53 protein-coding genes and 1 pseudogene (2 of these 54 only partly in view) are annotated in these 57,671 nt (G+C 51.3%); 36 read left to right on the top strand and 18 right to left on the bottom strand.

Translation table 11 applies throughout. From position 1 onward, the window contains the following. Together lexA and G3I67_RS02245 are read right to left on the bottom strand one after the other, a co-directional pair. Window positions 1-59, bottom strand: partial view of a transcriptional repressor LexA gene (gene lexA, locus G3I67_RS02250; protein WP_163651324.1) — the 5' portion only. 724 nt of this gene lie to the left of the window's left edge; the window shows 59 of its 783 coding nt (coding positions 1-59); it begins with the start codon at window positions 57-59; its stop codon lies beyond the left edge, outside the window. 152 nt (window positions 60-211) lie between these two features. After that, complete coding sequence (locus G3I67_RS02245) at window positions 212-1,417, bottom strand: amino acid aminotransferase (RefSeq protein WP_163651323.1); 1,206 nt, start codon at window positions 1,415-1,417, stop codon at window positions 212-214. Window positions 1,418-1,476: 59 nt separating this feature from the next. On the opposite strand from G3I67_RS02245, the gene uvrB reads away from it, so the two are divergent. The 11 genes from uvrB (at window position 1,477) to G3I67_RS02190 (ending at window position 11,462) form a co-directional block, all read left to right on the top strand. After that, window positions 1,477-3,501, top strand: coding sequence for an excinuclease ABC subunit UvrB (gene uvrB / locus G3I67_RS02240; RefSeq protein WP_163651322.1), 2,025 nt, complete (start codon window positions 1,477-1,479; stop codon window positions 3,499-3,501). 238 nt (window positions 3,502-3,739) lie between these two features. After that, entirely contained in the window at window positions 3,740-4,231 is a 492-nt protein-coding gene (locus G3I67_RS02235) for a low molecular weight protein-tyrosine-phosphatase (RefSeq protein ID WP_163651321.1), read from the top strand. A gap of 306 nt (window positions 4,232-4,537) precedes the next feature. Continuing rightward, window positions 4,538-5,041, top strand: a complete 504-nt coding sequence (locus tag G3I67_RS02230; RefSeq protein WP_163651320.1) for a Fe-S cluster assembly transcription factor — start codon at window positions 4,538-4,540, stop codon at window positions 5,039-5,041. Window positions 5,042-5,091: 50 nt separating this feature from the next. Continuing rightward, window positions 5,092-6,303, top strand: coding sequence for an IscS subfamily cysteine desulfurase (locus G3I67_RS02225; RefSeq protein ID WP_163651319.1), 1,212 nt, complete (start codon window positions 5,092-5,094; stop codon window positions 6,301-6,303). Window positions 6,304-6,325: 22 nt separating this feature from the next. Further along, window positions 6,326-6,709 (top strand): Fe-S cluster assembly scaffold IscU, encoded by a 384-nt coding sequence (iscU, locus tag G3I67_RS02220; protein WP_163651318.1) that lies wholly within the window; start codon window positions 6,326-6,328, stop codon window positions 6,707-6,709. A gap of 4 nt (window positions 6,710-6,713) precedes the next feature. Continuing rightward, window positions 6,714-7,037, top strand: coding sequence for an iron-sulfur cluster assembly protein IscA (iscA, locus tag G3I67_RS02215; protein ID WP_163651317.1), 324 nt, complete (start codon window positions 6,714-6,716; stop codon window positions 7,035-7,037). 6 nt (window positions 7,038-7,043) lie between these two features. Continuing rightward, on the top strand, window positions 7,044-7,553 hold the full coding sequence (gene hscB / locus G3I67_RS02210; RefSeq protein WP_163651316.1) for a Fe-S protein assembly co-chaperone HscB: 510 nt from the start codon (window positions 7,044-7,046) through the stop codon (window positions 7,551-7,553). A gap of 11 nt (window positions 7,554-7,564) precedes the next feature. After that, window positions 7,565-9,424, top strand: a complete 1,860-nt coding sequence (gene hscA / locus G3I67_RS02205; protein WP_163651315.1) for a Fe-S protein assembly chaperone HscA — start codon at window positions 7,565-7,567, stop codon at window positions 9,422-9,424. A 10-nt stretch (window positions 9,425-9,434) separates the two neighbouring features. Then, window positions 9,435-9,776 (top strand): ISC system 2Fe-2S type ferredoxin, encoded by a 342-nt coding sequence (fdx, locus tag G3I67_RS02200; protein WP_163651314.1) that lies wholly within the window; start codon window positions 9,435-9,437, stop codon window positions 9,774-9,776. 113 nt (window positions 9,777-9,889) lie between these two features. Next, window positions 9,890-10,684 carry an HpcH/HpaI aldolase family protein gene (locus tag G3I67_RS02195; protein ID WP_163651313.1) on the top strand — a complete coding sequence of 265 codons (795 nt, stop codon included), beginning with the start codon at window positions 9,890-9,892 and terminating at the stop codon, window positions 10,682-10,684. A 10-nt stretch (window positions 10,685-10,694) separates the two neighbouring features. Then, window positions 10,695-11,462: a hydroxypyruvate isomerase family protein gene (locus G3I67_RS02190; protein WP_163651312.1), complete on the top strand. Its 768-nt coding sequence runs from the start codon at window positions 10,695-10,697 to the stop codon at window positions 11,460-11,462. Between the two features lie 4 nt (window positions 11,463-11,466). On the opposite strand, the gene lysS is transcribed toward G3I67_RS02190, so the two are convergent. The 5 genes from lysS to G3I67_RS02165 form a co-directional block, all read right to left on the bottom strand. Beyond that, on the bottom strand, window positions 11,467-12,981 hold the full coding sequence (gene lysS, locus G3I67_RS02185) for a lysine--tRNA ligase (RefSeq protein WP_163651311.1): 1,515 nt from the start codon (window positions 12,979-12,981) through the stop codon (window positions 11,467-11,469). Between the two features lie 2 nt (window positions 12,982-12,983). After that, window positions 12,984-13,733: an SDR family NAD(P)-dependent oxidoreductase gene (locus tag G3I67_RS02180; protein ID WP_163651310.1), complete on the bottom strand. Its 750-nt coding sequence runs from the start codon at window positions 13,731-13,733 to the stop codon at window positions 12,984-12,986. A gap of 6 nt (window positions 13,734-13,739) precedes the next feature. Further along, window positions 13,740-14,844, bottom strand: a protein-coding gene (prfB, locus tag G3I67_RS02175; RefSeq protein ID WP_163651309.1) for a peptide chain release factor 2 whose coding sequence is annotated in 2 segments (ribosomal slippage) — window positions 13,740-14,762 and window positions 14,764-14,844 — 1,104 coding nt in all. Because the reading frame shifts where the segments join, the coding sequence is not laid out codon by codon here. Window positions 14,845-14,904: 60 nt separating this feature from the next. After that, the gene (gene recJ, locus G3I67_RS02170) at window positions 14,905-16,617 is read right to left on the bottom strand and encodes a single-stranded-DNA-specific exonuclease RecJ (protein WP_203583508.1); all 1,713 of its coding nucleotides are present in this window, start codon (window positions 16,615-16,617) and stop codon (window positions 14,905-14,907) included. Beyond that, window positions 16,596-17,516: a hypothetical protein gene (locus tag G3I67_RS02165; RefSeq protein WP_163651308.1), complete on the bottom strand. Its 921-nt coding sequence runs from the start codon at window positions 17,514-17,516 to the stop codon at window positions 16,596-16,598. The genes recJ and G3I67_RS02165 overlap by 22 nt, the downstream gene beginning before the upstream one ends. 55 nt (window positions 17,517-17,571) lie before the next feature. Between G3I67_RS02165 and G3I67_RS02160 the strand changes: the two genes are divergently transcribed. Genes G3I67_RS02160 through G3I67_RS02150 form a run of 3 tightly spaced genes read left to right on the top strand, consistent with a single transcriptional unit; the run spans window position 17,572 to window position 20,351 of the window. Further along, window positions 17,572-18,852 (top strand): lipoprotein-releasing ABC transporter permease subunit, encoded by a 1,281-nt coding sequence (locus tag G3I67_RS02160; protein WP_163651307.1) that lies wholly within the window; start codon window positions 17,572-17,574, stop codon window positions 18,850-18,852. Continuing rightward, window positions 18,845-19,528 carry an ABC transporter ATP-binding protein gene (locus G3I67_RS02155; protein ID WP_163651306.1) on the top strand — a complete coding sequence of 228 codons (684 nt, stop codon included), beginning with the start codon at window positions 18,845-18,847 and terminating at the stop codon, window positions 19,526-19,528. Before G3I67_RS02160 ends, G3I67_RS02155 begins: the two co-directional genes overlap by 8 nt. Beyond that, window positions 19,518-20,351, top strand: coding sequence for a TatD family hydrolase (locus G3I67_RS02150; protein ID WP_163651305.1), 834 nt, complete (start codon window positions 19,518-19,520; stop codon window positions 20,349-20,351). Before G3I67_RS02155 ends, G3I67_RS02150 begins: the two co-directional genes overlap by 11 nt. Here G3I67_RS02150 and G3I67_RS02145 read toward each other — a convergent pair. Continuing rightward, complete coding sequence (locus G3I67_RS02145) at window positions 20,321-21,124, bottom strand: 2-keto-4-pentenoate hydratase (RefSeq protein WP_163651304.1); 804 nt, start codon at window positions 21,122-21,124, stop codon at window positions 20,321-20,323. The two genes, G3I67_RS02150 and G3I67_RS02145, sit on opposite strands and share 31 nt — an antisense overlap. Beyond that, the gene (locus G3I67_RS02140) at window positions 21,121-22,326 is read right to left on the bottom strand and encodes a YbfB/YjiJ family MFS transporter (RefSeq protein ID WP_163651303.1); all 1,206 of its coding nucleotides are present in this window, start codon (window positions 22,324-22,326) and stop codon (window positions 21,121-21,123) included. The genes G3I67_RS02145 and G3I67_RS02140 overlap by 4 nt, the downstream gene beginning before the upstream one ends. Window positions 22,327-22,415: 89 nt before the next feature. Between G3I67_RS02140 and G3I67_RS02135 the strand changes: the two genes are divergently transcribed. The 4 genes from G3I67_RS02135 to greB all read left to right on the top strand — a co-directional run bounded on the left by G3I67_RS02135 (window position 22,416) and on the right by greB (window position 27,300). Beyond that, window positions 22,416-24,878, top strand: a complete 2,463-nt coding sequence (locus G3I67_RS02135) for a DNA internalization-related competence protein ComEC/Rec2 (RefSeq protein ID WP_163651302.1) — start codon at window positions 22,416-22,418, stop codon at window positions 24,876-24,878. 62 nt (window positions 24,879-24,940) lie between these two features. After that, a complete protein-coding gene (locus tag G3I67_RS02130) occupies window positions 24,941-25,888 on the top strand; it encodes an alpha/beta fold hydrolase (RefSeq protein ID WP_163651301.1) in 948 nt (315 codons plus the stop codon). Between the two features lie 7 nt (window positions 25,889-25,895). Next, on the top strand, window positions 25,896-26,726 hold the full coding sequence (locus G3I67_RS02125) for a PHP domain-containing protein (RefSeq protein ID WP_163651439.1): 831 nt from the start codon (window positions 25,896-25,898) through the stop codon (window positions 26,724-26,726). 16 nt (window positions 26,727-26,742) lie between these two features. Continuing rightward, window positions 26,743-27,300, top strand: coding sequence for a transcription elongation factor GreB (gene greB / locus G3I67_RS02120; RefSeq protein WP_163651300.1), 558 nt, complete (start codon window positions 26,743-26,745; stop codon window positions 27,298-27,300). 19 nt (window positions 27,301-27,319) lie between these two features. Here the strand turns inward: greB and G3I67_RS02115 are convergent, their stop codons facing one another. Together G3I67_RS02115 and G3I67_RS02110 are read right to left on the bottom strand one after the other, a co-directional pair. Next, window positions 27,320-28,180, bottom strand: a complete 861-nt coding sequence (locus G3I67_RS02115; protein WP_163651299.1) for an SDR family oxidoreductase — start codon at window positions 28,178-28,180, stop codon at window positions 27,320-27,322. A 1-nt stretch (window position 28,181) separates the two neighbouring features. Continuing rightward, entirely contained in the window at window positions 28,182-29,033 is an 852-nt protein-coding gene (locus G3I67_RS02110; protein WP_163651298.1) for a class I SAM-dependent methyltransferase, read from the bottom strand. A gap of 164 nt (window positions 29,034-29,197) precedes the next feature. On the opposite strand from G3I67_RS02110, the gene G3I67_RS02105 reads away from it, so the two are divergent. From G3I67_RS02105 to G3I67_RS02080, 6 genes are all read left to right on the top strand, one after another. Continuing rightward, window positions 29,198-30,310, top strand: a complete 1,113-nt coding sequence (locus tag G3I67_RS02105) for a TGL-type protein-glutamine gamma-glutamyltransferase (RefSeq protein WP_163651297.1) — start codon at window positions 29,198-29,200, stop codon at window positions 30,308-30,310. A 117-nt stretch (window positions 30,311-30,427) separates the two neighbouring features. Next, window positions 30,428-31,750 carry a histidinol dehydrogenase gene (hisD, locus tag G3I67_RS02100; protein ID WP_163651296.1) on the top strand — a complete coding sequence of 441 codons (1,323 nt, stop codon included), beginning with the start codon at window positions 30,428-30,430 and terminating at the stop codon, window positions 31,748-31,750. Window positions 31,751-31,817: 67 nt separating this feature from the next. Next, on the top strand, window positions 31,818-32,804 hold the full coding sequence (locus G3I67_RS02095; RefSeq protein WP_163651295.1) for a Bug family tripartite tricarboxylate transporter substrate binding protein: 987 nt from the start codon (window positions 31,818-31,820) through the stop codon (window positions 32,802-32,804). Between the two features lie 79 nt (window positions 32,805-32,883). Continuing rightward, the gene (locus G3I67_RS02090) at window positions 32,884-33,729 is read left to right on the top strand and encodes an HAD family hydrolase (protein ID WP_163651294.1); all 846 of its coding nucleotides are present in this window, start codon (window positions 32,884-32,886) and stop codon (window positions 33,727-33,729) included. Between the two features lie 7 nt (window positions 33,730-33,736). After that, window positions 33,737-34,195 carry a tRNA adenosine(34) deaminase TadA gene (tadA, locus tag G3I67_RS02085; protein WP_163651438.1) on the top strand — a complete coding sequence of 153 codons (459 nt, stop codon included), beginning with the start codon at window positions 33,737-33,739 and terminating at the stop codon, window positions 34,193-34,195. Beyond that, entirely contained in the window at window positions 34,182-35,105 is a 924-nt protein-coding gene (locus G3I67_RS02080) for an LD-carboxypeptidase (RefSeq protein ID WP_163651293.1), read from the top strand. The genes tadA and G3I67_RS02080 overlap by 14 nt, the downstream gene beginning before the upstream one ends. Here the strand turns inward: G3I67_RS02080 and G3I67_RS02075 are convergent. The 5 genes from G3I67_RS02075 to G3I67_RS02055 all read right to left on the bottom strand — a co-directional run bounded on the left by G3I67_RS02075 (window position 35,102) and on the right by G3I67_RS02055 (window position 41,526). After that, on the bottom strand, window positions 35,102-35,824 hold the full coding sequence (locus G3I67_RS02075) for an ABC transporter ATP-binding protein (RefSeq protein ID WP_163651292.1): 723 nt from the start codon (window positions 35,822-35,824) through the stop codon (window positions 35,102-35,104). The two genes, G3I67_RS02080 and G3I67_RS02075, sit on opposite strands and share 4 nt — an antisense overlap. A 23-nt stretch (window positions 35,825-35,847) precedes the next feature. Continuing rightward, entirely contained in the window at window positions 35,848-37,791 is a 1,944-nt protein-coding gene (locus tag G3I67_RS02070; RefSeq protein ID WP_163651291.1) for a branched-chain amino acid ABC transporter ATP-binding protein/permease, read from the bottom strand. A 2-nt stretch (window positions 37,792-37,793) separates the two neighbouring features. After that, a complete protein-coding gene (locus tag G3I67_RS02065; protein WP_163651290.1) occupies window positions 37,794-38,672 on the bottom strand; it encodes a branched-chain amino acid ABC transporter permease in 879 nt (292 codons plus the stop codon). Window positions 38,673-38,795: 123 nt separating this feature from the next. Next, window positions 38,796-40,007, bottom strand: coding sequence for an ABC transporter substrate-binding protein (locus G3I67_RS02060; protein ID WP_163651289.1), 1,212 nt, complete (start codon window positions 40,005-40,007; stop codon window positions 38,796-38,798). Window positions 40,008-40,173: 166 nt separating this feature from the next. Further along, entirely contained in the window at window positions 40,174-41,526 is a 1,353-nt protein-coding gene (locus tag G3I67_RS02055) for an alanine/glycine:cation symporter family protein (protein ID WP_163651288.1), read from the bottom strand. A 152-nt stretch (window positions 41,527-41,678) separates the two neighbouring features. Here G3I67_RS02055 and G3I67_RS02050 point away from each other — a divergent pair, with 152 nt between their 5' ends. Continuing rightward, on the top strand, window positions 41,679-43,283 hold the full coding sequence (locus G3I67_RS02050; protein ID WP_163651287.1) for an ABC-F family ATPase: 1,605 nt from the start codon (window positions 41,679-41,681) through the stop codon (window positions 43,281-43,283). 15 nt (window positions 43,284-43,298) lie between these two features. Next, window positions 43,299-44,327, top strand: coding sequence for a tRNA (adenosine(37)-N6)-threonylcarbamoyltransferase complex transferase subunit TsaD (tsaD, locus tag G3I67_RS02045; RefSeq protein ID WP_163651286.1), 1,029 nt, complete (start codon window positions 43,299-43,301; stop codon window positions 44,325-44,327). 1 nt (window position 44,328) lies between these two features. Here the strand turns inward: tsaD and plsY are convergent, their stop codons facing one another. Then, window positions 44,329-44,946, bottom strand: a complete 618-nt coding sequence (gene plsY, locus G3I67_RS02040) for a glycerol-3-phosphate 1-O-acyltransferase PlsY (RefSeq protein ID WP_163651285.1) — start codon at window positions 44,944-44,946, stop codon at window positions 44,329-44,331. A 175-nt stretch (window positions 44,947-45,121) separates the two neighbouring features. Here plsY and surE point away from each other — a divergent pair, with 175 nt between their 5' ends. From surE to rlmD, 6 genes and pseudogenes are all read left to right on the top strand, one after another. Next, on the top strand, window positions 45,122-45,877 hold the full coding sequence (gene surE, locus G3I67_RS02035) for a 5'/3'-nucleotidase SurE (protein WP_163651284.1): 756 nt from the start codon (window positions 45,122-45,124) through the stop codon (window positions 45,875-45,877). Further along, window positions 45,865-46,674, top strand: a complete 810-nt coding sequence (locus tag G3I67_RS02030; protein ID WP_375539291.1) for a protein-L-isoaspartate(D-aspartate) O-methyltransferase — start codon at window positions 45,865-45,867, stop codon at window positions 46,672-46,674. Before surE ends, G3I67_RS02030 begins: the two co-directional genes overlap by 13 nt. A 113-nt stretch (window positions 46,675-46,787) precedes the next feature. After that, window positions 46,788-47,492: a peptidoglycan DD-metalloendopeptidase family protein gene (locus tag G3I67_RS02025; protein WP_235931631.1), complete on the top strand. Its 705-nt coding sequence runs from the start codon at window positions 46,788-46,790 to the stop codon at window positions 47,490-47,492. A 12-nt stretch (window positions 47,493-47,504) separates the two neighbouring features. Beyond that, on the top strand, window positions 47,505-48,281 hold the full coding sequence (locus G3I67_RS02020) for a 3'-5' exonuclease (protein WP_163651282.1): 777 nt from the start codon (window positions 47,505-47,507) through the stop codon (window positions 48,279-48,281). A 42-nt stretch (window positions 48,282-48,323) separates the two neighbouring features. Then, complete coding sequence (locus G3I67_RS02015) at window positions 48,324-48,866, top strand: hypothetical protein (RefSeq protein WP_163651281.1); 543 nt, start codon at window positions 48,324-48,326, stop codon at window positions 48,864-48,866. A 78-nt stretch (window positions 48,867-48,944) separates the two neighbouring features. Beyond that, window positions 48,945-50,249, top strand: a pseudogene (gene rlmD / locus G3I67_RS02010) (23S rRNA (uracil(1939)-C(5))-methyltransferase RlmD); the annotation flags it as partial. Between the two features lie 4 nt (window positions 50,250-50,253). Here the strand turns inward: rlmD and argH are convergent. After that, a complete protein-coding gene (gene argH / locus G3I67_RS02005) occupies window positions 50,254-51,675 on the bottom strand; it encodes an argininosuccinate lyase (protein ID WP_163651279.1) in 1,422 nt (473 codons plus the stop codon). A gap of 83 nt (window positions 51,676-51,758) precedes the next feature. Between argH and G3I67_RS02000 the strand changes: the two genes are divergently transcribed. The 4 genes from G3I67_RS02000 to fdnG form a co-directional block, all read left to right on the top strand. After that, on the top strand, window positions 51,759-53,399 hold the full coding sequence (locus G3I67_RS02000) for an NAD+ synthase (protein ID WP_163651278.1): 1,641 nt from the start codon (window positions 51,759-51,761) through the stop codon (window positions 53,397-53,399). Between the two features lie 41 nt (window positions 53,400-53,440). Further along, a complete protein-coding gene (locus tag G3I67_RS01995; protein ID WP_163651277.1) occupies window positions 53,441-53,779 on the top strand; it encodes a P-II family nitrogen regulator in 339 nt (112 codons plus the stop codon). Between the two features lie 6 nt (window positions 53,780-53,785). Then, window positions 53,786-55,414 (top strand): gamma-glutamyltransferase family protein, encoded by a 1,629-nt coding sequence (locus G3I67_RS01990; protein ID WP_163651276.1) that lies wholly within the window; start codon window positions 53,786-53,788, stop codon window positions 55,412-55,414. Window positions 55,415-55,531: 117 nt separating this feature from the next. Then, window positions 55,532-57,671, top strand: partial view of a formate dehydrogenase-N subunit alpha gene (gene fdnG, locus G3I67_RS01985; protein WP_203583506.1) — the 5' portion only. The gene runs 923 nt beyond the window's last position; the window shows 2,140 of its 3,063 coding nt (coding positions 1-2,140); the start codon lies at window positions 55,532-55,534; the stop codon falls past the right edge of the window.

Below are 57,671 nucleotides of genomic sequence, written 5' to 3'. Positions count from 1 at the left end.
ACCGCTTGGCGAATCAATTCAAGAATTTGCTGTTGACGATCGGTCAGTTTGATATCCATGGCGCCCTTCATGGTGCTGTTTATATATACAGGCTGTATTTTGAACCAGTATTTTTTAAATGGCAACAAAAAAATAAAAAAACAGCTCGTTATGAAACGAGCTGTTTGGTTACGGCAATAGGCGTTGTTAAATTCGCCGTGTAAGGGATGTATTAGCCTTTCAACACTGCTGCAATGGCTTTGGCCACGGCGTCAATATTGCCGCTATTCAGGGCGGCAACGCATATGCGGCCGCTACTGACAGCGTAGATGCCATGCTCTTCGCGCAGACGGTCCACCTGAGCTGAAGTCATTCCCGAATAGGAGAACATTCCGCGTTGGGCTTTGACGAAGTTAAAGTCTTGCTGAACGCCGTATTCTTTGAGCTTGTCGACCAGCTGGGTGCGCATGAGACGAATGCGATCGCGCATTTGCCCGAGCTCCTTGTCCCAGAGTGCGAAAAGCTTGGGATCATTCAGTACCATCGACACGATTGTGCCGCCGTGAGTGGGCGGATTTGAATAGTTGGTGCGGATGACACGCTTGACCTGGCTGAGTACCCGGTTTGATTCGTCTTTGCTGCCGGTGACAATGGTCAAGGCGCCGACACGTTCGCCGTAAAGTGAAAATGATTTTGAAAAAGACGAGCTGATGAACATAGTCATGTCTTGCTCGGCAAAAAGACGCACGGCCGTGGCATCGGGTTCCAGTCCGTCGCCAAACCCCTGATAGGCAATGTCCAGGAAGGGGATCAAATCGCCTTTTTTGACGACTTCGGCAATTTCGCGCCACTGCTCGGTGGTGGCATCGACACCGGTCGGGTTATGGCAGCAAGCGTGTAAAACAACGATGGATTGCGCAGGCAGATTGCGCAGATAATCAATCATCGCCTTGAAATCCAGGCCATGGGTTGCAGGGTCGTAGTAGGGATAGTTAACGACTTCAAAGCCGGCACGCTCGAAAAGCGCACGATGATTTTCCCAGCTTGGGTTACTGATTGCGACCTTGGCATTCGGAACAAGTTGTTTCAGGAAATCAGCGCCGATCTTGAGTGCACCGGTGCCGCCTAGAGCTTGCATGGTCAATGCACGACCCTGCGCAATGAGAGGAGAGTTTTTGCCGAGCACGAGCTCTTGTGCACCCTTGTTGTATCCGGCGATCCCTTCTATGGGCAGGTAACCCCGTGCCGCCGATGCCTGCACGCGTGCGACTTCGGCCTCATGCACCGCTTGCAGGAGGGGAATGCGGCCTTTGTCGTCGTAATAAACGCCAACGCCCAGGTTGACCTTGTTGGGGCGGGTATCGGCATTGAATTGTTCATTCAGGCCAAGAATGGGATCACGAGGGGCGAGTTCAACGGATTGGAAGAGGGTGCTCATGGTTTTTGAGAGATAATGAGTGGTTTACCCAATGCGGGGTTTACCCGAACAAGTCTAGCATGACCGAGCCTGTCTTTGTCGATTATCCCGATAGCCCTTTTCACCTGTATCAGCCTTACCCGCCGGCAGGGGATCAGCCGCGCGCAATCGAACTTCTGGAAGAGGGGATCCGCGATGGTTTGATGCACCAAACCCTGTTGGGCGTGACCGGATCGGGTAAAACTTTCACGATGGCAAACGTGATTGCCAGATTGGGGCGGCCGGCTCTGGTGCTTGCTCCAAACAAAACGCTTGCTGCGCAACTCTACGCTGAAATGCGCGAGTTCTTTCCGAAGAATGCGGTCGAGTATTTCGTGTCGTACTACGATTACTACCAGCCTGAAGCATATGTTCCGACGCGCGATCTTTTTATTGAAAAGGATTCGTCCATCAATGAACACATCGAACAGATGCGGCTGTCCGCCACTAAAAGTCTGCTTGAAAGGCGCGACACCATTATCGTCGGAACCGTATCGTGTATTTACGGTATTGGTAACCCGGGGGATTACCATGCGATGGTGCTGATCTTGCGCACCGGAGATCGTATTTCGCGGCGCGAGATATTGGCTCGCCTGGTTGCCATGCAATACGAACGCAATGATGTCGAGTTCACCCGCGGTACGTTTCGCGCACGGGGTGAAACCATCGATATCTTTCCTGCTGAAAGCGCTGAATTAGCGTTGCGCCTATCGTTGTTCGACGACGAGGTCGAAAGTCTGGAGTTATTTGATCCGCTGACAGGCAAAGTTCGTCAGAAGGTTCCCCGTTTTACCGTTTATCCCGGCTCGCACTATGTGACTCCTCGCGATACGGTGATGCGTGCTATTGAAACCATCAAACAAGAGTTGCGCGAAAGGGTCAAGTTTTTTGTCGACAACGGCAAGCTTGTCGAGGCGCAACGTATTGAGCAACGCACACGATTCGACCTGGAAATGCTTGCAGAACTCGGTTTCTGCAAGGGTATTGAAAACTACTCGCGGCATTTATCGGGAGCTGCACCTGGTGAGCCTCCCCCGACGCTTATTGATTATTTGCCTGCCGACGCGCTCATGTTCATCGACGAAAGCCATGTCATGACCGGTCAGTTGGCGGGCATGTATCGTGGGGACCGCGCGCGCAAAGAAACGCTGGTGACATACGGGTTCAGATTGCCTTCGGCCATGGACAACCGTCCACTCAAAATGGAGGAGTTCGAGGCCAGAATGCGCCAGTGCGTATTCGTCTCGGCCACTCCGGGCAATTACGAGCAGGCGCTCGCAGGCCAGGTTGTCGAGCAGGTTGTGCGCCCGACCGGATTGGTTGATCCCGTTGTCGAGGTCAGATCAGCAAGGACCCAGGTCGATGACCTGCTAGGCGAGATTAAGCTGCGGGTTGCCCAGCAAGAGCGTGTCCTTGTCACGACCCTGACCAAACGCATGGCCGAGGATTTAACGGATTATTTGACCGAAAATGGTCAACGCGTCCGTTATTTGCATTCGGATATTGATACAGTCGAGCGAGTGGAAATTATTCGGGATTTGCGTTTGGGTGTATTCGATGTGCTCGTTGGCATCAACCTGCTGCGCGAGGGCCTGGACATACCCGAAGTTTCGCTCGTTGCCATTCTGGATGCAGACAAAGAGGGATTTTTGCGATCCGATCGCAGTCTGATACAAACAATTGGCCGGGCCGCACGCAATTTGAACGGTCGCGCGATTTTGTATGCCGACCGTGTGACTGACTCGATGAAGCGTGCGATGGATGAGACAGAGCGTCGCCGTGAAAAGCAATTGTTGTTTAACGAACAACACGGTATTGAGGCGCGCAGCGTTCGCAAGGCGGTAAGGGAGCTGATAGACGGTATTGTGGCGCCGGTAGCCGAGAAACAGTCGTCTGACGAGTTTTCTGATGCATTGCTGGGCGATGAGAAGGCCTTGGCCCGTGAATTCAAGCGACTCGAAAAGTTGATGCTTGATCATGCCCGCAATCTTGAGTTCGAGCAGGCGGCGGCGGCGCGCGATGCACTTAAGTCCTTGAAAGAGCGCGTGCTTCTTTCCGGTGCCTGATAGCACATTGTTTGCATTGTTGCGGTGCACTGTTCGTGTCAAAAATAACACAGTTGCATTGCACAAATTTAAATTTTTATTCTTTTTTGCTTCTTTTTTTCTTAACTTTAATTTTAAATATTTAACTTATTTACATGTTTTTATTGATATTTTTTAATTTAAAAAATATTCTAAAATTCTTCTCATCCTTTTAAAAAAAAGCTGGACATCTTACGGGTTTTCCCTCACACTATGCACCATGATGACAAAAGTACTCTTCGTATGCATGGGCAATATTTGCCGGTCGCCCAGTGCTGAAGGCGTGTTCCGCCACCTAATTAATGATGCCGGCCTCTCGGATGTTGTCGGTGTCGACTCTGCCGGCACACACAGCTTTCACGTTGGTGAAGCGCCTGATGCGCGCGCACTCGCGGCTGCGAAAAAACGCGGCTACGAAATCACCCGCACCGAAGCGCGTCAAGTCACGCCCGAGGATTTTCGTGAGTTCGATATGATCCTGGCGATGGATTGGGAAAACCTTGCTGCCTTGCAGCAACAGTGCCCCAAACAGCACCAGCACAAACTCATGCTGTTGATGCGTTTTGCCAACGAATTCGAAGAAGCAACCGTTCCAGATCCTTACTACGGTGGTCCGGAAGGTTTTGGCAAGGTTCTCGATTACCTTGAGGATTCATGCCAAGGCGTTCTCGAGCTTGTTCGTAAGCGTGCGACTCAATATCAGGCCGCTTAAAGTATCCAGCTTTTGAAGTTTCGGGTAGCGTAGAGTATTGTCAGTACATGTTGTGCCCGTTGCTTCAATATTGCTAAAAACCGCGCTATTGCGCGGTTTTTTTTGTCTTTTCCTTTTGCGTCCCGCCAGTGCGGCCTATCCAGTGTCTTGTATGTGCAAAAAATGCATCTGAATGTTGAAAGTTGAAACTAAATCCTAGCAAATTGCTCGGGAATTAGTTATACTTGAGTTGTTTAGTCGGGTAAGCATGCTGTCAACCCTTTCCGGGGTATCCAAGACCTGACGTATTTTGAAAAGGATGATGTCATGAGACTCACCACAAAAGGACGATTCGCAGTAACCGCAATGATCGATTTGGCGCTGCGCCAGCAGGGCGGTCCGGTTACTTTATCTGCAATCAGTCAGCGCCAAAATATTTCCCTGTCATATCTGGAGCAGTTGTTCGGCAAGCTCAGACGCCATGAACTTGTCGAAAGCGTGCGTGGCCCAGGTGGTGGCTATACTCTGGCTCGCCTGGCTCGCAACATTACGGTTGCCGACATTATTTTTGCCGTCGATGAGCCCTTAGACGCAACCAATTGCGGTGGCAAAAGCGAATGTACAAGCGGTACCGATGGTAAGCCGGGCGTCTGCATGACGCATGAGCTTTGGTCGGCCCTCAATCGTAAGATGGTTGATTTTCTCGATTCGGTTTCTTTGCAGGATCTGGTTGACCAACAGCGCATGCGTCAATTGCAGGAGTCTTCCTCCGCCAGTGTAAACGGCGTGCGGGTGAATGTGCCCGGCAAACCTGTCTCTGTGGCTGCTTAAATTATTCGTTTTTGCATTTGAATCAATTAGTTGAAATTCTGGAGTCATTTATGTCGTCGCGTCCTATTTATTTCGATTACTCCGCAACCACGCCAGTAGATCCGCGTGTAGTCGACAAGATGGTGCCTTGGCTATACGAGCATGCGGGTAATCCCGCATCCCGAAGCCATGCGTACGGGTGGGAGGCTGAAGCCGCGGTTGAACGCGCGCGCGAGCAGGTCGCGGCTCTTGTCAACGCCGACCCGCGAGAAATCATCTGGACTTCCGGTGCAACCGAATCTAACAACCTTGCAATCAAAGGAGCCGCAGGCTTCTATGCCGAGCGTGGCAAGCACATCATTACCGTCAAGACCGAGCACAAGGCCGTGCTTGATCCTTGCCGTGAACTTGAACGTCATGGTTTTGAAGTCACCTATCTTGATGTTCAGGAAAATGGCTTGATCGATCTGGAAGCGTTTAAGGCTGCCATCCGTCCGGATACCGTTCTGGTTTCGGTGATGTTCGTCAATAACGAAATCGGTGTGATTCAGGACATTGAAACGATCGGAGAAATCTGTCGTAGCAAAAACATTATTTTTCACGTCGATTCGGCACAGGCAACCGGAAAGGTCGATATCGACTTGCAAAAGCTGAAAGTCGATCTGATGTCATTTTGTGCTCACAAGACATACGGGCCTAAAGGCATCGGCGCTTTGTATGTGCGCCGCAAGCCGCGCATCCGCATTGAAGCTCAAATGCATGGCGGTGGTCACGAACGCGGTTTTCGCTCGGGTACATTGGCTACGCATCAAATTGTCGGAATGGGTGAAGCGTTCGCACTTGCAAAGGTGGAAATGGCGACCGAAAACGAACGCATCCGCATGCTGCGCGATCGTTTATGGGCTGGTCTTTCCCAGATAGAAGAGGTTTATCTTAATGGTGATCTTGAGCATCGCGTGCCACACAACCTGAACGTCAGCTTCAATTATGTCGAGGGCGAATCGCTCATCATGGCTATCAAGGAGCTTGCTGTTTCGAGCGGTTCGGCATGTACGTCCGCCAGTCTTGAACCTTCCTATGTGCTTCGTGCCCTGGGCCGCAATGACGAACTGGCGCACAGCTCAATCCGTTTTACGATCGGTCGATTCACTACGATCGAGCAAATCGATTTTGCTGTCGATCTTCTCAAGGCTCGCGTTGGAAAACTTCGCGATATGTCCCCTTTGTGGGAAATGGCCAAAGAAGGCATTGATTTGAATACGGTTCAGTGGGCAGCCCACTAAACCAATAGCTTGGAGAAATATCATGGCTTACAGCGACAAAGTTCTTGACCACTATGAAAATCCCCGTAACGTTGGAACCTTTGATAAGGGTGACGACCAGGTTGGCACCGGAATGGTTGGTGCGCCCGCTTGCGGCGATGTGATGAAATTGCAGATTCGCGTGAATGACAACGGCATCATTGAAGATGCGCGCTTTAAAACGTATGGTTGTGGTTCAGCCATCGCTTCAAGTTCGCTTGTCACAGAATGGGTGAAGGGTAAGACCCTGGACGAGGCCTTGAATATTCGCAATACCCAGATCGCTGAAGAGCTCGCCTTGCCTCCGGTTAAGATTCATTGTTCGATCCTTGCCGAAGACGCAATCAAAGCCGCAGTCGAAGATTACAAGAACAAACACGCAGGTTAATCAAATGGCAGTTACTTTGACATCTCAAGCCGCCGAGCACATCGGCAAATATCTGCAAAAACGCGGAAGTGGAATAGGTCTGCGTTTGGGTGTTCGTACAACAGGTTGTTCGGGTATGGCATACAAACTCGAATATGTGGATGAACAGGCAGCCGAAGATCATATTTTCGAGAGCTTTGGCGTAAAGGTGTTTGTAGATCCTAAAAGCTTGTCTTATCTGGATGGTACCGAGCTTGACTATGCACGCGAAGGTTTGAACGAAGGCTTCAAGTTTCGTAATCCGAACGAAAAAGCTACCTGCGGCTGTGGTGAGTCGTTCACGGTTTAATGTGTCGTGAGCGAACAAGATTACTTCAGCCTGCTGGGTTTGCCATGTGCGTTTGCGGTTGCTCCGGTCGATCTTGAATCGGCTTGGAAACGTGCGTCCCTAGCCGTGCATCCTGACCGGTTTGCAACCGCGTCCCCAGCCGAGAAGCGCGTGGCGATGCAATGGAGTTCGCGAGTCAATGAAGCTTATCGCGTTCTGAAAAGTCCATTGTTGCGCGCGCGTTACCTGTGCGAGCTTGCGGGCATCGATCTGCAGGTTGAAACCAACACGGCGATGTCGCCCGCATTCCTGATGCAGCAAATGGAATGGCACGAACAATTGGAATCGATTCAAGCCAGTCCGAATGCTGCCGAACTAGCGGCGTTCGAGGCCGAACTGCACCAGTCCTTGACGGACTTGATCAGTCAGGTTGAGCATTTGCTCGATGCCAAAAATTATCTAGAGGCCGCTGTCCGCATCCGCGAGTGGATGTTTCTGGACAAGCTGATCGCGCAACTGCGCGCAATTGAAACATAAAGCTCACTTTCATGGCCTTATTGCAGATTTCAGAACCCGGTGAATCGCCTGCGCCGCATCAGCGTCGATTAGCGGTCGGTATTGATTTGGGTACGACACATTCGTTAGTCGCTTCGGTACGCAGCAGTGTGGCCGAGGTGCTGACAGACGAGCAGGACAGGGCGCTCGTGCCTTCGGCTGTTTTTGTTGACCAGTCGGGCCAGCCCCTCGTCGGCTACGAGGCGCTTGCGATGCAAGCTGACCATCCCCTCGATACGCTTGTTTCAATCAAGCGTCTGATGGGAAAGTCCTATGACGATGCGATGGCAAGCGGGATGCCATACCATTTTGTCCAGGATGCCCAATCAGTCAAAATAAATACCCGTTACGCCGATTTGTCTCCTGTCGAAGTAGCCTCACATATTTTGAGCAAGCTGCGATTTCTCGCCGAGGGTATTTTGGGCGACACGTTGGTCGGGGCCGTGATTACCGTTCCGGCCTATTTCGATGACGCCCAGAGACAAGCAACGCGCGATGCCGCCAGATTGGCTGGTTTGAATGTTTTGCGTCTGCTCAACGAGCCGACTGCAGCAGCTATTGCCTATGGACTTGATAACGCATCCGAAGGCGTATATGCCGTTTACGATCTTGGTGGTGGCACTTTTGATGTGTCTTTGCTCAGATTGTCGCGTGGTGTATTCGAAGTCGTTGCCACTGGGGGAGACACTGCGCTTGGCGGCGATGATTTTGATGCCGCGATTGCGGATTGGGCCGTCATAAAGCTTGGTTTGGGGGCCCTGTCTCATGCGGATAGACGCGCTTTGCTCAGCGCATGCAAACGCATTAGAGAGTCTTTGACTGATGCTTTGACAGCTGAAGGGTCGGTACAGCTTTCCGATCGTAAGATTGACCTGGCGCTATCCCGTCCCGAGTTCGAGGATTTGGCTCGCCCACTGATTGCTAAAACAATCACTTGCGCATCCCGTGCGTTGAAGGACGCAGCGCTTGCCATAGGCGATATCAAAGGCGTCGTGATGGTGGGTGGTGCGACTCGCATGCCGATTGTGAGGCAATCGGTGCAAGACTATTTCAAAACAAAACCGTTGACGGATCAGGATCCTGATCAGGTGGTCGCTCTGGGAGCGGCCTTGCAGGCTAATCTGCTTGCGGGTAACCGCAATCCCGGCGAAGACTGGTTGCTGCTTGATGTGACACCTTTGACACTAGGCATGGAAACAATGGGTGGCCTGGTTGAACATATCATTCCCCGCAATAGTACGATTCCGGTCGCGCGTGCCCAGGAATTCACGACATTTAAAGACGGACAGACTGCCTTAGCCATCCATGTTGTGCAAGGAGAGCGTGATCTGGTTTCGGATTGCCGGTCGCTTGCGCGTTTCGAGTTGCGCGGAATTCCTCCCATGGTTGCAGGCGCTGCGCGCATACGCGTGACGTTTCAGGTCGACGCCGATGGTTTGCTCAGTGTGTCGGCAAGAGAGACGGGGTCGGGCATCGAGGCCTCGGTCACTGTTAAACCTTCCTATGGTTTGAGCGATGACGAGATTTCGCGCATGCTGTCCGAAGGCATGTCTCAGGCCGATCAGGATGCGCGCATGCGTATGCTGCGCGAGCAACAGGTTGATGCCGCTCAGTTGATCGAATCCGTACAGGCCGCATTGGCCGCAGATGCTGATTTGTTAAGCGCCGCCGAGCAAACAAGAATCGAACAGCAGATTCAGACAACAGCCCGTGCGATAGAATCGGATGATATTGATTCGATTCGTTCCGCCATCAAGGCGTTGTCTGCTGCAACTGATGATTTCGCTGCTCGCCGTATGGATCGCAGTATCCGAGCCGCACTGACCGGTAAATCTCTTAACGACCTTGGTTAATCAACAAGTCATGCCCAAAATCACCGTTCTACCTCATCCCGAAGTTTGTCCGCAAGGTACCGTGATCGAAAACGCCCCGCAGGGTCAATCGATTTGCCGTGTTCTTCTGGATAATCACGTTGAAATCGAGCATGCGTGCGAACTTTCTTGTGCCTGCACGACATGCCATGTTTTAGTGAAAGAAGGTTTCAATTCACTTGAAGAGGCCACGGACGCCGAAGAAGACTTGCTTGACCGGGCGTGGGGGCTGTCGACAAATTCTCGCCTGTCATGCCAGGCAAAAGTGGCGAACGCTGATCTTGTCATTGAGATCCCGCGCTACACCATTAATCACGCCAAAGAAAATCACTAATCCATCGCTGAAATCCTTGAGGGCGCGAAGTATGCTTGCAGCCTGTTAAAGTTGCAGTATCTTAAGCTCGTCCCGGCACGGGACCTTTTCGAATTATTCAGGAGACAATTGCCGTGAGAGAAAACGCAATCCGCAAGAAACTGGCAGCCGGTGAATCCGTCATCAATGGCTGGCTGGCTATACCCTCATCCTATTCCGCCGAGGTCATGGGGCACCAGGGCTTTGACTCCGTCACAGTCGACCTTCAACACGGCATGATTGGCATGGACGCGGCCTTGCCCATGTTTCAGGCTTTGTCTTCCACGTCTGCCGTTCCGCTTGCCCGTGTACCATGGAATGACCCCGCCCAGATCATGAAATTGCTTGATAGCGGCGCATACGGAATCATCTGTCCGATGATTTCGACGGTCGATGATGCTGCGAGTTTTGTTTCATCCTGTCGTTACCCTCCCAAAGGTCAGCGTTCTTTCGGTCCGGCCCGTGCATTGCTCTACGGTGGCGCAGATTATTACTCCGGCGCAGACCGTGAAATCATGACGTTGGGAATGATCGAAACACAGGCTGGTTTGGATAATCTGGACAAGATCCTGTCGCTAGAAGGTCTGGATGGAATCTATATCGGCCCGAACGATCTTGCGCTTGCGCTGGGCTCTCAGCCTAAATCTGAATCCGATGATCCGGTCGTGATTCAAGCTGTAGCCCATATTCGCGAACGTGCCAAGGCGCACGGCAAGATTGCCGGAATATTCTGCTCTTCTGGCGATGCTGCGGCGCGACGGGTTAAGGAAGGATTTCAAATGGTGACGCCGGGTAATGAAGCCGCCTTGTTGTCTACAGCGGCAAAAGCTGCGATTGCGGCGATTCGCGGCGTGACCCTTCCTGCAAGTGCTGCCGGTAACGGTTATTAAGGATTGAGGCATGGCTCGATTTTCCGCTAACCTGGGTTTTCTCTGGTCCGACAAACCGTTGCTTGATCGGATTGAATTGGCTGCCAAAAGCGGGTTTACGGCGATCGAGTTGCATTGGCCGTATGACACACCCGCCCAGTCCGTTCGCGATGCTTGTCAGCGTCTAGGACTGAAATTGCTTGCGGCAAATACTCCATTGGGCAATACGCAAATCGGAGAGTCCGGTTTGGCCGCCTTGCCCGGTCGCGAACAGGATTTCAAGTCCACCTTCGAATCATCGCTCCAATGGTGCCTGACTGCCGGAGCCTGTGCAATGCATGTCATGCCCGGTGTGGTCGAACAGAATGCCGACTCGATTCGGACAATGGTGAATAATTTGCAATGGGCGTCCAAGCAGGTACCTGCCGGCTTCACGTTGTTGCTTGAGGCCATCAACCCGCGAGACAAACCCGGTTACTTCTATTCGACTCAGGCCCAATCGAATGCGATTCGAGAACAGACGGGTTGCGATAACGTCAAGCTGATGTTCGATGTGTATCACGTCGGTGTGGCTGAGGGCGATATCCTCACCAAGCTGGCGAAGTACATGCCGCATATCGGGCATATTCAGATTGCCGCTGTACCTACCCGGGCAGAGCCTGACGAGGGTGAAGTTAATTATCGGGTGGTGATCGATGCGATCGACCGATTGGGATATCAGTCCTGGATCGGTGCCGAGTACAAGCCACGCGCCTCTGTTGAGGCCGGGCTTGACTGGATGAAAGCGTACCGCGCTTAGTTGATCAGTCTTCTTTGCGCAGGTGCGGGAACAGAATCACGTCACGTATGCTAGGGCTGTCAGTGAGCAGCATGATCAGGCGATCGATTCCGATGCCACAGCCTCCGGTTGGCGGCATGCCATATTCGAGCGCACGTATATAGTCCGCATCGAAATACATCGCTTCCTCGTCACCCGCATCCTTGGCTTGCACTTGCGCATGGAATCGAGCGGCTTGATCTTCAGGGTCGTTGAGTTCGGAGAAGCCATTGGCGATTTCGCGACCGGTAATGAACAGCTCGTAGCGCTCGGTAATGCCCGGACGCGTATCGGATTCGCGCGCAAGAGGCGACACTTCAATCGGGTAGTCGATGATGTAGGTCGGATGCCATAGCTTGGATTCGGCGGTTTCTTCGAAGAGCGCCAACTGCAGTGCGCCTAGTCCGGCTCGTGCCAGGTTCGGCGCATTCAAATCAACACCATGCTTTTTAAGCTGACTGCGCACGAAATCGATGTCGCCGAGCTGTTGCTCGGTATATTCCGGAACGTGCTCGAGAATCGATTGAACGATTGTTCTGCGATGGAAGGGCGCTGACAAGTCGAGTTCGCGCCCTTGGTACGTCAGCTTTGCGCTACCTGTGGCATGAATGGCGGCCGTGCGGATAATCTCTTCCGTGAAGTCCATGAGCCATTGATAATCCGTGTAGGCTGCATAAAACTCCATCATCGTGAATTCGGGATTATGACGGGGGCTGACACCTTCGTTGCGAAAGTTCCGATTGATTTCGAACACCCGCTCGAATCCGCCTACGATCAGCCGTTTCAGATAGAGTTCGGGTGCGATACGCAAGAACATTTCCATGTCCAGCGCATTGTGGTGCGTTTCGAACGGTTTGGCGGCAGCTCCTCCCGGAATCGCATGCAACATCGGGGTTTCGACTTCAAGAAAGCCGGCATTGAGCATGACCTGTCGAATAGCGCCAATCGCTTTACTACGTGCGGCAAATGTATGGCGGGTCTGTTCGGTCATGATCAGATCGACATAGCGTTGGCGGTAGCGCAACTCCTGATCGGCGATGCCATGGAATTTATCGGGAAGAGGGCGCAGCGATTTGGCTAGCACGCGTGCCTGTGTTGCATGCACGGACAACTCACCCTTGTTGGTTTTGAATACCGTACCGATCACGGCAACGATGTCACCGATATCCCACTGTTTAAAGGAGTCGTAGACTTCTTCGCCCAACGTGTTGCGGTCCAGATAAATCTGAATCCGACCGGTGCTGTCTTGCAAAGTGGCAAAACTGGCTTTACCCATGACGCGTTTGAGCATCATGCGTCCCGCTATGCTAGCGGGATGAGCCGCTTGAGCTAATGTCGCTTGATCGTCCTGACCGAACGCATCGTGTAACGCCTGAGCACGATCTTTGGGCTTGAAGTCATTCGGAAACGCTACGCCTTGGGTGCGGATTGTGGCGAGCTTGTGGCGGCGTTCCGCGATAAGGTGGTTTTCGTCTTGTTGGGGTGTATGCGATTCAGTCATGATCAGAAAGTGTGTTGACGAATGTCGTCGATTGTTTTTGCACCAAAGGCTTCGCTTTCGAAAACTGTGAGCAATCGTTTGGCAACATCTTCGGGAGATACCAGTTGATGTTGCTGATGAAATCCAACAAAACGCTCAAGCGCCGGAAATTCCGCGATATCGCTTGATCGGATGACGGCTTGCATTGGGGTATCAACTAGCCCTGGCGCCATGGAAACGATTCGTGCGCTATTGGCCAGATCAAGCTGTGCGCACTCCGCATAGCGATCCATGGCGGCTTTGGTTGCGCAATATACGCCCCAGCCAGAGGTTGGGCTCCGACCGGCGCCTGATGAAATCAGCATGATGCGACGATCATGGATGTGTGCACTTGCCGAGAGGATATGAGCAGTCAAGAAAATCGGCGCAGTGATATTGATCTGAAATGCGGTGTTGATCTTGTGCAAGTCTTTGAAGTTTTGTGCCTGCGCGATTGGAGTGACTACACCCGCGTTGTGGATCACGCGCAAAGAATCTTGTTTGCCGATCAAATCTTTCACCTGCTCAGCCGCACGTTCGACATCTGCGGTCACGCTTAAGTCGACTTCGATCTGAGTCAGTTGCTTGCGATGCTCATGCGCCAGTTGCGCAAGAGATTCGGATGGTTTTCTTGACAGGGTGACAAGGTGGCCGGGATTCGATATCAATTGCGCGGCCATCGCGGCACCGAGTCCGCGCGTCGTTCCACTCAGGATAGTCAGTTTGTTTGTCATCTTGATTTAGATACCTTGTTTAAGGCTTTCCTGAATAAACGGATCGAGATCGCCGTCCAGCACTTTCTGGGTGTTGGAAATTTCGACGTTTGTTCTCAAATCCTTGATGCGGCTCTGGTCTAAAACATATGAACGTATTTGATGACCCCAACCCACGTCGGTCTTGGCATCTTCCATTTTTTGTTGTTCCGCCATGCGGTTGCGCATCTCGAGCTCGTAGAGTCGGGATTTCAACATTTGCATGGCTTCGGCCCGGTTGCGATGCTGCGAGCGATCGTTTTGGCACTGAACGACGATGTTGGTCGGAATGTGCGTGATTCGAACGGCAGAATCTGTTTTGTTGATGTGCTGGCCACCGGCGCCGCTTGCGCGATAGGTGTCGATTCTCAAATCTGCGGGATTAATATCGATTTCAATGGAATCATCCACTTCGGGGTAGACGAATACGCTGGCAAACGAGGTGTGACGACCGCCTGATGAATCAAAGGGGCTTTTACGCACAAGACGATGCACTCCGCTTTCTGTACGCAGGAAACCAAAGGCATATTCGCCTTCGATTTTGATGGTGGCGGACTTCAATCCTGCAACTTCGCCTTCGGATTCTTCCAGGACCTCGGTCTTGAAACCCTTGCGTTCGGCATAGCGTAAATATTGACGCAACAGCATGGATGCCCAGTCTTGGGCTTCAGTTCCGCCGGCACCGGCCTGGATATCCAAAAAGCAGTTTAGGGGATCGGCAGGATTGGAGAACATTCTCCGAAATTCCATGCCTTCGAGAATTTGCTGAAAAGATTGCGCATCAGCTTCGATGGCTTCCAGGGTCGCGTCATCCGAATCCGCTGCTGCCAACTCGAAGAGTTCCCGTGAGTCGGCAATCGATTGGGCTAGTTCTGTCAGTGTTGTGACGACGTTTTCAAGGTTCTTTTTTTCACGGCCCAGATCCTGGGCATGCTTTGGATCATCCCAAACTTTGGGATCCTCCAGTTCGGCGTTTACTACATGCAGTCGCTCTGACTTGGCATCGTAGTCAAAGATACCCCCGAAGTGCGGCTTCCCGACCCGCATAGTCGGCAAGGCGTGAGGCGATCTGGTTCTGGCGTTCGGCTTCCATCTGTCAATATCCGGTAATTGCTGAGTTAACAGAGCATTTTAACGGACTCTTCATGTGGATTCAGGTCGCACACGCGTATTCGATGACCAACTGAACAGAAACCATTCCATTCCAGACATTTTGTTCAAGCTTGTATACGGCGCGAATGAACTCGGGAAGGCTTTCCGTATGTCCGAACCAGATGGCGTCGAATCGTTGATGCCCTCGCTCTAAGGATAGCTTTAGATGTTTTTCTCCAACAAGTCTTTGACTTTTGATGCGAAAGTCGTCCATGAACAGTGGTGCGGGAAATCCGGCCCCCCAGACCTCTTTCTGCAGCATGGCGGCAACCTGCGCGTTGGCATAGCCTGATTCAAGAGATCCGTCGGTTTCGATCAATGGCTCGAAACTGTTACTTCCGGTGAGTTCAATTACCGCAGATTCGAATGCCGGTTGAAATCTCTCAAAATCATTTTGTGCCAAGGTTAAACCAGCCGCCATGGCGTGTCCGCCGAATTTTCTAATCAGGCCGGGATGACGTTTGGAGATCAAATCCAGCACATCGCGCAAATGCACGTCCGGAATCGATCTTCCCGACCCCCTGATTTCATCGTCGCCTGCGGGCGCAAAGGCAATAGTGGGCCTGAAGTACTTTTCTTTCAGGCGTGAGGCGACAAGTCCGACGACTCCTTGATGCCAATCGGGATGGAACACGCAAACCGAGGCTCCGATGGACCCGGCTTCGATATCCCTTGTGGCCACAAGTGCCTGTTCTTTCATGACGGTTTCGATTTGACGCCGTTCACGGTTAATCGAATCCAGCTCCCGGGCGAGTTCCAGAGCTTGTGTGTCATCGTCAGTCGTGAGGCATCGTATGCCAAGACTCATATCTGTCAGTCGACCGGCGGCGTTAATGCGCGGGCCGATCGCAAAGCCGAAATCCATTGCACTGGCTGTCATTGGATCGCGGCTAGCTACAGCGAATAGCGCCCGAATGCCGGGTTGCATCAAACCGCGTCGAACTCTGTCCAGGCCGCGTGTCACCAACAATCGATTGTTAGGATCAAGCTTGACGACATCGGCAACCGTTCCCAGGGCAACCAGGTCCGCAAGGGCATCCAGTCTGGGACCACCGTCAGCCGGAATGATGGCGCGCTGTCGGAGTTCCGCACGCAAGGCCAGCATCAAATAAAAGATGACACCGACACCGGCAAGATTTTTTGAAGGAAATCCGCATCCCGGCTGATTAGGGTTCACAATGGCCAGCGCATCGGGCAGGACATCACCGGGTAGGTGGTGATCTGTCACGATGACACCGATTCCCATAGCATTAGCTTGCGCTACGCCTTCTACGCTGGCGATTCCGTTGTCCACGGTGATAATCAGATCCGGTTTTCCCTTTGGATGCAGACAGGCTAGATCGATCACGGCCGGCGATAAGCCATAGCCGGTTTCGAAACGATTCGGAACCAGAAAGTCGACGTCCGCGCCCATCGCGCGAAGTGCGCGCAAGCCAACCGCGCAAGCTGTGGCGCCATCGCAGTCATAATCCGCGACGATTAACATGCGTTTATTTGCCGCAATCGCATCGGCAAGTAACGCGGCAGCATGCTCAACCTGTGTCAAGCCTTTGGGAGCCAATAATGCAGGCCATTCAAGTTTGATATCGTCTTGACTCATGACGCCTCGCGCAGCCCAAAGGCGCGCAAGCAAAGGATGTATGCCGCTTGCTTCGAGTCTTTGGGCGTGAGCCAAATTGGGCGAACGGATGCTTAACTTTGGAGATTCCACCATGATTTCCAGTTTTGCTGACGCGCAGGCCAAAGGCGTTGCCACCAGGCGCGGTTGATCGGTGCAAGTTCAATTGCGTGCTGATCGCCGAGCAGAGTCATGTCAACTTGTGTCGGAGCCTGGCGTAAAAACTCAGTCAGGCGGGGCATAGCTTTCAACCAGGCTGCCCAGTCTTCTAAAGCGTGGGGTAAAAGCAGATCTTCAAATACCATCGATGCATGGTCGGATCGATTTGGTTTCCAACCACGTGCCCCCCCATATAACCATAAGCTATTGACAGGAAGTTCTTGTCGATCTGCGCGTGCCTGATTAACGGGATGATCGTGCCAGACAGTTTGAATTTCGTTGAGAAGTCTTCGCCAGGGCTTGAGGAATTCATCTTGGGGGAGCCAGTCCCTCAAGGCCAATCCGTGAAGCGCATGCGGAGAAATCGAGTCAAAGGCATCCATATTCGATATCCAGACTCGCCAGCGATTTAAGCCAACGGGCAAAATTGATAACGAGCTACCTTCCCAAAGCCCACTGACTGCATCGAATAGGGCATCGGCTTCGTCTTGAGAGATATTCAGCGTAGCCGGATGCGTGATTTGTGCCCCGTTGGTGCCAATGTCGATATTGCATAACTCGGCAATCAGAACCGAATCTTCATTTTGCGTAGCCCCTGCGCGAAGCGGGGCAAGTCCCGCCCCGATTTTGTGCCCGAGGTCTCCCTGATAGCCCAATTGTCGAAGCATGACTGCCTCATAAGGCGTACATCCTAGCGTTTCCACCGGCATTTCGATGCGGGTGGCAGACATGGAATTGAAACAGGCCACCAGCTCGGGACATGCCTTTTCGAGATGCCCGATCAATTCAGTGGCCACAGGGGAGGGAGGCAGTGCTCCCGGGATGATTATTTGCATGTTCGCCATTGTAGTGTGACGTGAAATCCGTACGCTTTGATGCAATAATGCCGATGTGCTTAAACTACCATATGAACTCTGGATCGGCGCCCGTTATGCGGGAATAGGCAGCCTGCGTGCGCGTAAGGGCAGAGGAGATCGCTTTGTCTCCTTCGTGGCCGCAACCTCGATGGCCGGTATTGCGCTTGGTGTAGCCGCATTAATTGTGGTTTTGTCGGTCATGAACGGATTCCAAAAGGATGTGCGCGATCGCATGCTATCGGTTCTGCCGCATGTCGAAATCTTCGTTACCGGACAGGATCCCGAGCAGACGATCCAGCAGTGGAAGTCAGTTGCCCAGCGCGTCGAAGAAAACCCATCGGTCAAAGCAACGGCTCCTTTTGTCGCTGCGCAAGGCATGTTGATGCGTGGTCAGGACTTGCGGGGCATTCAAGTCAAGGGAATCGACCCGGGTACCGAGGGCGGCGTTTCTGACCTGCCAAGGCAGATGCAATCCGGCAAGCTGACCGATCTCAAGCCTGGCTCATTCGGTATCGTGCTGGGGCAAGAGCTGGCCGATTTACTTGGTGTTCGCAAGGGTGATACCGTCATGATGCTTGCGCCTCAAGCCAATGTTGGTCCTGCCGGCTTTACGCCCCGTATGCGCCAATTCACCTTGGTTGGGACCTATCGATCCGGTCATTATGAATATGATTCGACGCTGGCATTTGTCGATGCGACCGATGCGTCCAAATTGTTTCGCGACACCGGAAACGCAGGCGTGCGCTTGCGTGTCGATGATATGCATCGCGCTCCGGAAATCGCTCGTGCGATTGGCAGAACCTTGCCATCCAATATGCTGGTTGCAGACTGGTCTCGCAATAACCGTACCTGGTTTGCCGCTGTCCAGACTGAAAAGCGCATGATGTTTCTCATATTGGCCCTGATTGTTGCCGTGGCGGCATTCAACTTGCTTTCGTCACTCGTCATGGCGGTTAAGGATAAGCAGTCCGATATTGCCATTTTGAGAAGTTTCGGTTCGACCCCAGGTGAGATTGCACGCATTTTTCTCGTTCAAGGTGCCATGATCGGCGTGGTTGGCACCTTGGCGGGCGTGCTGGGCGGCATGGCAATTGCATTCAACATTGATGTCATCGTGCCTGCGATAGAACGAATCATTGGTGCGCAGTTTCTGCCACGTGAAATTTATTTCATCAGCACATTGCCCTCCGATCCCCGGACCTCAGATATTGTCACGATCGGAGTCACCTCCCTGATCATGTCTCTGGTTGCGACACTTTATCCCAGTTGGCGCGCATCCCGATTGCAACCTGCCCAGGTCTTACGCCATGACTGAGTTCGCGCTTCAAGCATCGAATGTTTTCAAGCACTACGAAGAGGGTGCGCAACGTATCGATGTTCTCAAAGACATCAATCTGTCCGTTTCACCCGGGGAAATGGTCGCCATTATCGGCGCTTCCGGTTCAGGTAAAAGCACGCTGTTGCATATTTTAGGCTTGCTGGACTTGCCGACTTCAGGCTCCATCAAGGTGGGCGGGCATTCGACGGATGGTTTGAATGAAGCCGCAAGAAGTCGCCTTCGTAACAGGACGTTAGGTTTTGTCTATCAGTTTCATCACTTGCTGCCGGAGTTTTCGGCTATAGACAATGTGGCCATGCCACTGATTGTGCGTCGAGAGACGCGACGTTCTGCGCGTAAACAGGCGGTGCAGGTTCTTGACCAAGTGGGATTGTCCGAACGAAAGACGCATTTTCCCGGCCAGTTGTCCGGCGGCGAGCGCCAAAGAGTAGCACTCGCTCGCGCGTTGGTTGCGCGTCCCGCATGCGTGCTTGCCGACGAACCCACAGGTAATCTGGATCGTCATACGGCCCATCAAATGTTCGATTTGCTCAAGCGCGTCAATGCGGATAGCGGCATGGCTTTCATCATCGTGACCCACGATCCGGAGTTGGCGGCCCTGGCTGATCGCAGACTCAATATGGACTCGGGTCGATTGGTCGATGTTACTTGACACTCATTGCCATTTGGATGCGGCCGAGTTTGATTCGGATCGCCTACAGGTGATCGAGCGTGCGCAAGCTTCAGGCGTGCAAGGTTTGTTGATCCCCGCTGTCGAAGTAGCAAATTTCGATACCGTTCGATTGCTTGCACACTCGTTTCCACAAGGTGCGTATGCGCTTGGCATCCACCCAATGTATGTCGAGCGTGCAGATGAAAATGCGTTGCAGTGCTTGCGCGATGCCCTGAAGACTCATATCGATGATCCTAGGTTGATTGCGGTCGGCGAAATTGGGCTGGATTTCTTTGTTCCCGAAATTTCATCGGGTGCACCAAAAGAAAAACAGCTGATGATTTTTGACGCACAGCTGAAGCTGGCCAAAGAGTTCGATCTCCCTGTTTTGCTACATGTCAGACGATCTCAGGATACGATCCTCAAACATCTTCGCGTTGCAGGGGTACGTGGTGGAATCGCGCATGCTTTCAACGGCAGCTTTCAGCAGGCGCGTCAATTCATCGAGCTAGGATTTGCACTTGGCATGGGTGGGGCGATGACATATGCGCGTGCGCTTCAGATTAGACGACTTGCGACTGATATTGAACTTGCATCGCTTGTGCTGGAAACGGACGCCCCCGACATCGCGCCTGAATGGATGACTCAGTCTCGCAGAAATGAACCTTCCCAGGTGAAAGGCATAGCGGAAGTGATGGCTGATATCAGGCAAATTACGGTTGCGTCCCTCATCAAGGAAACCGGGGATGCTGCCATGCGCGTATGCCCGAGATGGCGTCAAGTCCTGACTGATTACTCAAGTCCGAAACGCATCGATATCTGACCAAGTTCGCCGAAATCCGCCTGTACGTGATCGCCCGGTTCGATTTCGATAGGCACCATGCAAGTTCCGGTCGTAAAAAACTGTCCTGCACTTAATGTCAGCCCTTGAGAGGTCAGTTCGTTTACGACCCACGTCAAAGCGATTCGAGGATCGCCCAACACGGCCTCTCCCGAACCATCCCGTGTCCAAGTTGTTCCATCGGGTTTTGTCGATTTGGCATGTACCTTTTGCCGGCTCAAATCTAGATTGCGCCACGTATCGGGTGCGGCCTGTCCCAACATGAAATGATGTGCGCATGCACAGTCTGCAAGAAGCTGTGCTTCTCCGGCTGCGGTAAATTGCGCAAATCGCGAGTTTGGCATTTCAAGCGCGGGGTGCAGCGTGGCGACTGCTTGAAGTACATCATCCATTGTGTAAGGTTGCGAGCGGGGGCCTAAACTTTGCCCGAGTGTAAAGGCCATCTCGGGTTCGGCCACCTTCATTCTGTTTCCGAACGAGGGGACGGTTGCCCCCGGTGGGTATATTTGTTTGGATAGTAGCCGCCCGGCAAGCGGTCCAGTGACGTTGATGTGCGTTTGCCCAACCTTGCTGGTAGCCGCGATTTTCCATCCACTGACTTGTTGGGCAGAAACATCGGGCAGCATGGCCTGAACAGCATAACCTTGCGCTCTGGTCAGCGGGCGTAGATCCCCGGCAAGTGAATCGATTGTGGTGCCGTCTTGCCAATGGGACCAGAGGGTCTTCGCAGCCATAAGCGTTTTTGTATCGTTCATTCATCATTCCTTTTAATAGGCTGACGCCATAACCAGATTGCCGTCATGATCAGCAGGATAGTTGCCAGACCGTTTGCGAAAACAATCGCATCCAGTCCCTTCAAATTTACGCCTCCGAGCAATCTGACCAGTAAAGGGCCGGCGATCTGTCCAAGAGCAAACGCCATGGTCATTTTTGCCAGTAATGGCATCGGATTAACCGGGGTCAATTCACGGGCAAGTTGTAAGCCGGCCATGGTAGCTACCATGAAAGTCCCTCCGACAAATATCGCCGAAAGGGCAAGCGCCCAAATTTCGATTGTGATGATCGGCATAAATGTACCCATCGCCATTGCGAACTGAGCTATTGCCCACACGCGACGGCGTGGCCAATTTTTAAGCCAGTAGGCGCAAATGCATACCGAAATGGTCGCGGCCAATCCGAAAATTGGCCAAGTCAACCCGAAAATCATCGGATCCGAAATTTGTTGACGCGCCATGGTCGGCAAAAAGGTGGCTTGAACAATGTATCCATAGCCAAACGTGCCGTAACAAAGGACTATTGCGAAGTTGTTCTGTTTGATCGGTGTCTTCGATCCCGCTTTCGAATGCATGACGGGAAGTGTTGCAGACGGCCGGGCACGTGCAACACCTATCCAGACAAAACAGGTTCCGATCAGCGCGAGCAAACCGAGCTCTAGCCAAAGCGTTTTGGCACTCTGGTGTCCGCCTAGCCATGCCAACATCCCGGCTAAAACGATACCGATACCGACGCCCGTAAAGATCCAGGCTCCCAGATGGGCAGCATTTTTTTTTGACAATTCTCCCAGACACCAGGCGCTAGCGCACACTAATGTCCAGGCGCTAAAAATACCGGATATGAGTCGCATACCGGCTCCGAATAACAAAGACAACGGCGAGGGCGTAACTAAACAGATTGCCGAGGTGGTCGCGGTAATACCAAGCAGGGAAAGCACCAAACCCAGTTTGGGATGGGTGGAAAACCGGGAAGCTGTGATCGCACCGATCAGATAACCAACATAGTTTGCCGTAGCCCATTCCGCACCTGTGGCCGGACCGAATGTTTCATCGCGCAACATGAGCGGCATTAAGGGTGTAAAGGCAAAGCGACCAACCCCCATGGTGACCGCGAGCGCAAGTATGCCGATCAGAATGATCTGCCAGTTTGGCGTGGGTTCGCCGTTAGTTGAAAGACTAGGCATATACGCAGAAAAGATCAGGACATAAATAACCCACCCAGATTGTAGATTGCTGTGTTCATTGTCAAGATATTTTGTTTTGGTGATGATCCATGGTTCGTCTGATCGGGGCAACTGTTGTTGCCGGTGCCTTTGTGACGCATCAGCTTAGGATCTTGCCACCGTTGTCCGACCTCATTTTGGCCGCAATGGCCATGCCTGCAATTATTTTGACCGGATCCATCCTTGAGCTGGTTGCTCCTGTTCGATTTAAACGGGTTAGGTCGACACTCCTGGGACTGGCCTCACTGATGCTGAGTATGTGCTGGACGATATATTTAGCCGATCAACGTTTGTTAGATACTCTGGATCCTGTTCACGAAAATGTCGTCACACGACTGAATGTGCGCATTAAAACCATGTCACAGCAAAAGGACCTTGCACAAATTTTTCAAGCTGAAGTGCTGGATCCTGTGCAACAAGGCATTCCGAAACATATCCAGGTGATCTGGAGGGCCGCAAGTGAAAATATTTTGCCCGGACAGGCTTGGCGAGCCGCGATGGTTTTGCGTCGACCACACGGGTCAATGAATCCATCGGGTTTCGACTATGAAGGACTAATGTTTCAGCGCAATATTCGCGCTATTGGACAAGTGCGGGGACACCCAAAATTAATTTCTGATGATGAGAGCATGACGTTTACGATGCATGTGGATCGCATCCGGCACCACCTTCGATCGCTGATGCAGGCCGCCTTAAAAGATGCAAGATACGGGCCTGTTTTGATCGCATTGGCCATTGGAGATCAGGATGGTGTCCAACAGTCCGACTGGGATGTCTTTAATCGCACCGGTATTACGCATCTGGTCTCGATCAGCGGGTCGCACGTGACCATGATAGGTGCATGTGGTGGTGTGGTTGCATTATGGTTATTCAAGCGCCTGCGGTTCAGATCAAGATACTTCTGCGAAAGTCTGCCGGCTAAGCCCGTTGCTGCCGCTGTAGCCATGTTGGTCGCGTTTTTGTACTGTCTGTTGGCAGGTTGGGGGGTGCCGGCGAGGCGAACATTTCTAATGCTGGCCGTGACCGCGTTTGTCGTAGTGGCAAGGCTTCCGTTTTCTCCATCACGTGTGCTAAGTGCTGCGGCTGCTCTGGTTGTGATGATGGATCCTTGGTCAGTGTTATCCCCCGGATTTTGGCTATCATTTTTTGCGGTAGGCATTTTGTTCAGTATCGCATCCATGCCTGCCTCTTCTTATGCGCAATCGCATATCAGACAGTGGCTGCGCGGGCTTAAAGATGCAAGCCGCTTGCAATGGCTGATCACGCTAGCCATGTTTCCCATTTTGGCGTTTCTGTTTCAACAGATATCGCTCAGTTCAATTTTTGCTAATGCGATTGCGATTCCGGTCATGACTTTCGTTGTGACTCCTTTAGCATTGCTGACTGCACTGATCGCTCCGCTTCCCGGATTGCATTTACTGGCGCAAGGTTGTGCCTGGCTCGGTCATGAGGCACTGTTGTGGATGATGATTCCGGTTAATTGGATGGCCACGGCAAAATGGGCTGTTTTGGATATCAATGCCTTTCCGGTTTTCGCACTGCTTGTGGCTTTAACCGGTATGTGCTGGTCGATGCAAGTGCCCGGTATCGCTTCACGTTGGGCTGGTTGGTTTTTGATGCTTCCTGCGTTGGCCTGGCAGCCGCAGCGACCGATTCAAGGCGGCTGGACGATGCGGGTGTTTGATGTGGGGCAGGGTGCTGCAGTGTTGATATCGACAGCTCGTCATCATGTGCTGTACGACACCGGTAAAAAATCCGGGTCTTCGGATTCGACTATGCGCGTGTTGCTTCCCGCTTTTCGTGCAATGGGAGTCAAAAAAATCGACTGGCTGGTTGTGTCGCACAGTGACCTGGATCATGCGGGAGGATTGAATAGTCTGCTTATGAATTTTCCCATTCGAAATCTGGTTTATTCCTCGGGTGTCGAAAAGCATTTTCCCGATCATGTGCACTCGATACTTGCCGGTGAAATCAAAAAGCAGTTATGCGATTCCCGATCAAGCTGGACTCTGGATGGCGTTGTATTTAGTATCCTGAATGGTCCGGCTGAAGATGCAGCATCAGCCGATTCAGGTGAATTCACTATTAAACGCAATCAGACTAGCAATGCACGCAGCTGCATCCTTAAATTGGAAGGTCTTCATCACCGGGCACTTTTACCCGGTGATATCGGTATCGGACAAGAATCTAAATTAATGGAAAATGCCGATATTGCGGCTGATGTTGTACTGATCCCTCATCATGGCTCCAAAACATCATCATCCGACAAGTTTGTGGCTTTGTCAGGTGCTAGGCACGCCATTGCTCAGGTAGGTCATTTGAATCGTTTTCGTCATCCCGATCCGATGGTTGTCCAGCGTTGGCAACGCAACGGCACTCAAGTGTGGAGGACGGATCATCATGGATCGGTTTTGATCGAATCGACAGAGGCGGGGCTTGAAGCCCGTTCTTTACGGTACTTGAACGGGAGGTACTGGCATCACCCTATCCATCTCTCACAAACACTACAATGAAGGTCTAGACACAATCCATTTGCATCATATAAGAGATCTGTTTTTACAGGGAGATCTGTTCCATGGCGACCGATTCAACGTTGCAACCTCGTCTTTGTACCGTGACCTGCACCAGTCCGATCGGGTTGCACCGCATGGCCTATTATGAATGGGGGGATGCTCAGAACAAAGACATCGTTGTTTGTGTGCATGGATTGACGAGAACTGGTCGGGATTTTGATGCACTGGCTCGGGTTTTAGCGAAGAAGTATCGGGTGATTTGTCCCGATATTGTTGGGCGCGGACTGTCAGATCGGCTCAATAACCCTTTGTTTTACGCTGTTCCCCAGTACGTTAGCGACATTGTGACGCTGATTGCACGCCTTCAGCCTGAGCGACTGCAATGGGTAGGTACCTCTATGGGAGGGTTGATCGGTATGGCTTTTGCCGGCGCGCTTGCTCAGGCACAGTCTTCTCAATCGGTCCCAACGCCCGCACAGTCTTTGCAAGCTTTGCCCGAATCGGGACTGAGACTAGATCGAATCGTGCTCAATGATGTCGGTCCGCATCTTGAACCAGCCTCCTTGGCGCGCATTGGACAGTATGTAGGCGATGCAGTCCGTTTCGATACCTTTGAACAAGCTGTCACGTATGTCAAGCTGACTGCCGCCTCTTTTGGCCCTCATACCGAGGAGCAATGGGAGCACCTGACTCGTTTCACCTATATCAAGCACGGTGATCACTGGGTAAAACACTATGATCTAGGTCTGGCTGTTCCTTTTAAAGCGATGGATGAAACCTCGGCGGCGCAGGGCGAGCAATATCTCTGGCACGCTTATGCATCGATTCAGTGTCCGATCCTGATCACGCGCGGACAAGAGTCGGATCTGTTATCAATGTCGACTCTGGATCAGATGCTTTCTTCAAATCCAAGGGCCAGAGCGGCCCAATTCGCCGGTGTTGGTCATGCTCCAACCTTTCTTGCGCAGGATCAAATCGATGTCGTAGAAGGCTTTTTAAATGAGATCTAGCGATACCATCTCTGTCGATTTGCACTGCCACTCGACCGTATCCGACGGCGTGCTGACACCGGATGCGATTGCGCGCCGGGCCTATGGTTGCGGGGTTCAAGTATGGGCCTTGACTGATCACGATGAGCTGTCCGGTCAGTTACTTGCGCGCGATACTGCCCAAGCGCTTGGTATGCGCTATGTTTCAGGGGTCGAGATTTCGGTTACCTGGGCAGCCAGAACGGTTCATATTGTCGGGCTCGGGATTGATATTCAAGATCAGAACTTGCTGGACGGTTTGCAACAGACCCGCTCGGGTCGTGCCGATCGCGCTCGTAGAATCGGTGCGAATCTTGAGCGGCTTGGCATGCCCGGGGCCTTTGAAGGAGCGCTTCCCTATGCAGGCAATCCGGAATTGATCAGCAGGACGCATTTCGCCCGCTATCTGGTTGAAAAGGGGTACTGCCCCGATGTACAGACCGTATTCGATCGTTATCTGAGCGATGACGGGCCGGCTCATGAACCAATGCGTTGGGCAAAGCTTGAAACAGCAGTTTCCTGGATCCGATCTGCCGGTGGCATTGCGGTCATCGCACATCCCGGTCGCTATCACTATACCGAGCTTGAGTTTGGTGCTTTTTTTGATGCATTCAAAGACTGTGGTGGCCTGGGGATTGAAGTTATCACCGGTAGCCATTCAACCGTGCAATTCAGTCATTATGCGCAGGTTGCACGTGATTACGGCTTTATGGCTTCTTGTGGATCCGATTTTCATAGTCCCACAGAAAGTCGACACGATCTGGGAAGCTTACCGCCATTACCGGATGATCTGAAACCGGTATGGAAATCACTTATTTAATTATTTATAGCCGGATATGAATAAAGCCTTTGTCAAAGAACAAGACTCAGGAGATGACGATGACGACATGCCGGAATCTTCAGCAGCTTTGCCGGCTGGCACGCGTAATTATCTGACCCCGGCCGGTTACGAAGCATTGCGTCAAGAGCTCTCGCATCTGATGACCGAAGAGCGGCCGTCGATTGTCCAGATTGTTTCTTGGGCGGCTTCAAACGGTGACCGCTCCGAAAACGGCGATTATTTGTATGGCAAAAAGCGTTTGAGGGAAATCGATCGTCGAATGCGATTTTTAACCAAGCGACTTGAACTTGCCGAAGTCGTTGATCCTGCATCGCAGCCAAATAAGGATCAGGTTTTCTTTGGCGCGACGGTTGTGTATTCGGATAAAAGCGGTCATGAGCATACGATTACGATCGTAGGGGTGGATGAGGCGGACCCGCTGAATGGAAAAATTAGCTGGATTTCGCCTGTCGCTCGTGCTTTGATCAAGGCGCGCGAAGGTGACACCGTCACGTTGCGCACACCGGGTGGAATTGAAGAACTCGATGTTCTGGAAGTGCATTATCCGGCCTAATCGGCGCTGGTGGTCGAGATCAGCTCGATAGCAGTGCCGCATGCCCGATTCGACTGTCAGGCCATTTGAAAACATATCCTGAATCGATCAGGCGCTGATTTCGCAATCGCTTGCTGCCGACTGATTCAGGTGGTTGCCCGACACGCGGAGTAGGCGCTCCGGTTAGCTTGGCGATTTCTTCGTAAAGCGTTCGCATCGGCAGTGGCGTGCTGTCTGTGACAAGATACAAAGAGGCGGGGTCCTGTAAATAAAGTAGATGCACGATCGCGGACGCTGCGTCTTCAATGTGGATGCGATTGACCCAGTGTGTTAAGTCATTGGGGGCGCTAGCCAAGCCGTTACGGATACGTTCAATCAAATAATTGCGTCCTGGTCCATATATCCCGGACAGGCGTGCGTTGATGGTTTTGATCATCGGATGTGCTTGGCCGAATAATTCAAGCCATTTCTCCGTTTCAAGCAAGATCCGGCCATTGAATGCTTTGGGTTCGGTTGGCGTGCTCTCGTCGATCCATGCATCGCCGTGATCGCCGTAAACAGCTGTTGAAGAAACAAATACGATACGTTTCAATACAGTCTTGTCGAGAACTTGGGTTACCGCTTGCAGGCCGCTTAAGTAGACAGATCGATAGGCATGCTCAGTCCTTTCGCCGGGAGCTGCGCAATAGACAATATCCGTTACGTTTTGCGGAATCGCTCCAAGCGATTCAGGGTGACTGATATCGGCCGCGATCCATTCAAACCGGGTGTCCGGTGACTTGTCGGGTATCTTGCGACGCAACCCCCAGCACTGAACATCAGAATGTTTTAGCAACAGGGTCGCAATCCTCATGCCTAGATCGCCACACCCTACTATCAATACTCGGTGCTTTGTGTTCATTTCAATTTTCGGACTGAACATTAGGTGAGAAAAATCGTTCTTTAAGTTCATCCAATCCCAGTCTATCCAGAATCTCATTGAGGCGATCCATGGACTTTTGTTTGGGACCACCGTGTTTATGGGCGATGATCAGTTCATTTTTCATTGAATGCTCCCACCCGACCAGTTCGGTCACTGTTACCTGGTAGCCATGTGCTTCTAGTTGCAGGCATCGCAATGCGTTTGTCAATTGGCTGCCGAACTCTCTAGTGTGCAAAGGGTGTCGCCAGATTTCGGTGAGCGGGTCTTTAAGTTGCTTTGCCTTGTTTTTGCGCAAAACAGCGGCAATTTCAGCCTGACAGCAAGGCACAAGAACCATATAACGCGCTTGCTTGATCAATCCGAATCGGATCGCATCATCTGTGGCGGTATTGCAAGCATGAAGCGCAGTCACCATATCGACTTGATCCGGAATGGTCTCGGACGTTTCGGACTGCGACACGGACAAGTTCAGAAATCTCATCTGGTCAAATCCCAGTTTCTTTGCGAGTAGTTCCGAGCTTTTAATCAATTCGGCTCTGGTTTCGATTCCTATCATGCGTGCTTTTGGGGCATGGTGGCGCAGGAATAAATCCACCAAAATGAACCCCAGATAGGATTTGCCCGCTCCATGATCCACAACGGTGAAATTCGGATGGTTTTCGGTGAGCTCTTGCAGCATAGGTTTAATAAATTGAAACAAATGATTAACTTGTTTCAATTTCCTTCTGCTGTCTTGATTCATCTTGCCGTCACGAGTCAGAATATGTAATGCTTTCAATAACTCGATGGACTGGTCGGGGTGAATCTCTGTCGTTATGGCTTTGGCTGACATCTGTAGGGAGTATCAAATATATTATTTTGGTATCAATTTTGCAGATTTCGGGGTTAACGATAATATCCCCACTTCCGAGAGAAGTATAAATTTTAAGCATGTTATTCGAGCCACAAGCATACGCTCCTTTGCTCCATAAAACCTGTGATCAATCTCTCGGGTTCATGGTTCGCTCTGCCGATGGGATTGCAGATGAATCCACCAGGCAGAAGCTCGTTCATTATCTCGAGCAAGTAGGCGCCAGCAATTATTTGCGTATTTCCATTGAAAACGCAGATGACGGCGTGTCTTACCGCGTTTACGCTAATGATCGTTTGATGGCATTGACCCCCCAATTCGATACCACCCAGCTTTGCTCCATACTGCGTCTTGATAGCGCGAATTCTGACCGCGATCTCGAACTTGAAATCGTTTTGGCTATGGCGCGTAGTCCTTTCGAATTTCATTTTCCCAGCATGCAAGAGTTTGAAGCGGCCATGCGAACCCGGCTTCAGGTCGTGCGTATTGCGGCACGTGCGCAAATTTCATTCGGAACTGGACTGGATGAAGTTCGTCCTACAGAGTACTTTCATTTCGATCCAAGTACCAGGTTCACGCTTATACCCGGAGTTTCTCTCATAGACGCACTGAGCGAGGCAATTAATCCGCCCAATACCGACCGTGCCTACTCGTTTTCATGCTATCGGGCATCGGAATATGTATTGGCTCTCGCCTTGGCGCGTGAACTAGCCTCGACCCATCCCGAGTTGCTTGTTCAGATGCAGAACAGATGGCTGAGTCGGCCTATTATGTCCAAAGAGTTTCATGAAGTTCTGTTGTTTGAATATGGTTCGCTTGAGAATCCGGTTCCGATGCAGTTTTATGTCCCCGGCGATCGAGTCTGGTTTAAAAATCCGGATGAGTACTCTTCCGATGTCATTGGATTCGAGGGCTCGTGGGTTTGTTATATCGGCGGCGGACTGTTCAATAATTTCTGGAAAAGTAACAATCCTTTCACGCTGCAATCCAAATGCCTGGAGATTTATCATTGGCGTCACGGTGCATATGTTGATCCCACCGGTGAGCTGCGCATGGACGAAAATATTGTCGAACAGCGCGTTCTTCAGTCTGAATCCTGTCCCGCTGAGGTTGAGTCTATTTTGGAAAAGATGCTTCGTTTCAGAGATCCGAGCGGAGTGTATGAACAGGGCGGATGCATTGACGCCTCTCGAGAGCACTTGAGATGGGTCCATCCCTCCACAACAAACATTTGTATTCCACCAGTCAAAATTATTTAAACAAAGCTTTGTGTGTCCTTTTTGATTTGCACCTCACATATCCTTAAGGCACAATGCGATAAAGAGTTTTCGATTTTTTTTAGATAATTTTGCAACCGCTTGCAAACGGAGATAAAAATGGCTGTTCGTTATTTGAAGCGTGGTAAAGATGCCGCCGAAGTGGCGGATGCAGATGCGAAAGTAAGGTCAACGGTTGAAGGCCTGTTGAGTGATATCGAAAAAAGGGGAGATGTTGCTGTTCGCGAAATGTCGGCCAAGTTCGATAAGTGGGAACCTGAAGAGTTCAAGTTGAGTCAAGCCGCGATCGAAAAGGCTGTTAAACAGCTTTCCCCAAGGGAAATCGAAGACATCAAATTTGCGCAGACTCAAATCAGAAGATTTGCAGAAATCCAACGCGCTTCCATGCAAGATGTTGAAGTTGAAACAATCCCAGGGGTGATCTTGGGTCACAAACACATCCCGGTAAACGCTGTGGGTTGTTATGTGCCTGGTGGGAAATATCCAATGATCGCGTCCGCGCATATGAGCGTGCTGACGGCAAAGGTCGCCGGAGTCAAAAGAATCGTCGCCACCGCGCCTCCTTTTCAAGGTGCCCCTCATCCGGCCATCGTAACTGCGATGCATTTTGCAGGTGCGGATGAAATCCTCTCCTTAGGCGGTATACAGGCAGTCGGCGCCATGGCGCTGGGTACGCAAAGTATTGCTCCGGTGGATATGCTGGTTGGACCCGGAAATATGTTTGTGGCTGAAGCCAAGCGCCAGTTATTCGGCAAAGTGGGTATTGACCTGTTCGCGGGTCCGACTGAAACACTGGTGATCGCAGACGACAGTGTGGATGCAGAAATGTGCGCAGTCGATTTGCTTGGTCAAGCCGAGCATGGCCCAACATCGCCGGCGATTCTTCTGACCAATAGCGAAACGCTAGCGAAGGCGACCATGGTTGAAGTCGAGCGGCAACTGGGCATATTGCCTACAGCCGACATTGCACGTGTTTCATGGGCTGAGCATGGGGAGGTGATCGTCTGTGACACTATAGATGAAATGATCGCTACCGCAGACCAGCTTGCTTTTGAACACGTTCAGATTCTGACCAAGGATCCGGATCTGTTTCTTAAGCGCTTAACCAACTACGGGGCATTGTTTTTAGGACCCAGAACCAATGTCAGTTTTGGCGACAAGGTGATCGGCACCAACCACACACTGCCAACCAAGCGCAGCGCACGCTTTACGGGTGGTCTTTGGGTGGGTAAGTTCCTGAAGACTTGCACTTATCAACGCGTGACCACGGATGCTGCGTCGGCATTGATAGGGGAATATTGTTCAAGACTGTGTCACATGGAAAATTTCGCAGGCCATGGCGAACAGGCAAATTTGCGCGTCAGGCGTTACGGCGATCGTGCTGAAGTTCCCTGGTACGAACCAGTCGCGGCTAAAAATTAATTCATGGGTTAGAGTAGAAATTTAGCTTTTAAGCCGGTATCAACCCCGGGTGGTAGGAGACTTAATAATGATCAAATCAAAACTAATCAAATCGATTGCCTTGTTCTTCTCAGGTATGTTGTGCCTATTCGGTACAACGTTAGTACAAGCTCAAGACGCATATCCAAACAAGTCAATCCGTTTTATTGTTCCATATCCACCCGGTGGTGTCAGCGACAACTCAAGCCGTGCGATTGCCGAAAGGCTCGGACGCGAATTGAAAGCCACCATGGTCATCGAAAACAAGGCGGGGGCGGCTTCGACTATTGCCAGCATGTTTGTCGCCAGGTCACCGGCCGATGGTTATACGTTGTACGCTGCTCCCGTATCAATTGTGATCAATCCGGTTTTGCAATCCAAAGTTGAATACAGTCCTTCAAAAGATTTTGCGCCGGTATCGATGATGATCACATCGGCTTTCGTTCTTCAGACAAACAAGGATTTACCTGTCAGTAACTTGAAGGAATTGCTTGCGCTGATTCGAGCTAATCCGGACAAATACACGATCGGTACGTCAGGACTCGGATCCATCAACCATCTGGCCGCCGAATATTTCATCAGGACGTTCAACTTGAAAATGTCCGTGATTCACTACAAGGGTGGAATGCCTGCAGCGCAAGATATGCTCGGCGGCAATATCCATATGATGTTCTCGGCGACTAATGAAGCATTGCCATTTGTCACATCCGGTCGAACAAAAGGTATCGCCGTATCGACTGCCCAGCGCATTTCTTCTTTGCCTGATCTGCCGACGATTGATGAAGCAGCAGGCATCAAGGGGTTCAATGCAGAATTCTGGCTGGCTTTGCTTGTTCCGGCCAATACGCCTGCTGCAGTGGTCCAGCGACTTGAAACTGCCATGCAGGTGGTCGGAGCGGATCAGGCCTTGCGCGAAGACCTGGCTAAGAAGGGCGTAGACATGAAAGTATCCAGTCCTCAGGTCGTCAAACAATTCATGGAGCGCGATGGTAAAAAATGGGGCGATATTATTCGTGCGCTAGGAATCAAAGAATAATAAGTAAGCGTTGTCGCAGCGTATATGTCCCCGGGAGTCGTTACAATTCGATTATTCTTCCGGGGCAGGATACTGAACAATGTCTGATGTCATTGCACTTATATTTGACTTTGACGATACGCTCGCACCAGATAGCACATCGGGATTTCTCGAAACGATTGGTGTAGACACTCAGCAGTTTTGGACAAAACGCGTCGATCCTCTGTTGGCGCAGGATTGGGATCCTGTGCCGGCATACTTGCATCAGATGATCGAACTCTCGCGCGAGCGAGGTGATCAGCCGATTACCCGTCAGCAGCTACAAAGCTGGGGTGAAACCTTGCCCTTGCATACTGGCGTAGAAACTTTGTTTTCTCGCTTACGCGAGCAGGTCAGAAAAGTACATCCTCAGGTTCAGCTCGAGTTTTATCTGATCTCAAGCGGCATCGGTGATGTTGTGAGACATACACGCATTGCGCACGAATTCACCGGCATTTGGGCGTCCGAATTTATCTACGATGAGCATGGTGCGATCTCTTTTCCTCGCAGAATCGTGAGCTTTACCGATAAAACCCGTTATTTGTTCCATATTCAGAAGGGTATAGTAGGCCCTGCCTATGTGGGTAAACCATTCGAAGTCAATCGAAAAGTTCCGGAAGACCGATTGCGCGTTCCGTTCGATCAAATGGTTTTTGTTGGCGATGGATATACCGATATTCCTTGCTTTTCGCTAATCAGAAGATCAGGCGGATTTGCCTTTGGTGTTTGGGATCCCAAGCATCGAGATAAGCGTAGCCGCGCCTGGGGATTTATCGAAGATGGTCGCGTTTCGAACCTAAATCAAGCGCGCTACGATAATGATGCCGAGCTTTATCAGTGGCTCGAAGAGGCTTTGACCAGTTTGGCCGGTAGGGTGGCATTGAAATCCAGGCTGTATCGTGGATGAAGTTTTTATGCAGCTTGCCATGGAGCAGGCGGTACTGGCCGAACAATTAGGCGAAGTGCCGGTCGGGGCGGTCGTGGTTGATCCGCAAGGTGTGGTGATTGCAGCAGGTTACAACCGAACGATTACGGATCGTGACCCCACCGCACATGCCGAGATCGTTGCCCTCAGAAACGCGTCGTCGATTCTTGATAATTACCGTTTGCCCGGCTTGAGCTTGTATGTCACGCTCGAGCCTTGCTCCATGTGCATGGGCGCGATGATGCATGCGCGATTATCACGCGTAGTGTTCGGTGCCCATGATCCAAAAACTGGGGTGTGCGGCAGTGTTTTGAATTTGCATGAATTTAAGCAGTTGAATCACCATACTGAAGTATCGGGTGGAGTTCTTGCTGATGATTGCGGAAATGTATTACGTCAGTTTTTTAAAAAACGGCGTGCTAAGGATATAGAAAATGGCTCGACATAAACTTGATGCACTGCCTGACGCAAGCGGCATCTACATTATTTCCCCCTCAAGCGCTGTTGCAGATCCGACCGCACTGGATCGTGCGCAGTCGCGTTTGAGCAAAATGGGTTTCAAAGTAGCGATTGACCGGACTGCGTTGTCGCGTCACCAACGTTTTGCAGGTACGGATGTCCAGCGGCTGGCTGCTTTTTCGCGCGCCATTAAGCAGAAACTACCCATCGTGATGGCATCGCGTGGTGGTTATGGGGTAGGGCGTCTTTTTCCCTCTCTTGATTGGAAGGCGCTTGAAAATTCCGGTAAGCGATTCATTGGTCAAAGTGATTTCACCGCGTTCAGTTTGGCATTGCTCGCCAAGACCGGCATGATCAGCTACGCAGGACCAACCGCATGTTTTGATTTTGGAGGCTCAAAAACCGAGATTTTGACCACTGAAATTTTTTGTGAAGCCATGCGAGGCGAGTTGGAAATCCTGAGCTTCGAGACTGCGGATGCCGATAGCGTTGATTGTCGCGGCGTGTTGTGGGGCGGTAATCTTGCGATGCTGACATCGCTGTTGGGTACGCCCTATTTGCCGAAAATCAAGGGCGGCATTCTGTTTGTCGAGGATGTAGGAGAACATCCGTATCGAATCGAAAGAATGTTGAATCAACTCGCCCAGGCGGGGGTGCTCGGAAAACAAAAAGCACTTCTTCTTGGCGGCTTCACTGAGTACAAGCTTGCCGCTCATGATCAAGGGTACAATCTCAAGGAGGCAATCAAATTTATTCGCAAGACGGTAGGCATACCTGTAATTACAGGATTGCCTTACGGACACACCGAAATCAAGGCAACCCTACCCATTGGAGCAAAGGTAGGCGTCGCGACCGAAAAAGGGATGGCACATCTTGTCCTGGATGAGCACGTGCACTAGTGACTGCCGCCTAGATAGGCCGCTTTCACCGCCGGGTCATTCTTGAGTTTTTCCGCTTCACCGTGTGCGGTGATGCGGCCGTTTTCAAGAACATAACCGTAATCCGCAACGTTCAAGGCAGCGGCAGCGAATTGTTCTACCAGAAGCATGGTAACGCCTTCTGTCTTGAGTCTTGCAATAATCCGAAACACCTCATCGACCAGAATGGGTGCAAGACCCATTGAGGGCTCGTCGAGCAAAATGATTTCAGGATTGAGCATGATTGCACGCGCCATGGCGAGCATCTGCTGTTCACCACCAGAAAGCGTGCCGGCTAATTGGCTGCGACGCTCTTTCAAGCGTGGAAACAAATCCATTGCTCGTTCCAGGTCGCCTTTTACGTCGCCTTTTGGGCGGCTTCCCGTGAAACGAGGAAATGCGCCAAGTGTCAGATTGTCTGTAACCGTCATGGTCGAGAAGACGCGCCGTCCTTCAGGTGAGTGCGCCAATCCCAATCGAGCGATTTTGTATGAGTCGTAACCATCAATCTTGTGAGTACCCAGAACGATTTCACCGGCGGTGGGTTTGATCATGCCGGTGACTGCGCGCATCGTGGTCGTCTTGCCGGCACCATTTGACCCGATCAATGTAACGACTTGGCCTTTAGGCACATTAATACTAATGCCGTGCAAGACTTTGACTTTGCCATAGCCGGCTTCGAGATTTTTAATCGATAGCATATGTATTCCTGATCTCTTGTCGGTTACGCAGATTGACCGCCCAAGTAGGCTTCAATCACTTTTTCGTTGGCTTGAACTTCTGCCGGTTTACCTTCGGCGATTTTTTGTCCGAAGTCCAGAACCGAGACCTTGTCGCATGCAGCCATGACGACGTCCATGTGGTGTTCGATCAGGATGACGGTAATGCCGTGTTCACGTATTTTTTCGATGATGACCAGCAGCTCTTTGATGTCAGGCGCAGTCAGGCCTGCTGCAGGCTCGTCCAGTAGCAACAGGTTGGGATCTAATGCCAACGCTCTGGCAATTTCCAGGACGCGTTGCTTACCGTAGGGCAGATTGCGGGCTTCCTCGTTTGCAAGGGAATCAAGTCCGACAAACTCCAGTAGTCCCAGAGCGCGCTCCCTCGCTGCGGATTCTTCGTTGGTGAATTTCGGAAGATGCAGCGAAACGTCCAGCAGGTTTGATTCAAACGTATGATGCAGACCGACAAGAATGTTTTCAAGTGCAGTCATTTCGCCGAACAACTGAACGTTCTGGAAAGTCCGTGCGATGCCTGATAGCGCGATTTCGGAAGAAGTTTTACCGACAACGCTATTGCTGGCATAAACGACGTCACCGGCAGTCGGCGTGTAAATTCCGGTGAGCACGTTCATCATGGTGCTTTTGCCGGATCCGTTCGGACCGATCAGGCCATGAATTGTGCCGCGCTGAATCTGAAGATCCACATTGTTCAACGCCTTTAAGCCGCCAAATTGCATCAGTACAGATTTGACGTCGAGCAATACCCCACCTTTTGTGGTGTCGGACGCTGCACTGATGACATCTTTTGATGTGTGCTTGATATCTTTAAGTTCAGCATCTTTGGCTGCGGCGGAAGCAGACTTACCTGTTAGCGCGGCGTAATAGTTACGAACGAATCCGACAATACCATCCTGCAGGTAATAAACCACCAGCAGAATCATGCAGCCGAAAATAGTCAATCGCCAATCGGTGATGTTTTCTAGCCAGAACGAAAATGCCGCCAGGCCGATCGTGCCAGCGAGCGGGATCGCGATTTTCTTGGCGGTCGTTAATTGTTTGCTGAGCGAAAACAAGGCAATCACGATAAACAGAATGGCGATGGCTACCGCGACCATACGGAATAGAACGATGTCATCCAGCAGTTTTGGCAGCATGACAATAATGAAAGAGCCGATCAACGCACCAATCCGCGACTTTCGACCACCCATGATGACGGCAAGCAGGAATAGAACGCTTAATTCGATCACATAGGTGTTCGGTGAAATGTACTGTTCGGAGTATGAGTACATACATCCTGCCAGCCCTGCGAAACCGGCACTAATCACAAATGCGTAAACCTTGAAACGGTAAACCGAGACTCCCATGCAATCGCAAGCAACCGGGCTATCTCTCAATGCCTCGAAGGCGCGCCCCAGATGTGATTTCATGATTCGATGCACAACGAGCAAGCTCAGAAGCATCAGAACGCATACGACCCAGTAATATTCGTCCTCCGTCATCGGACGTCCAAATAGATTCGGCTTTGGAATTTTGATGCCTACCGGACCTTCGGTCAGGAAACTCATCTCGTTGATCAGAATCTGGATGATGGTTCCGAAGGCAAGCGTCACCATCGCAAGGTATGGACCGATCACTTTTAGCGCCGGTAACGCAAGTAGGCCGCCAAACGCTGCCGTGATGATGATCGCTGCCGGAACGGTTACCCAGAAAGGCATGCCTAGTTTGATGAACAAAACGCCCGCAACATAGGAGCCGATACCGAAGAGTCCGGCATGACCTAGCGATACTTGACCCGTATATCCAACCACGATGTCCAGACCGAAAAGCAAGACGGCGTAGATCAGGATGGTTTCAACCAGATGGATGTAATAGGGATTGTCGACAACAAGCGGGAAGCCGAACAGGGCGACAATGGCCGTAACCATGAGTAGATGTTTTAATTTCATGATCAGACCTTCTTGATCGCTGTTTTGCCAAAGAGACCTGCGGGTTTGATCGCAAGAACCAGCAGTAGAAGTACAAGCCCGGGCACATCTTTATAACCGGTGGAAATATAGAATCCGGTGGCTGTTTCAGCGATGCCGAGAATCAATCCACCAACAATGATGCCCATGCCACTGGAAAGGCCGCCAATAATCGCAACGGCGAATGCTTTCAGACCGAGTGCAATACCCATGGTCGCTCCGGTGAGCGTAAGCGGAGCAACCAGCACACCGGCAAAAGAGGCTGTCAAAGAAGACAGGGCATAAGAAAACGTAATGACCAAACCCGTGTTGATGCCCATCAGTCCGGCGGCGTCCCGGTCGTTCGAAGTGGCAACAACTGCTTTGCCGTATATAGTTTTACGGTTGAAAAATTCGACAAGCAGCATCATGCCAAGCGCGCCAGCCACAACAACCAGGTCCATCGGCAAAACGTTAGCGCCCAGCAGTTTGATCGGATCGTCATCGATCGGGGAGGGGAACTTCATATCGTCGCGACCCCAGAGGTTTTCCGCGACGTTTTTGAAAATAATGCCCAAGGCGATTGTTGACATGATCCAGCCGAATTCCGACTTGATCTTGATTGCGGGGCGAACGCCGATGAGCTCGACAAAACTACCCTGAAGTGCGCCGAACACGCAGACGATAGGTATCATCAGCCAATAATTCATGCCGAAATTGTCGACAAGGGTCAGGCCTACCATTGCCCCAAGCATCAGAGCTTCACCTTGACCGAAGTTCAAGGTACCTGAAGTGGCGAAGGTTAATTGGTAGCCAAACGCGATGACTGCGTAAATCATCCCGAGAGAGATGCCGCTAAAAACCAGTTGGAGCAGGATTTCCATAGGAAGGTCCCTGGGAATGAAGGTCGTTAAATTTTGAAACAAACACTGCTGCTGCGATTAAAAACGCCGCGCATTTAAAGCGCGGCGTTTGGTTCAGGGCAGTGATCACCCTATAAAGCGGAATTACGGTGCTGCTTTCTTGACACGAACCTGACCTGCGGTCTTTTGCTCATCAGGGTTAGCGTATCCAACTCGACCGGCTTTAACTTCGCCCATCAAAGGAATGTTCGATGTGATTGCCTCATGGTCGGTTTTAGTGAATGGCTTGTCATATGTTGTGACAACACCATCAACCTTTGTGTTGAGGTTTTCGAGGGCAGCAAGCACTTTTGGTCCTTCGGTTGTGCCGGCTTGTTTCATCGCAGCGACAAGAAGCAGAATCGAGTCGTAACCCTGTGCAGCCGACACTGGCGAATCGATACGGTCTTTCTTGGGTTTGAAGTCCTTTAGGTATGCTGCAATAAAGGCTTTACGCTTTTCGGTGCTGCCATCTTGAATGAATGTCTGCGGCATGGTAGCGCCATCGCCGTTCTTGCCGGCGGTGTCGATGAAGTTCGCCATAGACAGGGTCCAGCTGCCGATCATCGGCTTTTTCCAGCCAAGCTTGGCCATGCCGTTTGCGATTTGGGCTAGTTCAGGTCCGATTGCGTAAGTCAGGATGACTTCGGCACCGGCTTCCTTAGCCTTAAGCAACTGAGGTGTCATGTCAACATCTTTAATGTTGAATTTTTCATCGGCAACGGGCGTAATCCCTTTGGCGGCAAGAGCGGCAGTCAAGTCTTTACGACCCAGATCGCCGTATGCGGTCGAGTCGGCAAGGATGGCGACTTTCTTGAACCCGCGGCGTGTAATCGCTTCCTCGACAATCATTGGTGCCTGAATATTGTCGGCTGCCGAGTTACGGAAAACGTAGTTTTCGGGCTCTTTCTCAAACTGTTTGGTAATCAGTGTACCGGTCGCGACGTTATTCATCACGGGAATCTTCGCTTCCTGGAAGAAACGCTGCGAAGCCAAAGCTACGCCAGTATTGATGTAACCGACGACAGCGACAACTTTTGTTTTGTTGACCAATTCTTGGGCAATCTGAACACCACGCTCGTTTTTGGCTTCATCATCGCGCTCGATGAGTTCGATTTTTTTGCCAAGTACTCCGCCTGCGGCGTTGACTTCTTTGGCAGCCAGTCGAACGCCATCACGCATGCTGACGCCCATTGAAGAGGATCCGCCAGTGAAGGGTCCGATCACACCAATTTTGATTGTTTCTTGTGCAAAAGCACCAGCAGTTGCCAGTGTGCAAGCCGCGACGGCGGTTAGAACTTTATGACTCAATTTCATGATTGCTCCTCGGCCAACTTGAATCAGTTGAGATTAAACATTTTAGCGAGAATCGCTTTGAAAACTCGTGGTGTTTCGTTGGGGTTTTCCCCTGAATTAGTATCGACATTGAAGCTAAATCCTGACAATTCGCTTACAAAAGTCGTTATTTCGTGATTTTCTACTGTTATGAGTGTTTGTCAAAGAGTTGTTTTGTTTCGCGTGCGACGTCTCCTGATAACAAGATGATGCCGATCAGGTTAGGAATCGCCATTAACCCGTTGAACACATCCGATACCGCCCACACCAGATCTAGTGAAACGATGGTTCCGAGCATCACGAAACTTATATAGATGAATCTATAGACCTTTATCGAACCCGATCCAAACAGGTACTGTGTACATTTTTCGCCATAAAAGCTCCAGCCCAATATGGTCGAATAGGAAAAGAAGATCAGTCCGATCGTGACGATCCAGCCGCCCGGTCCGGGCAATAAAACATTAAATGTCTGGCTGGTCAGTGCCGCTCCGTTCAGTCCGGACGTGTACAGTCCGCCCATCACCAATGCAAGCCCCGTGATGGAACAGACTACGATGGTGTCAATGAATGTTCCAGTCATGGATACAAGTGCTTGTTTGCTGGCGTGATCAGTTTTGGCGGCTGCGGCTGCAATCGGGGCTGTACCGAGTCCGGCTTCATTAGAAAATAAGCCTCTCGCGATCCCGTAGCGAATAACTGTGCCCAGGGCGCCACCCGCAACGGCATTTCCGGTGAAGGCATCATCGAATATCAGTCTGAGAGCGGGAATCAGCAGCTCGAGGTTTGTAAATATGATTGTCAGCCCTCCCAGAATATATAAGAGAGCCATGCCGGGAACGATCACGCCGGCAACGCGTGCGATGCTATGAATGCCACCTAGCATGACTAAGGCGGTGATGAGGGTCAGAATCATCCCGGTGATCCAGGGGCTGATTCCGAACGAGCTTTCGATTGCATGCGCAACAGAATTGGACTGCACTGAGCAACCTGTACCGAGAGCTGCAATCATGCCAAAAAATGCGAACGCCATGGCGAGCCATTTCATGTTCAGCCCGCGTTCGATGTAGTACATCGGGCCCCCGGCCATTTGACCGCTTTCGTCCCTGACGCGATATAAAATCGCCAGCAATCCTTCGGCATACTTGGTTGCCATGCCCGCCAAGGCGGTCAACCACATCCAGAAGATCGCCCCGGGTCCTCCCAAAACGACAGCGGTTGCAACACCGGCGATGTTTCCCGTGCCGATGGTGGCTGCTAGTGCAGTCATAAGTGATTGAAATTGGGATATGTCTCCGGCGGACTTGTCATCCTGGTTGCGCGAAAAGGCCAGTTTTAATGCGTAAGGCAACATCCGAAACTGCACGCCACTCAATCTGATGGTCAAATAGAGTCCCGTGCCGACTAGAAGTGTAAGTAGGGCTGGACCCCAAATATATCCTCCGATCGTTCCGCATAAAGCGGTTAAAGTATCAACCGTCGCACTCCATGAAGCGTCTTGCATGATTTACTCCCGTACTTTGCGCTGTATTCACATAACAGCAAGACTGGAGATCATATGGATGGCTTCGGAAAATAGGACGTAATTTCACCAGTTGTTACACTGAAAACTTATCTATCAAGATGTAACTGCAGTATTTACTTTATTGGCTTACCGTGATAACCGCATCAAACCTCACCATACAGTTCGGTCCCAAACCGCTTTTCGAAAATATCAATGTCAAGTTCGGGGAGGGAAACCGTTACGGCTTGATCGGGGCAAACGGATCCGGCAAATCGACATTGATGAAGATTATTGGTGGAGATCTTGAGCCATCCGCTGGAAACGTATTTTTGGAACCGGGCCTAAGGCTCGGTAAGTTGCGTCAAGATCAATTCGCCTATGAGGATTCACGCGTCATTGATGTCGTTCTGATGGGACATACCGAAATGTGGGATGCAATGTCGCAGCGCGATGCGATTTACGCGAACCCGGATGCCACGGACGATGACTACATGCGTGCGGCCGATCTCGAGGCCAAGTTCGCCGAATACGACGGCTATACAGCCGAGGCGCGCGCCGGTGAGCTTTTGCTGGGCCTCGAGTTTCCGGTCGAACAGCACCAATTGCCCATGCGCGAGATTGCTCCCGGCTGGAAATTGCGCGTTCTGCTTGCGCAAGCCTTGTTCTCAAATCCCGACGTATTGTTGCTGGACGAGCCAACTAACAACTTGGACATCAACACCATCAGATGGCTTGAGGATGTATTGAATGACTATCAAAGTACGATGATCATTATTAGTCACGATCGCCACTTTCTGAATCAGGTCTGTACTCACATGGCTGATTTGGATTTCGGCGAGTTGCGAGTCTATCCGGGCAATTATGACGACTACATGCTCGCCTCGACTCAGGCGCGCGAACGTGTGTCCGCTTCAAACGCTAAGGCCAAAGAGCGAGTTCAGGAGCTTCAGGATTTCGTGCGCAGGTTTTCGGCGAACAAGTCCAAGGCTAGGCAAGCGACTTCCAGACTCAAGCAAATTGATCGGATCAAAGCCGAACAGATTGAGGTCAAGCCGTCTTCACGACAAAATCCATTCATTCGTTTTGAGCAACTCAAGGTCATGCACCGTCAGGCGGTGACGATCGAACATATCCAGAAATCTTTTGATCACCCAGTGATCAAACCATTTTCGGCCATGGTTGAGGCGGGCGAGAAAATCGCAATCATCGGCGCCAACGGGGTCGGCAAAACGACATTGCTGAGAATGCTGGCCAACGACTTGAGTCCCGATCGCGGCACGATCAAATGGTCTGAAAACGCCGATCTTGGCTATATGGCGCAAGACGTTTCCGATCAATTTACGTCTAAGGATGACAACCTGTTCGAATGGATGACTCATTACCGCCAACCGGGAGATGATGATCAGTCGATTCGTTCCGTTCTGGGCAGGTTGCTGTTTTCGGCCGATGATTTGCCTAAATCTCCCAGCGTGTTGTCTGGAGGCGAGAAAAACAGGATGACTTTTGGTCGCCTGATGCTTAAAAAGCATAACGTCATGCTGATGGATGAGCCGACCAATCACCTTGACATGGAATCGATCGAGTCTCTTCAAATGGCTCTGGATAAGTACAAGGGCACATTGTTTTTCGTTTCGCACGATCGAGAGTTCGTGTCGGGATTGGCAACGCGTGTCTGGGAAATCCAGGCTGGCGGCGAGGTAGTCGACTATCGCGGTCCATATGAAGAGTTTCTTGCTTCCCGCGGCATTGATCACTGATGGCATGATCCAGGCATGATCATTCTCGGATTTGAAAGTTCGTGCGATGAAACCGGTGTGGCTGCGGTTTGTAGCGACAAGGGATTGCTTGCGCACTCGCTTCACACGCAAGTAGCCATGCATGCCCACTACGGCGGCGTTGTGCCTGAGCTTGCATCGCGCGATCATGTCAGGCGGGTGATTCCCCTGACGCGTCAGGTATTGAGTCAAGCCGGTATTTCATTATCGGATGTAGGCGCGATCGCTTACACGGCTGGCCCCGGATTGGCAGGCGCCTTGCTTGTCGGTGCGAGTGTTGCCCAGGCAATCGCTTGGTCGCTTGAGCTACCGGCCATCCCGATTCATCATCTTGAAGGTCATCTCCTGTCGCCACGCATGGCTTTGCCGTGTCCCGAGTTTCCTTTCGTTGCTCTTCTTGTGTCGGGCGGTCATACACAACTGATGCGCGTGGATGACGTCGGTCAGTACGAATTGTTGGGCGAAACACTTGATGATGCAGCCGGTGAGGCATTTGATAAAACGGCCAAACTTCTGGGACTGGGATATCCAGGAGGGCCGGCATTAGCCAAGCTTGCCGAGCGGGGAGATCCTAAGAAATTCGATTTGCCCAGGCCGATGCTGCACAGCCCAAACCTTGATTTCAGTTTTAGCGGTTTGAAAACGGCTGTGATGATTCAGCAGAAAAAAATGCTTGAAAATCCGGATATTAATGGGAATATTTTGGCTGATTTGGCCGCCTCTACGCAGGATGCCATTGTCGAAGTGCTTGTCGCGAAATCGATTGCGGCTCTTAAGCAAACGGGGCTCAAGCGTCTGGTTGTTGCCGGTGGTGTTGGAGCCAATCAGTCTTTGAGGCAGCGATTGTTATCGCGATTGAAGCGCATTGGGGCCGGTGCCTATTTCCCCCCGCTGGATTTATGCACTGATAATGGCGCGATGATTGCGTATGCAGCTGCGCAACGAGTGAATCGTGGTTTGGTCGATCTTACAGGGCAAGATCATGGATTTAATGTGATGCCTCGTTGGCCTTTGTCACAGATTTAACTTATTTTTTCGAGCCGATTTTCGATTCGGTGCCGTTCAGAATGCGAGAAATATTGGCGCTATGCCTGTAAATCAGCATCAGACTGATGAAAACCAGAGCCATGGTCGCGCCCGGTTGCGCATTCCATGCGCCGAACTGACCGCCCAGATAGAACACCACTGGTGCGCAGACGGCGCTTACCAGCGCCGCAAGCGAAGACATTTTGAAGATGACGGCTGTTAAGACCCACAGGAACAGACATATCAAGGCAAGCATGGGTTGCAATGCCAGAATGACCCCCACAGCTGTAGCCACCCCTTTACCGCCTTTAAACTTTAGGAAAATTGGGTACAAATGACCGAGAAATACCATCACGGCGGTCAACGCAACGACAGCGCCGGTTCCAAGTAATTTTTGGCTTAACCATACGGCAAACCAGCCTTTTGCCGCATCGCCGATCAGTGTGAGCGCTGCAGCCCCCTTGTTGCCGGACCGTAAAACGTTGGTCGCCCCCGGATTGCCCGATCCGTAAGAACGGGGGTCTTGCAAGCCGAACATTTTGCTGACGACAACCGCGAAGGGAATCGAGCCAATCAGATAGGCGCACGCTAGCCAAATGACAGGGAGAGATGCTTGCATGATCGTAAAGAATCCGTTGAGTCCAGTGGTGCTGAGGTGTAGAAAGATCGACTAAAAATCCTGACTAGCGTTCATTCTAGCTTGCTGTCTGCCACCGGGAGCAATTTAATCATTTTTACCATTGGCAAGGGGTACAATCTTCTATTAGAAATCGATTTTAATATCCACGCGCAACATGCACATACTGGTTTCAAACGATGATGGTTACAACGCCAAGGGCCTGGAGGTTCTTGTTGAATCATTGCGCGGGTTGGGCGAAATTACGGTTGTCGCGCCTGAAATTAATCATAGTGGCGCATCGAATTCACTGACACTTTCCAGGCCCTTGGCCGTTCGGCAGGCCCCTAACGGTTTTATTTATGTCAACGGTACCCCATCGGATTGCGTTCATATCGCAATGACCGGTCTGCTTGATCATCGTCCCGATCTGGTCATCTCAGGCATCAATAACGGCGCGAACATGGGCGACGACACTCTTTACTCGGGCACAGTCGCCGCGGCGGCAGAGGGTTTTCTTTTTGGCATTCCATCCATAGCCTTTTCGCTTGTCGAAAGAGGGTGGAAGCACATCGATAGCGCGGCGCACCATGCCAGACTCATCGTTGAACATCAATTGAATAACCCGATCAATCAGCAATGTCTGCTCAATGTTAATTTTCCCGATTTGCCTATTGACCGGATCAAGGGCATCAGGACGACGCGTCTGGGTAAACGTCATCCTTCCCAACCGGTGATTCCAACTTCAACTCCCGCCGGTGAAACGGTTTATTGGATCGGACCTGCGGGGCACGCGATGGATGCCGCCGATGGTACGGATTTCGATGCGATTGAGCATGGATTTGTATCGGTCACGCCTTTACGCCTGGATTTGACGCACCAGGATCAATTGTCCAGTATCGAGTCTTGGATAGGACCGATATGTTCAAAATAGTTCATCGAGTTCTGATGGCTGCACGCGATCCCCGCTCAGGACTTGGCAGGGGTTTGCAGGGCATCACGCCCACAAATAGCAATACGCGCATATCCGCTTCGCGTCTTCCCAGTTCTACTACAAAGCCTGCTATTCAACCTGCCTCGACTGAGTCAGTGGCACAGAATTACGATCGTAAACGGGCCGCGATGGTCAGCAGGCTGCATCAGCAAGGCATTACGGACGAAAGGGTGCTCGCTGCGATGCAAGTTGTTCCCCGACATGTTTTTGTCGACGAGGCGCTATCAAGCCGAGCCTACGACGATGCTGCGCTTCCGATTGGTCATGGCCAGACGATTTCGCAGCCATGGGTCGTCGCAAGAATGATTGCGGCGGTGTGCGAGCACGGCTTGCCTAAAAAAGTTCTTGAAGTCGGCACCGGATGCGGATATCAGGCGGCGGTGATGGGGCATGTGTTCGAACAAGTCCACTCGATTGAACGTATCCGGGCTTTGCATGACTTTGCCAAAGAGCAATTACGGGTTTTGCGCCAGTCCAATGTCAGGTTGACTTTCGGAGATGGCATGATCGGGTTGCCCACATCGGCTCCGTTCGATGCGATTTTGGTGGCGGCTGCCGGCATTCGTATTCCTCAGGCGCTACAACAACAGTTGGCGATTGGTGGTGTTTTAATCGCCCCTGAAGGCACAAACGCGCAACGTTTGGTAAAAATCCACAGAACGGGTCCCGAAGCATGGGATCGCTATGAACTTGAAGCTGTAAGATTTGTTCCCCTCAAGGCGGGATTACAAAATTGAGTAAACAGGAGAAGCATATGCCTTTAGGGCATGATCATGGAATAGCTCCCGTACAGACCCGTGGTCGGTACGCTACTTTAAATTTCAAAAGAATCGGGGTTGCTGCCTGCGTCATGTTCGCCGCAATTCTCGCCGGATGCACCTCATCCGGAAATCGTGCTCCGGTTTCTGATTTGAATAGTTCACAAAGTGCGGCCGCTGTGGGCAAAACCTACACCGTTAAGGCTGGCGACACTCTGAGTAAAATCGCCCGTGCCAACGGGGTTGACGAAGGCGCCTTGATACGCCTGAATAAGTTATCCAATCCCAACCGTCTTGAAGTCGGGCAAGTTCTTCGTCTGAACGATTCTGCCGACACGAGTTCAGGCGTCAAGCCGGTCGTATCCAAGAAGCCTGAAGCACGACCTCTGGATACGGAATCTGCCCAACCACCCGCACGCGCATCTGATGCTGGTGTCATCAGCTGGGGGTGGCCGGCCAAGGGTAACGTTGTTCAACCCTTCACCACAGCAAGCAAAGGTATCGATATCGCTGGCAATGCCGGCGATCCGATTCAGGCTGCCGCAAATGGAAAGGTTGTTTATTCCGGAAATGGTTTGCGCGGCTACGGTAATTTGATCATTCTCGATCACGGCAATGGTTTCGTAACTGCGTATGCCCACAATCGCACATTAAGCGTCAAAAAGGATCAGGACGTTAAAAAAGGCACCAAAATAGCCGAAATGGGTCAAACCGACTCGACAACAGTTAAATTGCATTTTGAGATTCGCCGCCAGGGTACTCCGGTTGATCCCATGCAGTATTTGCCCGCAAAATAGGTCTGATTCGGCATGATACCCACACTGGTTTTCGATCTTGAGACGATTCCTGATATCGAGGGGCTTAGAAAGCTCAACGATTGGGGGGCTGAAGTTTCAGATGCCGAAGTTGCTCAGAGAGCCTTCGCCGCGCGTAAAGAGGCGACAGGTAGCGAATTTTTGCCTCTACATCTTCAAAAAGTAGCTGTGGTTGGTTGCGTCTTTCGAGATGACAGCGGGTTTCGCGTCAGATGTTTGGGACAAATCAATGATCCCGAACCTATTTTGTTAGCCGGTTTTTTTAAAACAATTGAAAAATATACTCCCAAGCTGATTAGCTGGAACGGCTCGGGCTTTGATTTGCCAGTGCTGCATTACCGCACGCTTATTCATGGCGTTTCTGCTCCCAGATATTGGGATATGGGTGAAGACGACAGAGATTTCAAATACAACAATTACATCAGCCGATACCATAATCGTCATATCGACTTGATGGACCTGCTCGCTAAATATAACGGTCGCGGCAATGCACCGTTGGATGACCTCGCTAAACTTTGCGGTTTTCCGGGCAAACTCGGGATGGATGGCAGCAAAGTATATGAAGCCTGGACAACCGGCAAGGCTCAGGAAGTCAGAGCGTATTGCGAAACCGACGTAGTCAATACCTGGCTGGTGTATTGCCGTTTCAGGCTTATCCGTGGCGAAATCGACGAAGCCGCTTATCAGGCAGAGATCGATTTGGTTCGCTCGACACTACAAGGTAGTTCCGAACCCCACTGGTCTGAGTATTTGGCCGCATGGCCTAAATAAAATCATCAATGACAATGTCTTGTTATATCGGAATTCGATTTCATGAACGTTCGTAATTATTCAAAGGCGATTTTGATCGCAACGTGCCTCTTAGTCACATCATTTGCATCTTGGGCGCAGACTGTTTCCGGCCAAGCAGGCACAACTGCAAAACCCTTACAATCAGCAGACAAATCCATGCCGGATTTCACTGGACAACTTCCACCTGAATTGCTTGAACAACTTTCGTTGGATAAAAAGCAGCAGGATAAGCTCAATGCAGCTCAAATTGCTCGTCACAGTCTATGGGTTGCGAATCGACGCGCACGCCAGAGTGAATACGATCTGATCGCTAAAGAGCTTGAGAATGACCGTTTCGATCCGCGCGAAATCATCAAATTGAGAAAAAGTATTCGTCAAACGGCTGATAAGCGCATGGACGATGTTCAAAGTGCCTGGCTCGAATTTTGGGATAGTTTGAACGAACCTCAGCGTAAATTGCTCGTTTCGTACATCAAGTCACAGCACCGCATCCTCGGAAAAGCGCCTACCGCACCCGCCGCAGCGCCTCCTTCCAAGTCTCCACTTGCACCTGCTTTCAAATAGTTTCCCAAGCTTTTTTTTGCTGTTTTCAACTCTGCCCAACCTCTCTTACAATCTTGACCTTGTTTTGAAGGATTGGATATGTCGTCTGAGGTTTTGGAAGTAGAGTCGCTCGATCTCGAAGCGCGCGGGATTGCACGCCGAGAAGGCAAGGTAGTGTTCATCGAGGGTGCATTGCCTTTCGAGCGGGTGACTGCAGCGACAATCCGCAGCAAACCTTCCTATGAGATTGCCAGGGTCGATCAAATTCACAGGCAATCATCGTCCAGGGTTACGCCTAAATGCGAGCATTTCGGCATGTGCGGGGGGTGCGTCATGCAGCACCTCGATGCTGCCGCGCAAGTCGCCGTAAAACAGCGTGCGCTTGAAGATTGCCTGATGAGAATCGGATCTGTACGTCCTGACAGAATACTGCCACCTTTATATGGACCCACTTGGGGTTATCGCTTTAGAGCCAGGTTGGCGGTTCGCTGGGTGGCAAAAAAGAATACGATTCTTGTTGGATTTCATGAGCGAAAAAGCAGTTTCGTCGCAGACATCAAGTCTTGTCAGGTATTGCCGCCGCATGTTTCAGCGCTTCTTATGCCATTGCGCCAATTGGTGCAAAATCTTTCCACACCCGATCGAATTCCACAGATCGAAGTTGCAGTAGGTGATCGGGTGACCGCACTTGTCCTGCGCCATATGTTGCCATTGACCGACTCGGATGTGGCGAGCCTTCACCAGTTCGCCGATCGGCATGGTATTCAGTGGTGGCTTCAATCCAAAGGGCCCGACACCGTGCGTGCGCTGGTTCCTGAGCATGAACAAGAGCTTGCTTATACATTGCCTGAATTCGGACTGCGCATGCCTTATCGCCCGACTGATTTTACGCAAGTCAATCACCATATCAACCGTGCCTTGATCTCTCGTGCGTTGAAATTGCTGGATGTTCATTCAGATGAACGCGTGGCTGATATGTTTTGCGGATTGGGTAATTTTTCATTGCCAATCGCGACTCAAGCCAGGGAAGTCGTCGGTATCGAAGGTAGCGCTTCGCTTACCGAGAGAGCACAGCAGGCGGCAAAGCAATCAGGTTTATCCAACGCAACATTTGAGACATTAAACCTCTTCGAGGTTGATCAAAGCTGGTTGCTCGGCTTGGGTTATTTCGACAAAATGTTGATCGACCCTCCGCGTGAAGGTGCGCAAGCTTTATGCGAAAGTCTGGTTGAATTGCCTGCCCACGCCCGTCCGAAACGTATTGTCTATGTGTCGTGCAATCCAAGTACGCTTGCTCGGGATGCTGCGATTATGCATGCCAAGGGTGGTTACAAGCTGGTGGCGGCCGGCGTCGTCAACATGTTCCCGCATACGGGGCATGTTGAATCGATCGCCGTTTTCGAATAGCTTAGACTGGTCGAGTTTCGTTCAGCGTTTTCTCTGCCGCTTCGCGGACACGCTGAGGAGCCGTGCCCCCAATATGGGATCGAGCGGCCACCGAACCTTCAAGAGTCAATACCTGATGGACATCGGATTCGATCGCGTGATGAAACTGGCGTAGTTGTTCGACGCTTAGATCTGCCAGATCACAACCCTTGATTTCACATTCACGTACAGCATGTGCAACCGCTTCATGTGCATCCCTGAATGGCACGCCTTTTTTAACCAGATAATCCGCCAGGTCAGTGGCTGTTGCGAAACCCTGCAATGCAGCAGCACGCATGGCATCTGATTTCACTTTGATGCCGCCGACCATATCGGCAAAAATGGTCAGTGTGTCGCGTACAGTGTCCGCCGTATCGAAAAGGCCTTCCTTATCTTCCTGATTGTCTTTGTTATAGGCCAGAGGTTGTCCTTTCATCAAAGTGAGCAAGCCGATCAGATTGCCGTTGACGCGTCCCGTCTTGCCGCGAGCCAGTTCGGGCACGTCTGGGTTCTTTTTCTGGGGCATGATGGAGCTGCCGGTCGTAAAACGATCCGCCAGATCAATGAATCCTACCCGTGGACTCATCCAGATAATCAATTCTTCCGAAAATCGAGAAATGTGTGTCATGATCAACGAAGAGGCCGCGCAGAACTCGATCGCAAAATCACGGTCGGATACTGCATCAAGCGAATTGCGGCAGACATCGTCGAATCCGAGCAGTTTGGCCACCATGGGCCGATCGATCGGAAATGTTGTGCCGGCAAGTGCAGCAGCTCCGAGCGGCAAAATATTGACTCGCGTGCGGCAGTCAGCCATGCGAGCGGCATCGCGACCGAACATTTCTGCGTATGCAAGCAAATGATGTCCGAAGGTCACGGGCTGAGCCACTTGCAAATGCGTGAATCCCGGCAAAATCGTTTCGGCGTGATCAAGCGCAACTGAAGCCAACGCGTGCCGCAGAGCTCTGAGCAACTCGATAATCTGGTCGATTTCGTTTCTGAGCCACAATCGTATATCCGTAGCAACCTGGTCGTTGCGTGATCTGCCTGTATGCAGACGTTTGCCGGCATCGCCGACGAGTTCGACCAAGCGCTTTTCGATGTTCAAGTGGACATCTTCGAGATCAAGTAGCCAGGTGAACTGCCCGGACTGAATTTCGCTTGTGATCTGCGCCATTCCGCGACGAATGTCTTCCAAATCCTTTTGCTGGATAACCTTGACCGCCGCAAGCATTTCGGCATGGGCTAAGGAGCCCTGAATATCGAACAAGGCAAGCCGTTTATCGAAATCGACGGACGCGGTATAGCGTTTGACCAGATCCGAGACGGGTTCGGAGAATCGAGCGGACCAAGCCTCGGATTTCTTGTCAAATTGACTTTGAGATGAATTTTGTGTGTTTTTCATGATTTGTAAATTATAGATCGCGGCATGGATCGTTGTTGCGTGCGATAATTTTTTCAATATCAACTTGAATATCCGGATTCAACATGACCGCGGTCAGGGTAGCCATTGCACAAATCAGCGTAGCTGTCGGGGATATGCCCGGTAATGCGTCGAAAATTCTTGAAGTTTCCCGCACTGCGGCCAAACAGGGGGCACAAGTTGTTCTGTGTCCGGAGCTATCTTTGTGTGGATATACCCCGGAGGACCTTCTTCTGCGGCCATCCTTCGTGGATCAATGCAACAAGGCCCTTGATCGACTGCGAGTCGATTTAGCCCCTCTTGCCGGATTGCATGTGATTGTCGGGCACCCGGTACTGACTGCGGATGGTTTGCTCAATGCGGCTACCGTGCTGTCTGAAGGCAAAGTGGTTGGAACGTATTACAAGCGGGAACTACCCAATTACCTGGTTTTCGATGAAAAACGTTATTTCAAGTCCGATAACCGCCCATTTACTTTTAACGTGGGCGATGTATGTTTTGGACTCATCATATGTGAAGATGCCTGGTTTGAAGCCGCACCCAAGGCGGCTGCAGAGCTAGGCGCCAAGGTTCTGCTCGATCCAAACGCATCGCCCTACAGTATCGGCAAGCAATCCCAGCGGATCGAAGCCATGAAGCGCAGCGTCGCGCGCACGGGATGCGCGCTGTTGTATTCGAATATGTACGGTGCGCAAGACGAGCTCGTTTTCGAAGGCGCTTCATTTGCCATTTCATCCGATGGCCGGGTTGCGGCCGAGTTGGCTTATTTTTCCGAAGATCTTAAATGTATCGATGTTCAAGCGGATGGTTCAATCAAACCGGTTGATCCTGAAATCAAGCCTGCATCCGGTCGGGACTGTATCGAATGGCAGGTCTGGGAGGCGCTTAAGCTTGGTCTGGCCGATTATGTTGAAAAAAATGGTTTTAAATCAGTCATTCTCGGTTTGTCGGGGGGGATTGATTCAGCCGTTGTTCTAGCCATTGCCGTAGATGCGCTGGGTGCAGACCGTGTTCATGCCGTCATGATGCCTTCCCGTTACACCGCGGACATTTCCCAAATCGATTCACGGGACATGGTCAAGCGTCTAGGTGTGCAATACGACGAAGTAGCGATTGCCGATTTGTCCTCACTGTTCGAATCCACTTTGAAGCCGTTGTTTCGTGGTCGGGGACATGACACGACCGAAGAGAATATCCAGGCACGCGTTCGCGGCCTGCTATTGATGTCTCTTTCCAATAAATTTGGCCATCTTGTGATGACAACCGGAAACAAATCGGAATTGTCCACGGGATACTGCACTTTATATGGCGACATGGCGGGTGGATATGCTGTACTGAAAGATGTGGCAAAAACACTCGTATATCGTTTAGCCAGATGGCGCAATTCGATCAGCGACGTGATTCCCGAACGAATCATTACCCGTCCGCCTTCGGCTGAACTGCGACCTGATCAGACCGACCAAGACAATTTGCCCGAATACGATGTCATTGATGGAATCATCGAAGGCTATGTGGAGCGCAATCAGTCCCCCGCAGACCTTGTTGCAGCGGGATTCGACAAAGCAGCAGTGGAGCAGATTGTCAGACTGATTCGCATCAACGAATACAAGCGTCGTCAAAGTCCTCCAGGAACCAGAATCACCAATCGCGCGTTCGGCCGGGATTGGCGTTATCCTTTGTCCAACGGATTCCGTGAATCAGCCTGAGCTAAGTCTTCCACATTATTTTCTTTTATTGAAGAATCGACATGAAACAAGTTACAGCCATTATTAAACCTTTCAAACTGGATGAAGTGCGCGAAGCATTGGCTGAAGTAGGCGTCAGTGGTTTGACCGTCACGGAAGTCAAGGGATTCGGTCGACAAAAGGGTCACACCGAGTTGTACCGCGGTGCAGAGTATGTGGTTGATTTTCTGCCCAAGATTCGTGTTGAAATGGTCGTGCCTGATGATCGTGTAGAAGGCGTGATTGACTCAATCGTCAAGGCTGCAAGAACCGGAAAGATCGGTGACGGAAAAATATTCGTCACGCATGTCGAACAAGCCATCCGTATTCGCACAAATGAAAGTGGCGACTCCGCACTCTAATAAATCATGAAATCATTTAACTGGTCCAATCCGTACCCAACGGTTCGTATTCCTTTGTTCGCTCGAAATGTCGTGTCCACTTCGCATCCGCTTGCTGCTCAGGCTGGCTTGCGCATGTTGCTCAAGGGAGGTTCGGCCGTCGATGCCGCAATAGCTGCGGCTGCGGCAATCACTTTGGTTGAGCCGGTCTCGTGCGGCATGGGCGGCGATGCGTTTGCCATTGTCTGGGATGGTAAGGAATTGCATGGACTGAATTCTTCAGGTTATGCGCCTCAAGCCTGGAATATCGATTATTTCAAGAACAAGTATGGGGTGGACGCTCAAGGCTTTGCTAAAGCGCCCAAACGAGGTGTGGATGCGATAACCGTCCCGGGTGTGGTGGCAGGCTGGGCCGCGCTGCATGAAAAGTTCGGCAAGCTTCCTTTTGCTGATCTGATGGAACCTGCAATCGAAATTGCCGAGCGAGGTTATGCTGTCCCGCCCGTTGTTGCTCAAAAATGGGCCGCTGCCGTTCCTGAGCTGAGGGATCAACCAGGATTCGCGCAGGCCTTCATGCCTAACGGCAGAGCTCCAAATGTGGGGGAACGCTTTCAATTCAAGGATGCCGCCGACACACTGAGACGAATTGGCGCCACGCATGGCAGGGATCTTTACGAGGGCGAGACTGCAGAGAAGATCGTTAACTGGATTCGCCAGCATGGCGGAGTGCATACGCTTGATGATCTGAGCAGTTATCGTCCGGAATGGGTCAAGCCGATCTCCAAGAATTATCGTGGCTATACTCTGCACGAGATTCCCCCGAACGGTCAGGGTATATCCGCTTTGATGGCACTCGGCATACTTGATCAGTTCGACCTGAAAAGCTTGCCGGTCGATTCTGTTGCGTCGCAACATTTACAGATTGAAGCAATGAAGCTCGCTATGGCGGACTTATATCGTTATGTGTCCGATCCGCGCAGCATGGAGGTGACTCCGGAGCAAATGCTCAGCCCGGATTATCTTGCTTCCCGAGCCAAGTTGATCGACATGAAAAAGGCTACACATTTTCCGGCCGGATTGCCGGCATCAGGTGGCACGATTTATCTGACAGCCGCCGACGAAAGCGGGATGATGATTTCTTTCATCCAGTCCAATTACATGGGATTCGGTTCGGGAGTGGTTGTTCCTGGGACAGGTGTTAGCTTGCAAAATCGCGGCGTTGGGTTTTCGATGAACCCAAACTCTCCGAATGCCGTGGCAGGACATAAAAAACCTTTTCATACGATTATTCCGGGCTTTTTGACACGCGCGGACGGCGTGCCTGTGATGAGCTTTGGCGTGATGGGTGGAGACATTCAGCCACAAGGCCATGTGCAGACGGTCGTGCGGATGCTTGATTATGATCAGCAGCCTCAGGCTGCATGCTGCGCGCCAAGGTGGAAACTCAATCGGGATTTCACGCTAGATGTCGAATCGACCATGCGCGCCGATACGATTGCCGGCCTGGCAGCGATGGGCCATACGTTAAAAACAATCGAAGATCCCTACATGGATTTCGGATCGGGTCAGTTCATCTGGCGCCTTTCTGAAAACTTCGAAGATGGATACGTAGTCGCCAGCGACAGTCGAAGGGATGGTCAGGCGGTTGGGTACTGATCTCGATCTTTATTAGGGTTATCGCTAAATATTATATAAATATAATTAAAAGTAATTGAGCTCTCTGTTGACTGGGCGTAGAATCGGTAGGTAGTTTTCACGATCTAGGAGACTCTGATGTCCCAAATAAAATTGACACGACGTCAATTTTTTCAGGTGACGGGTGCAGGGCTCGGTGCAAGCAGCATGTCGGTCATGGGACTGGCACATGCTGCGGATCCAGTCTTCAGCAAACCCAACAAACTTGAAAAAACGACTGAAACACGCAGTACCTGTCCGTACTGCTCCGTTAGCTGCGGTGTGCTTCTCTACAGCAAGAAGACACAGGACGGCAAGCTTAAAGTCATGCACGTCGAGGGTGATCCCGATAATCCCGTGAACAAGGGTACTTTGTGCCCTAAGGGTGCTGGTCTTCTCGAAATGATCGAGAGTCCCGATCGTCTTAAGTTTCCCGAAGTACGCGAACCCGGCTCGAAAGAGTGGAAGCGGATTTCATGGGACGAGGCTTTGACGCGTATCGCCAAGCGCATGAAGGCTGATCGCGACAAGAATTTCATCACCAAGAACGCGGATGGCGTTACAGTTAATCGCTGGAATACTTTCGGCATGCTCGTCAGTTCGGCTTCGAATAATGAAGCCGGCTACTTGAGCGCAAAAGTATTGCGCTCTCTTGGTGTTGTCGCACTCGATACACAAGCGCGTATCTGACACGCTCCGACGGTAGCCAGTCTGGCTCCGACGTTTGGGCGTGGTTCGATGACCAACCACTGGGTTGACATCAAGAACGCTGATCTTGTGCTTGTGATGGGTGGCAATGCTGCCGAGGCACATCCTTGCGGTTTCAAATGGGTCATTCAGGCCAAGGCAAAGCGCGGCGCAAAGCTTGTTGTGGTTGATCCGCGTTATACGCGATCGGCTGCCGTGTCCGATTATTACGCTCCGATTCGTGTTGGCGCGGACATTGCCTTTTTGGGCGGCGTTATTCGCTACCTGATCGAAAACGACAAGATTCATCACGAGTATGTCAACAATTACACCAATGCCGCTTTTCTGATCAATCCTGAATTCTCGTTCAAAGACGGTTTATTCAGCGGATACGACGAAAGCAAGCGCGCCTATTCAAAAGGTACGTGGACATATCAGATGGAAGATGGATTCGCCAAGGTTGATCCGACCTTGCAGGATCCGAATTGCGTCTTCCAGTTGATGAAGAAGCATTACTCGCGTTACACGCCGGATGTAGTGAGCAACATCACCGGCACGCCAAAGGATCAATTCCTGAAAGTGTGCGAGATGATTGCAAGCACCGCAGGCCCGGACAAGACGATGACGATCTTGTACGCGCTCGGATGGACTCAACACACGGTTGGTTCGGAAAACATCCGTACCATGGCCATTATCCAACTGCTTCTGGGCAATATGGGTATGGCAGGTGGTGGCGTCAACGCTTTGCGCGGTCATGCCAACGTTCAGGGCATTACAGACATGTGCCTGTACTCGGAGGTATTGCCTGGCTATCTGTCTTCACCGACTGAGGCGGACAAGGACTACGAAACGTACCGCAATGCGCGCACGCCAAAAGCCTTGCGACCGGGGCAGATGAACTTCCCGCAGAACTTCCCGAAATGGTTCAACAGTTTGATGAAAGCCTGGTATGGCGATAAGGCAACCGCGGACAATAACTATTGTTATGACTGGGTGCCAAAGCGCGATGCTGCTTATGATGTGCTTGCCATTTTCGAGCGGATGCATCAGGGCAAGATGGAAGGCTTCATCAGTTCCGGTTTCAATCCTCTTGCAGCTGTTGCGAACAAGAACAAGATTGGTGCCGCGCTTTCGAAGTTGAAGTATCTTGTCGTGATCGACCCACTGGCCACCGAAACGGGCGAGTTCTGGAAAAATTACGGCGACTACAACAACGTTGATTCCGCTTCCATTCAGACTGAGGTGTTCCGCTTGCCGGCTACCTGTTTTGCTGAACAAGATGGATCGTTCACAAACTCAGGACGCGTCATTCAGTGGCACTGGAAGGGCGCCGATGGTCCCGGAGAGTCAAAGGGCGACCAGGAAATCATAGGCACATTGTTCAGCAAGCTGCGCGATATGTATGCAGCCGAAGGTGGCGCGTTTCCTGATCCGATTTTGAATCTGACCTGGAATTACACCAACAAGCTCAATCCTGATGCTTCTGAAGTTGCTCGCGAAATCAGCGGTCGCGCGTTGGTCGACCTCAAGGACGCTGCAGGTAATGTGATCG

It is taken from the genome of Sheuella amnicola, from assembly GCF_010499255.1.
GTDB lineage: Bacteria > Pseudomonadota > Gammaproteobacteria > Burkholderiales > Burkholderiaceae_B > Zwartia > Zwartia amnicola.
The sequence above is the reverse complement of the archived record's forward strand: the minus strand, read 5'-3'. Positions and strand labels throughout refer to the sequence as shown.

What these genes read in the sequence shown, in the direction of transcription:
- G3I67_RS01995 (WP_163651277.1), top strand. Translation starts at nt 53,441, where the DNA reads ATGAAACAAGTTACAGCCATTATTAAACCTTTCAAACTGGATGAAGTG.
- G3I67_RS02020 (WP_163651282.1), top strand. Translation starts at nt 47,505, where the DNA reads ATGATACCCACACTGGTTTTCGATCTTGAGACGATTCCTGATATCGAG.
- G3I67_RS02145 (WP_163651304.1), bottom strand. Translation starts at nt 21,124, where the DNA reads ATGAACGATACAAAAACGCTTATGGCTGCGAAGACCCTCTGGTCCCAT.
- tsaD (WP_163651286.1), top strand. Translation starts at nt 43,299, where the DNA reads ATGATCATTCTCGGATTTGAAAGTTCGTGCGATGAAACCGGTGTGGCT.
- recJ (WP_203583508.1), bottom strand. Translation starts at nt 16,617, where the DNA reads ATGGTGGAATCTCCAAAGTTAAGCATCCGTTCGCCCAATTTGGCTCAC.
- G3I67_RS02155 (WP_163651306.1), top strand. Translation starts at nt 18,845, where the DNA reads ATGACTGAGTTCGCGCTTCAAGCATCGAATGTTTTCAAGCACTACGAA.
- G3I67_RS02105 (WP_163651297.1), top strand. Translation starts at nt 29,198, where the DNA reads ATGGTTCGCTCTGCCGATGGGATTGCAGATGAATCCACCAGGCAGAAG.
- G3I67_RS02090 (WP_163651294.1), top strand. Translation starts at nt 32,884, where the DNA reads ATGTCTGATGTCATTGCACTTATATTTGACTTTGACGATACGCTCGCA.
- G3I67_RS02095 (WP_163651295.1), top strand. Translation starts at nt 31,818, where the DNA reads ATGATCAAATCAAAACTAATCAAATCGATTGCCTTGTTCTTCTCAGGT.
- G3I67_RS02150 (WP_163651305.1), top strand. Translation starts at nt 19,518, where the DNA reads ATGTTACTTGACACTCATTGCCATTTGGATGCGGCCGAGTTTGATTCG.
- lysS (WP_163651311.1), bottom strand. Translation starts at nt 12,981, where the DNA reads ATGACTGAATCGCATACACCCCAACAAGACGAAAACCACCTTATCGCG.
- G3I67_RS02225 (WP_163651319.1), top strand. Translation starts at nt 5,092, where the DNA reads ATGTCGTCGCGTCCTATTTATTTCGATTACTCCGCAACCACGCCAGTA.
- iscU (WP_163651318.1), top strand. Translation starts at nt 6,326, where the DNA reads ATGGCTTACAGCGACAAAGTTCTTGACCACTATGAAAATCCCCGTAAC.
- G3I67_RS02115 (WP_163651299.1), bottom strand. Translation starts at nt 28,180, where the DNA reads ATGAACACAAAGCACCGAGTATTGATAGTAGGGTGTGGCGATCTAGGC.
- G3I67_RS02230 (WP_163651320.1), top strand. Translation starts at nt 4,538, where the DNA reads ATGAGACTCACCACAAAAGGACGATTCGCAGTAACCGCAATGATCGAT.
- G3I67_RS02245 (WP_163651323.1), bottom strand. Translation starts at nt 1,417, where the DNA reads ATGAGCACCCTCTTCCAATCCGTTGAACTCGCCCCTCGTGATCCCATT.
- G3I67_RS02080 (WP_163651293.1), top strand. Translation starts at nt 34,182, where the DNA reads ATGGCTCGACATAAACTTGATGCACTGCCTGACGCAAGCGGCATCTAC.
- G3I67_RS02070 (WP_163651291.1), bottom strand. Translation starts at nt 37,791, where the DNA reads ATGAAATTAAAACATCTACTCATGGTTACGGCCATTGTCGCCCTGTTC.
- G3I67_RS02075 (WP_163651292.1), bottom strand. Translation starts at nt 35,824, where the DNA reads ATGCTATCGATTAAAAATCTCGAAGCCGGCTATGGCAAAGTCAAAGTC.
- G3I67_RS02180 (WP_163651310.1), bottom strand. Translation starts at nt 13,733, where the DNA reads ATGACAAACAAACTGACTATCCTGAGTGGAACGACGCGCGGACTCGGT.
- G3I67_RS02000 (WP_163651278.1), top strand. Translation starts at nt 51,759, where the DNA reads ATGACCGCGGTCAGGGTAGCCATTGCACAAATCAGCGTAGCTGTCGGG.
- G3I67_RS02055 (WP_163651288.1), bottom strand. Translation starts at nt 41,526, where the DNA reads ATGCAAGACGCTTCATGGAGTGCGACGGTTGATACTTTAACCGCTTTA.
- tadA (WP_163651438.1), top strand. Translation starts at nt 33,737, where the DNA reads ATGCAGCTTGCCATGGAGCAGGCGGTACTGGCCGAACAATTAGGCGAA.
- G3I67_RS02110 (WP_163651298.1), bottom strand. Translation starts at nt 29,033, where the DNA reads ATGTCAGCCAAAGCCATAACGACAGAGATTCACCCCGACCAGTCCATC.
- G3I67_RS02025 (WP_235931631.1), top strand. Translation starts at nt 46,788, where the DNA reads ATGTTCGCCGCAATTCTCGCCGGATGCACCTCATCCGGAAATCGTGCT.
- G3I67_RS02190 (WP_163651312.1), top strand. Translation starts at nt 10,695, where the DNA reads ATGGCTCGATTTTCCGCTAACCTGGGTTTTCTCTGGTCCGACAAACCG.
- greB (WP_163651300.1), top strand. Translation starts at nt 26,743, where the DNA reads ATGAATAAAGCCTTTGTCAAAGAACAAGACTCAGGAGATGACGATGAC.
- G3I67_RS02015 (WP_163651281.1), top strand. Translation starts at nt 48,324, where the DNA reads ATGAACGTTCGTAATTATTCAAAGGCGATTTTGATCGCAACGTGCCTC.
- hscA (WP_163651315.1), top strand. Translation starts at nt 7,565, where the DNA reads ATGGCCTTATTGCAGATTTCAGAACCCGGTGAATCGCCTGCGCCGCAT.
- G3I67_RS02065 (WP_163651290.1), bottom strand. Translation starts at nt 38,672, where the DNA reads ATGGAAATCCTGCTCCAACTGGTTTTTAGCGGCATCTCTCTCGGGATG.
- G3I67_RS02135 (WP_163651302.1), top strand. Translation starts at nt 22,416, where the DNA reads ATGGTTCGTCTGATCGGGGCAACTGTTGTTGCCGGTGCCTTTGTGACG.
- hisD (WP_163651296.1), top strand. Translation starts at nt 30,428, where the DNA reads ATGGCTGTTCGTTATTTGAAGCGTGGTAAAGATGCCGCCGAAGTGGCG.
- uvrB (WP_163651322.1), top strand. Translation starts at nt 1,477, where the DNA reads ATGACCGAGCCTGTCTTTGTCGATTATCCCGATAGCCCTTTTCACCTG.
- G3I67_RS02140 (WP_163651303.1), bottom strand. Translation starts at nt 22,326, where the DNA reads ATGCCTAGTCTTTCAACTAACGGCGAACCCACGCCAAACTGGCAGATC.
- fdx (WP_163651314.1), top strand. Translation starts at nt 9,435, where the DNA reads ATGCCCAAAATCACCGTTCTACCTCATCCCGAAGTTTGTCCGCAAGGT.
- G3I67_RS02060 (WP_163651289.1), bottom strand. Translation starts at nt 40,007, where the DNA reads ATGAAATTGAGTCATAAAGTTCTAACCGCCGTCGCGGCTTGCACACTG.
- iscA (WP_163651317.1), top strand. Translation starts at nt 6,714, where the DNA reads ATGGCAGTTACTTTGACATCTCAAGCCGCCGAGCACATCGGCAAATAT.
- G3I67_RS02030 (WP_375539291.1), top strand. Translation starts at nt 45,865, where the DNA reads ATGTTCAAAATAGTTCATCGAGTTCTGATGGCTGCACGCGATCCCCGC.
- plsY (WP_163651285.1), bottom strand. Translation starts at nt 44,946, where the DNA reads ATGCAAGCATCTCTCCCTGTCATTTGGCTAGCGTGCGCCTATCTGATT.
- surE (WP_163651284.1), top strand. Translation starts at nt 45,122, where the DNA reads ATGCACATACTGGTTTCAAACGATGATGGTTACAACGCCAAGGGCCTG.
- argH (WP_163651279.1), bottom strand. Translation starts at nt 51,675, where the DNA reads ATGAAAAACACACAAAATTCATCTCAAAGTCAATTTGACAAGAAATCC.
- G3I67_RS01990 (WP_163651276.1), top strand. Translation starts at nt 53,786, where the DNA reads ATGAAATCATTTAACTGGTCCAATCCGTACCCAACGGTTCGTATTCCT.
- G3I67_RS02235 (WP_163651321.1), top strand. Translation starts at nt 3,740, where the DNA reads ATGATGACAAAAGTACTCTTCGTATGCATGGGCAATATTTGCCGGTCG.
- G3I67_RS02165 (WP_163651308.1), bottom strand. Translation starts at nt 17,516, where the DNA reads ATGCAAATAATCATCCCGGGAGCACTGCCTCCCTCCCCTGTGGCCACT.
- G3I67_RS02130 (WP_163651301.1), top strand. Translation starts at nt 24,941, where the DNA reads ATGGCGACCGATTCAACGTTGCAACCTCGTCTTTGTACCGTGACCTGC.